At 58.9% G+C, this 54,778-nt stretch carries 58 protein-coding genes and 2 pseudogenes (2 of these 60 only partly in view); 24 read left to right on the top strand and 36 right to left on the bottom strand.

Annotated features, from left to right (window positions below; genetic code table 11):
* On the bottom strand, nt 1-934 hold the 5' portion of the coding sequence (glyQ, locus tag RGM3321_RS22045) for a glycine--tRNA ligase subunit alpha (protein WP_002551326.1). It extends 14 nt beyond the left edge of the window; the window shows 934 of its 948 coding nt (coding positions 1-934); it begins with the start codon at nt 932-934; its stop codon lies beyond the left edge, outside the window.
* Between the two features lie 80 nt (nt 935-1,014).
* On the opposite strand from glyQ, the gene RGM3321_RS22040 reads away from it, so the two are divergent.
* Both RGM3321_RS22040 and RGM3321_RS22035 read left to right on the top strand, forming a co-directional pair.
* Nucleotides 1,015-1,566 (top strand): DNA-3-methyladenine glycosylase I, encoded by a 552-nt coding sequence (locus RGM3321_RS22040; protein WP_244394827.1) that lies wholly within the window; start codon nt 1,015-1,017, stop codon nt 1,564-1,566.
* 38 nt (nt 1,567-1,604) lie between these two features.
* Complete coding sequence (locus RGM3321_RS22035; RefSeq protein WP_058402478.1) at nt 1,605-2,492, top strand: lysophospholipid acyltransferase; 888 nt, start codon at nt 1,605-1,607, stop codon at nt 2,490-2,492.
* Between the two features lie 66 nt (nt 2,493-2,558).
* Here the strand turns inward: RGM3321_RS22035 and RGM3321_RS22030 are convergent, their stop codons facing one another.
* The 5 genes from RGM3321_RS22030 to def all read right to left on the bottom strand — a co-directional run bounded on the left by RGM3321_RS22030 (nt 2,559) and on the right by def (nt 9,290).
* Nucleotides 2,559-4,913, bottom strand: a complete 2,355-nt coding sequence (locus tag RGM3321_RS22030; protein WP_244394826.1) for an FdhF/YdeP family oxidoreductase — start codon at nt 4,911-4,913, stop codon at nt 2,559-2,561.
* A gap of 152 nt (nt 4,914-5,065) precedes the next feature.
* Complete coding sequence (trkA, locus tag RGM3321_RS22025; protein WP_244394825.1) at nt 5,066-6,439, bottom strand: Trk system potassium transporter TrkA; 1,374 nt, start codon at nt 6,437-6,439, stop codon at nt 5,066-5,068.
* Nucleotides 6,436-7,782 carry a 16S rRNA (cytosine(967)-C(5))-methyltransferase RsmB gene (rsmB, locus tag RGM3321_RS22020; RefSeq protein WP_244394824.1) on the bottom strand — a complete coding sequence of 449 codons (1,347 nt, stop codon included), beginning with the start codon at nt 7,780-7,782 and terminating at the stop codon, nt 6,436-6,438. Before rsmB ends, trkA begins: the two co-directional genes overlap by 4 nt.
* Complete coding sequence (gene fmt, locus RGM3321_RS22015; protein ID WP_244394823.1) at nt 7,779-8,723, bottom strand: methionyl-tRNA formyltransferase; 945 nt, start codon at nt 8,721-8,723, stop codon at nt 7,779-7,781. The genes rsmB and fmt overlap by 4 nt, the downstream gene beginning before the upstream one ends.
* Nucleotides 8,724-8,783: 60 nt before the next feature.
* Nucleotides 8,784-9,290, bottom strand: coding sequence for a peptide deformylase (gene def, locus RGM3321_RS22010; protein ID WP_058402474.1), 507 nt, complete (start codon nt 9,288-9,290; stop codon nt 8,784-8,786).
* A gap of 125 nt (nt 9,291-9,415) precedes the next feature.
* On the opposite strand from def, the gene RGM3321_RS22005 reads away from it, so the two are divergent.
* The 3 genes from RGM3321_RS22005 (at nt 9,416) to RGM3321_RS21995 (ending at nt 12,279) form a co-directional block, all read left to right on the top strand.
* Nucleotides 9,416-10,441, top strand: a complete 1,026-nt coding sequence (locus RGM3321_RS22005) for a LysM peptidoglycan-binding domain-containing protein (protein WP_244394822.1) — start codon at nt 9,416-9,418, stop codon at nt 10,439-10,441.
* A 123-nt stretch (nt 10,442-10,564) separates the two neighbouring features.
* Entirely contained in the window at nt 10,565-11,683 is a 1,119-nt protein-coding gene (dprA, locus tag RGM3321_RS22000; RefSeq protein WP_244394821.1) for a DNA-processing protein DprA, read from the top strand.
* Nucleotides 11,684-11,721: 38 nt separating this feature from the next.
* Nucleotides 11,722-12,279, top strand: coding sequence for an L-threonylcarbamoyladenylate synthase (locus RGM3321_RS21995; protein WP_003379455.1), 558 nt, complete (start codon nt 11,722-11,724; stop codon nt 12,277-12,279).
* A 7-nt stretch (nt 12,280-12,286) separates the two neighbouring features.
* On the opposite strand, the gene RGM3321_RS21990 is transcribed toward RGM3321_RS21995, so the two are convergent.
* The 4 genes from RGM3321_RS21990 to RGM3321_RS21975 form a co-directional block, all read right to left on the bottom strand.
* Complete coding sequence (locus tag RGM3321_RS21990) at nt 12,287-13,264, bottom strand: quinone oxidoreductase (protein ID WP_244394820.1); 978 nt, start codon at nt 13,262-13,264, stop codon at nt 12,287-12,289.
* Between the two features lie 95 nt (nt 13,265-13,359).
* The gene (locus RGM3321_RS21985; protein WP_244394819.1) at nt 13,360-13,680 is read right to left on the bottom strand and encodes a DUF3630 family protein; all 321 of its coding nucleotides are present in this window, start codon (nt 13,678-13,680) and stop codon (nt 13,360-13,362) included.
* Nucleotides 13,680-13,907 (bottom strand): hypothetical protein, encoded by a 228-nt coding sequence (locus RGM3321_RS21980; protein WP_244394818.1) that lies wholly within the window; start codon nt 13,905-13,907, stop codon nt 13,680-13,682. The genes RGM3321_RS21985 and RGM3321_RS21980 overlap by 1 nt, the downstream gene beginning before the upstream one ends.
* 213 nt (nt 13,908-14,120) lie before the next feature.
* A complete protein-coding gene (locus RGM3321_RS21975) occupies nt 14,121-14,915 on the bottom strand; it encodes a DUF6861 domain-containing protein (protein ID WP_244394817.1) in 795 nt (264 codons plus the stop codon).
* A gap of 305 nt (nt 14,916-15,220) precedes the next feature.
* Here RGM3321_RS21975 and hemF point away from each other — a divergent pair, with 305 nt between their 5' ends.
* Both hemF and aroE read left to right on the top strand, forming a co-directional pair.
* Nucleotides 15,221-16,135, top strand: coding sequence for an oxygen-dependent coproporphyrinogen oxidase (gene hemF / locus RGM3321_RS21970; RefSeq protein WP_244394816.1), 915 nt, complete (start codon nt 15,221-15,223; stop codon nt 16,133-16,135).
* Nucleotides 16,135-16,959 carry a shikimate dehydrogenase gene (gene aroE, locus RGM3321_RS21965; RefSeq protein ID WP_244394815.1) on the top strand — a complete coding sequence of 275 codons (825 nt, stop codon included), beginning with the start codon at nt 16,135-16,137 and terminating at the stop codon, nt 16,957-16,959. Before hemF ends, aroE begins: the two co-directional genes overlap by 1 nt.
* Nucleotides 16,960-17,217: 258 nt before the next feature.
* Here aroE and RGM3321_RS21960 read toward each other — a convergent pair whose 3' ends face one another.
* The 3 genes from RGM3321_RS21960 to betC form a co-directional block, all read right to left on the bottom strand.
* Nucleotides 17,218-18,786: a SulP family inorganic anion transporter gene (locus RGM3321_RS21960; RefSeq protein ID WP_244394814.1), complete on the bottom strand. Its 1,569-nt coding sequence runs from the start codon at nt 18,784-18,786 to the stop codon at nt 17,218-17,220.
* A gap of 177 nt (nt 18,787-18,963) precedes the next feature.
* The gene (locus RGM3321_RS21955; protein WP_244394813.1) at nt 18,964-19,890 is read right to left on the bottom strand and encodes a choline ABC transporter substrate-binding protein; all 927 of its coding nucleotides are present in this window, start codon (nt 19,888-19,890) and stop codon (nt 18,964-18,966) included.
* Nucleotides 19,891-19,926: 36 nt separating this feature from the next.
* On the bottom strand, nt 19,927-21,432 hold the full coding sequence (gene betC / locus RGM3321_RS21950; RefSeq protein WP_244394812.1) for a choline-sulfatase: 1,506 nt from the start codon (nt 21,430-21,432) through the stop codon (nt 19,927-19,929).
* Between the two features lie 114 nt (nt 21,433-21,546).
* Here betC and RGM3321_RS21945 point away from each other — a divergent pair, with 114 nt between their 5' ends.
* The 6 genes and pseudogenes from RGM3321_RS21945 to RGM3321_RS21920 all read left to right on the top strand — a co-directional run bounded on the left by RGM3321_RS21945 (nt 21,547) and on the right by RGM3321_RS21920 (nt 25,460).
* Entirely contained in the window at nt 21,547-22,497 is a 951-nt protein-coding gene (locus tag RGM3321_RS21945; RefSeq protein ID WP_244394811.1) for a LysR family transcriptional regulator, read from the top strand.
* A gap of 297 nt (nt 22,498-22,794) precedes the next feature.
* Nucleotides 22,795-23,007: a hypothetical protein gene (locus RGM3321_RS21940; protein WP_244394810.1), complete on the top strand. Its 213-nt coding sequence runs from the start codon at nt 22,795-22,797 to the stop codon at nt 23,005-23,007.
* A gap of 46 nt (nt 23,008-23,053) precedes the next feature.
* Nucleotides 23,054-23,449 (top strand): annotated as a pseudogene (locus RGM3321_RS21935) (hypothetical protein); the annotation flags it as partial.
* An 82-nt stretch (nt 23,450-23,531) separates the two neighbouring features.
* Nucleotides 23,532-23,960: pseudogene (locus RGM3321_RS21930) on the top strand (hypothetical protein).
* A 129-nt stretch (nt 23,961-24,089) separates the two neighbouring features.
* Nucleotides 24,090-24,422, top strand: coding sequence for a DOPA 4,5-dioxygenase family protein (locus RGM3321_RS21925; RefSeq protein WP_244394809.1), 333 nt, complete (start codon nt 24,090-24,092; stop codon nt 24,420-24,422).
* A 213-nt stretch (nt 24,423-24,635) separates the two neighbouring features.
* Nucleotides 24,636-25,460 (top strand): alpha/beta fold hydrolase, encoded by an 825-nt coding sequence (locus RGM3321_RS21920; RefSeq protein WP_244394808.1) that lies wholly within the window; start codon nt 24,636-24,638, stop codon nt 25,458-25,460.
* Between the two features lie 337 nt (nt 25,461-25,797).
* Here RGM3321_RS21920 and RGM3321_RS21915 read toward each other — a convergent pair whose 3' ends face one another.
* The 3 genes from RGM3321_RS21915 to trpB form a co-directional block, all read right to left on the bottom strand.
* Nucleotides 25,798-26,316, bottom strand: coding sequence for an anti-virulence regulator CigR family protein (locus RGM3321_RS21915; protein ID WP_244394807.1), 519 nt, complete (start codon nt 26,314-26,316; stop codon nt 25,798-25,800).
* 125 nt (nt 26,317-26,441) lie between these two features.
* Entirely contained in the window at nt 26,442-27,254 is an 813-nt protein-coding gene (gene trpA / locus RGM3321_RS21910; protein ID WP_058402463.1) for a tryptophan synthase subunit alpha, read from the bottom strand.
* Nucleotides 27,251-28,480, bottom strand: coding sequence for a tryptophan synthase subunit beta (trpB, locus tag RGM3321_RS21905; RefSeq protein WP_002551347.1), 1,230 nt, complete (start codon nt 28,478-28,480; stop codon nt 27,251-27,253). Before trpB ends, trpA begins: the two co-directional genes overlap by 4 nt.
* A gap of 79 nt (nt 28,481-28,559) precedes the next feature.
* Between trpB and RGM3321_RS21900 the strand changes: the two genes are divergently transcribed.
* Nucleotides 28,560-29,516: a LysR family transcriptional regulator gene (locus tag RGM3321_RS21900; protein WP_279614094.1), complete on the top strand. Its 957-nt coding sequence runs from the start codon at nt 28,560-28,562 to the stop codon at nt 29,514-29,516.
* Here the strand turns inward: RGM3321_RS21900 and RGM3321_RS21895 are convergent, their stop codons facing one another.
* Nucleotides 29,517-29,843, bottom strand: a complete 327-nt coding sequence (locus RGM3321_RS21895; RefSeq protein WP_244394805.1) for a DUF883 family protein — start codon at nt 29,841-29,843, stop codon at nt 29,517-29,519. It lies immediately after the preceding gene.
* A gap of 166 nt (nt 29,844-30,009) precedes the next feature.
* Here RGM3321_RS21895 and RGM3321_RS21890 point away from each other — a divergent pair, with 166 nt between their 5' ends.
* The gene (locus RGM3321_RS21890; protein WP_244394804.1) at nt 30,010-30,225 is read left to right on the top strand and encodes a dodecin; all 216 of its coding nucleotides are present in this window, start codon (nt 30,010-30,012) and stop codon (nt 30,223-30,225) included.
* Between the two features lie 148 nt (nt 30,226-30,373).
* Complete coding sequence (locus tag RGM3321_RS21885) at nt 30,374-30,598, top strand: DUF1161 domain-containing protein (protein ID WP_244394803.1); 225 nt, start codon at nt 30,374-30,376, stop codon at nt 30,596-30,598.
* A 137-nt stretch (nt 30,599-30,735) separates the two neighbouring features.
* Here RGM3321_RS21885 and RGM3321_RS21880 read toward each other — a convergent pair whose 3' ends face one another.
* Complete coding sequence (locus tag RGM3321_RS21880; RefSeq protein ID WP_244394802.1) at nt 30,736-31,737, bottom strand: LLM class flavin-dependent oxidoreductase; 1,002 nt, start codon at nt 31,735-31,737, stop codon at nt 30,736-30,738.
* Nucleotides 31,738-31,949: 212 nt separating this feature from the next.
* Here RGM3321_RS21880 and RGM3321_RS21875 point away from each other — a divergent pair, with 212 nt between their 5' ends.
* Nucleotides 31,950-32,381: an OsmC family protein gene (locus RGM3321_RS21875; RefSeq protein WP_244394801.1), complete on the top strand. Its 432-nt coding sequence runs from the start codon at nt 31,950-31,952 to the stop codon at nt 32,379-32,381.
* Between the two features lie 117 nt (nt 32,382-32,498).
* On the top strand, nt 32,499-32,732 hold the full coding sequence (locus tag RGM3321_RS21870) for a DUF1161 domain-containing protein (protein ID WP_003379415.1): 234 nt from the start codon (nt 32,499-32,501) through the stop codon (nt 32,730-32,732).
* Here the strand turns inward: RGM3321_RS21870 and RGM3321_RS21865 are convergent, their stop codons facing one another.
* Complete coding sequence (locus RGM3321_RS21865) at nt 32,733-33,077, bottom strand: hypothetical protein (RefSeq protein WP_032633324.1); 345 nt, start codon at nt 33,075-33,077, stop codon at nt 32,733-32,735.
* Nucleotides 33,078-33,175: 98 nt separating this feature from the next.
* Nucleotides 33,176-33,844 (bottom strand): hypothetical protein, encoded by a 669-nt coding sequence (locus tag RGM3321_RS21860; RefSeq protein ID WP_244394800.1) that lies wholly within the window; start codon nt 33,842-33,844, stop codon nt 33,176-33,178.
* Nucleotides 33,845-34,130: 286 nt separating this feature from the next.
* Here RGM3321_RS21860 and RGM3321_RS21855 point away from each other — a divergent pair, with 286 nt between their 5' ends.
* A complete protein-coding gene (locus RGM3321_RS21855; RefSeq protein ID WP_244394799.1) occupies nt 34,131-35,186 on the top strand; it encodes an aminopeptidase in 1,056 nt (351 codons plus the stop codon).
* Between the two features lie 140 nt (nt 35,187-35,326).
* On the opposite strand, the gene RGM3321_RS21850 is transcribed toward RGM3321_RS21855, so the two are convergent.
* On the bottom strand, nt 35,327-35,872 hold the full coding sequence (locus RGM3321_RS21850; protein ID WP_244394798.1) for a gamma carbonic anhydrase family protein: 546 nt from the start codon (nt 35,870-35,872) through the stop codon (nt 35,327-35,329).
* 112 nt (nt 35,873-35,984) lie between these two features.
* Here RGM3321_RS21850 and prlC point away from each other — a divergent pair, with 112 nt between their 5' ends.
* Both prlC and RGM3321_RS21840 read left to right on the top strand, forming a co-directional pair.
* A complete protein-coding gene (prlC, locus tag RGM3321_RS21845; RefSeq protein WP_244394797.1) occupies nt 35,985-38,036 on the top strand; it encodes an oligopeptidase A in 2,052 nt (683 codons plus the stop codon).
* Nucleotides 38,033-38,314: a YheV family putative zinc ribbon protein gene (locus tag RGM3321_RS21840; protein ID WP_244394796.1), complete on the top strand. Its 282-nt coding sequence runs from the start codon at nt 38,033-38,035 to the stop codon at nt 38,312-38,314. Before prlC ends, RGM3321_RS21840 begins: the two co-directional genes overlap by 4 nt.
* Before the next feature lie 68 nt (nt 38,315-38,382).
* Here RGM3321_RS21840 and RGM3321_RS21835 read toward each other — a convergent pair whose 3' ends face one another.
* The 6 genes from RGM3321_RS21835 to abc-f form a co-directional block, all read right to left on the bottom strand.
* Nucleotides 38,383-38,667 (bottom strand): hypothetical protein, encoded by a 285-nt coding sequence (locus RGM3321_RS21835; RefSeq protein WP_244394795.1) that lies wholly within the window; start codon nt 38,665-38,667, stop codon nt 38,383-38,385.
* Nucleotides 38,668-38,760: 93 nt separating this feature from the next.
* Nucleotides 38,761-38,988 carry a hypothetical protein gene (locus RGM3321_RS21830; RefSeq protein WP_024658545.1) on the bottom strand — a complete coding sequence of 76 codons (228 nt, stop codon included), beginning with the start codon at nt 38,986-38,988 and terminating at the stop codon, nt 38,761-38,763.
* Nucleotides 38,989-39,197: 209 nt separating this feature from the next.
* The gene (locus RGM3321_RS21825; RefSeq protein ID WP_244394794.1) at nt 39,198-41,096 is read right to left on the bottom strand and encodes a cytochrome c/FTR1 family iron permease; all 1,899 of its coding nucleotides are present in this window, start codon (nt 41,094-41,096) and stop codon (nt 39,198-39,200) included.
* Nucleotides 41,097-41,257: 161 nt separating this feature from the next.
* Nucleotides 41,258-41,890, bottom strand: a complete 633-nt coding sequence (locus RGM3321_RS21820; RefSeq protein ID WP_058409844.1) for a LysE family transporter — start codon at nt 41,888-41,890, stop codon at nt 41,258-41,260.
* A gap of 67 nt (nt 41,891-41,957) precedes the next feature.
* Entirely contained in the window at nt 41,958-42,551 is a 594-nt protein-coding gene (locus tag RGM3321_RS21815; protein ID WP_058402450.1) for a mechanosensitive ion channel family protein, read from the bottom strand.
* A gap of 16 nt (nt 42,552-42,567) precedes the next feature.
* Entirely contained in the window at nt 42,568-44,478 is a 1,911-nt protein-coding gene (gene abc-f / locus RGM3321_RS21810; protein WP_244394793.1) for a ribosomal protection-like ABC-F family protein, read from the bottom strand.
* A gap of 46 nt (nt 44,479-44,524) precedes the next feature.
* Between abc-f and RGM3321_RS21805 the strand changes: the two genes are divergently transcribed.
* A complete protein-coding gene (locus tag RGM3321_RS21805; RefSeq protein ID WP_244394792.1) occupies nt 44,525-45,001 on the top strand; it encodes a TIGR02444 family protein in 477 nt (158 codons plus the stop codon).
* On the opposite strand, the gene RGM3321_RS21800 is transcribed toward RGM3321_RS21805, so the two are convergent.
* Nucleotides 44,998-46,032 (bottom strand): AlgP family protein, encoded by a 1,035-nt coding sequence (locus tag RGM3321_RS21800; RefSeq protein ID WP_244394791.1) that lies wholly within the window; start codon nt 46,030-46,032, stop codon nt 44,998-45,000. The two genes, RGM3321_RS21805 and RGM3321_RS21800, sit on opposite strands and share 4 nt — an antisense overlap.
* 216 nt (nt 46,033-46,248) lie before the next feature.
* On the opposite strand from RGM3321_RS21800, the gene RGM3321_RS21795 reads away from it, so the two are divergent.
* A complete protein-coding gene (locus tag RGM3321_RS21795; RefSeq protein WP_002551367.1) occupies nt 46,249-46,929 on the top strand; it encodes an FKBP-type peptidyl-prolyl cis-trans isomerase in 681 nt (226 codons plus the stop codon).
* 79 nt (nt 46,930-47,008) lie between these two features.
* Here RGM3321_RS21795 and RGM3321_RS21790 read toward each other — a convergent pair whose 3' ends face one another.
* The 8 genes from RGM3321_RS21790 to RGM3321_RS21755 form a co-directional block, all read right to left on the bottom strand.
* Nucleotides 47,009-47,482, bottom strand: a complete 474-nt coding sequence (locus tag RGM3321_RS21790; RefSeq protein WP_002551368.1) for an Rsd/AlgQ family anti-sigma factor — start codon at nt 47,480-47,482, stop codon at nt 47,009-47,011.
* Between the two features lie 174 nt (nt 47,483-47,656).
* Complete coding sequence (locus RGM3321_RS21785) at nt 47,657-48,184, bottom strand: disulfide bond formation protein B (RefSeq protein WP_244394790.1); 528 nt, start codon at nt 48,182-48,184, stop codon at nt 47,657-47,659.
* Nucleotides 48,185-48,400: 216 nt separating this feature from the next.
* Complete coding sequence (locus tag RGM3321_RS21780) at nt 48,401-49,645, bottom strand: heme biosynthesis protein HemY (protein ID WP_057403654.1); 1,245 nt, start codon at nt 49,643-49,645, stop codon at nt 48,401-48,403.
* Nucleotides 49,642-50,763 carry a uroporphyrinogen-III C-methyltransferase gene (locus tag RGM3321_RS21775; protein ID WP_244394789.1) on the bottom strand — a complete coding sequence of 374 codons (1,122 nt, stop codon included), beginning with the start codon at nt 50,761-50,763 and terminating at the stop codon, nt 49,642-49,644. The genes RGM3321_RS21780 and RGM3321_RS21775 overlap by 4 nt, the downstream gene beginning before the upstream one ends.
* A 53-nt stretch (nt 50,764-50,816) precedes the next feature.
* On the bottom strand, nt 50,817-51,590 hold the full coding sequence (locus RGM3321_RS21770; RefSeq protein ID WP_244394788.1) for a uroporphyrinogen-III synthase: 774 nt from the start codon (nt 51,588-51,590) through the stop codon (nt 50,817-50,819).
* Nucleotides 51,587-52,528: a hydroxymethylbilane synthase gene (gene hemC / locus RGM3321_RS21765; protein WP_244394787.1), complete on the bottom strand. Its 942-nt coding sequence runs from the start codon at nt 52,526-52,528 to the stop codon at nt 51,587-51,589. Before hemC ends, RGM3321_RS21770 begins: the two co-directional genes overlap by 4 nt.
* Nucleotides 52,529-52,754: 226 nt before the next feature.
* A complete protein-coding gene (locus RGM3321_RS21760; RefSeq protein WP_002551374.1) occupies nt 52,755-53,501 on the bottom strand; it encodes a LytTR family DNA-binding domain-containing protein in 747 nt (248 codons plus the stop codon).
* The gene (locus RGM3321_RS21755; RefSeq protein WP_244394786.1) at nt 53,498-54,580 is read right to left on the bottom strand and encodes a sensor histidine kinase; all 1,083 of its coding nucleotides are present in this window, start codon (nt 54,578-54,580) and stop codon (nt 53,498-53,500) included. The genes RGM3321_RS21760 and RGM3321_RS21755 overlap by 4 nt, the downstream gene beginning before the upstream one ends.
* Before the next feature lie 133 nt (nt 54,581-54,713).
* Here RGM3321_RS21755 and argH point away from each other — a divergent pair, with 133 nt between their 5' ends.
* A protein-coding gene (argH, locus tag RGM3321_RS21750; protein ID WP_024641407.1) for an argininosuccinate lyase crosses the window boundary here: on the top strand, nt 54,714-54,778 show its 5' portion. 1,330 nt of this gene lie beyond the right edge of the window; the window shows 65 of its 1,395 coding nt (coding positions 1-65); the start codon lies at nt 54,714-54,716; its stop codon lies off the right edge, out of view.

Below are 54,778 nucleotides of genomic sequence, written 5' to 3'. Positions count from 1 at the left end.
CCAGCTTGGCCAACACTTCATCGCGTAGATCGGGTGGCGCCATCGGGAAGCCGAGACGGGCCCGAGCCTGCAGGTAGGCCTGAGCCACCGAACGGGCCAGCGTGCGTACGCGCAGGATGTACTGCTGACGCGCTGTCACGGAAATCGCGCGACGGGCATCCAGCAGGTTGAAGGTGTGCGAGGCCTTGAGGACCATTTCGTAGCCGGGCAATGGCAGCTCCAGCTCGATCAGGCGTGCGGCTTCGCTTTCGTAGAAGTCGAACAGCTCGAACAGTTTGTCGACGTTGGCGTGTTCGAAGTTGTAGGTCGACTGCTCCACCTCGTTCTGGTGGAACACATCGCCGTAAGTCACTTTGCCGAACGGGCCGTCAGCCCAGACCAGATCGTAGACCGAGTCCACGCCCTGCTGGTACATCGCCAGACGCTCAAGACCGTAAGTGATTTCGCCGGTAACCGGGTAGCACTCCAGGCCGCCGACCTGCTGGAAGTAGGTGAACTGCGAGACTTCCATACCGTTGAGCCAGATCTCCCAGCCCAGGCCCCAGGCACCCAGCGTCGGCGATTCCCAGTTGTCTTCGACGAAACGCACGTCGTGCACCAGCGGATCGAGGCCGATGTGCTTGAGCGAGCCCAGGTACAGTTCCTGGAAGTTGTCCGGGTTGGGCTTGAGAATCACCTGAAACTGATAGTAATGCTGCAGGCGGTTCGGGTTTTCGCCGTAGCGGCCGTCAGTCGGGCGACGGCTTGGCTGTACGTAAGCGGCGTTCCAGGTTTCCGGGCCTACGGCGCGCAGAAACGTGGCAGTGTGGAACGTGCCGGCGCCTACTTCCATATCGTAGGGCTGAAGTACCACGCAACCTTGTTCTGCCCAGTATTGCTGGAGGGCGAGGATCAAGTCTTGGAAGGTACGCACGGCTGGCGTAGGCTGGCTCACAAATTTCACCTGTGCTGGGCTGCGATTCAAAGAGCGGGAGTATACCCGATTCGGCCGCACGTCCACTCCTTGGGAGCCCTATGACACGCTGCTTTTGGTGCAACGAAGACCCTCTGTACATCGCTTATCACGATCAGGAGTGGGGAGTGCCGCTGCGCGATGCGCAGAAGCTCTTCGAGTTGCTTTTGCTCGAAGGGTTCCAGGCCGGGCTGTCGTGGATCACGATTCTCAAGCGGCGGGCGCGTTATCGCGAAGTGCTGCACGGCTTTGACGTCGAGCGCCTGGCGCAACTGAGTGATGCCGAAATAGATGCGCTGATGCTTGATCCGAGCATCATCCGCAACCGCCTCAAGCTCAAGGCGGTGCGCACCAATGCGCGGGCCTGGCTGGCACTGGAAGACCCGGTCGCGCTGCTCTGGTCGTTTGTCGGCGGTACTCCGAAGATCAATCACTTCAAGGATCGCAGCGAAGTCCCGGCGATTACCGCCGAGGCCGAAGCGATGAGCAAGGCACTGAAAAAGGCCGGTTTCACCTTTGTCGGGCCGACCATCTGTTACGCCTACATGCAGGCCAGCGGCATGGTCATGGACCACACTGTCGATTGCGATCGGTATGCGATCCTGAGCCGCTGACGGTTACACTACCCGCCTCGAGAATCTGGGAGTCATCTGTGGATAAGTTCAAAGGCGCCGTAATGGTCGGGGCGTTGCGATTGTTTGCGCTGTTGCCGTGGCGCGCCGTGCAGTGGGCAGGCACCGCGATTGGCTGGCTGATGTGGAAGTTGCCCAACCGTTCGCGGGAAGTGGCACGGATCAACCTGTCCAAGTGCTTCCCAGAGTTGAGCGAGCCGGAGCTGGAAAAGCTGGTCGGCCGTAGCCTCATGGACATCGGCAAGACCTTGACCGAAAGCGCTTGTGCGTGGATCTGGCCTGCGCAGAAATCGATCAACCTGGTGCGTGAAGTCGAAGGGCTTGATGTGCTCAAGGACGCGCTGGCTTCCGGCAAGGGCGTGGTTGGCATCACCAGTCACCTCGGCAACTGGGAAGTGCTCAATCACTTCTACTGCAGCCAGTGCAAGCCGATCATTTTCTATCGTCCACCCAAGCTGAAAGCCGTGGATGACTTGTTGCGCAAGCAGCGTGTGCAGTTGGGCAACCGGGTGGCGGCGTCGACCAAGGAAGGCATTCTCAGCGTCATCAAAGAAGTGCGCAAAGGCGGTTCTGTGGGTATTCCGGCCGATCCGGAGCCGGCTGAATCTGCGGGTATCTTCGTTCCCTTCTGCGGCACCCAGGCGCTGACCAGCAAGTTTGTGCCGAACATGCTGGCGGGCGGCAAGGCAGTGGGTGTGTTCCTGCACGCCATGCGCCTGCCGGATGGTTCGGGCTACAAAGTAGTGCTGGAAGCCGCCCCCGAAGCCATGTACAGCACCGACACCGAAACCTCTGCAGCGGCGATGAGCAAAGTGGTCGAGAAATACGTGCGAGCCTACCCGAGCCAGTACATGTGGACCATGAAACGCTTCAAGAAACGCCCGCCAGGTGAGGCGCGCTGGTACTAGAAAAGACTGGACGCGGAGCGTCCGCAACGGCGTGCCCATGCGAGCATGGGCACGATAGTGTTTCCCTCAACTGGCCGCCGCAATCAACCCGCGCCGTTCCAGCGCCACTTGCGTCCCCTCTGGACTCATCCGCACCAGGTTCACCGGGATGGATTTGGCCGCAGGGGTGTTGCCGTGTTTATCCCGATTGGCCAGTGGCAGCAGGCCGTTGGTTTCCGGGTAGTACGCTGCGCAGCAACCCTGCGGCACGTCGTAGGGTATGACTTTGAAACCCGCTGCACGCCGCGCCGTGGTGGGGTCGAGCGCCGTCTGAAACTCGATGTAATCCCCGGCCTTGAGCCCCAGGCGTTCGATGTCCTGCGGGTTGAGCATCACTACCATGCGGTCGCCAAAGATGTCCCGATAACGGTCATCGTTGGAATAAACCGTGGTATTGAACTGGTCATGGCTGCGGATCGTCATCAACTGCAAATGCTCCGCTCCCGGTGGCGTATCGTCTTCGTCGTAGACGCCTTCGGGAAAGAGGAAGTTGGCCTTGCCCGACTCGGTGTCCCACTTGCGCTCACTGGCGGCATTGGGCAAACGGAAACCTCCGGGTTCAAGGATGCGCTGATTGAAATCGTAAAACTGCTCAGGCAGTACTTCTTCGATCTTGTCGCGAATCCTGGCGTAGTCGCCCACATAGCTGTCCCAGTCCACCTTGGGATTGGGCGCAAGCGTCGCTTTGGCGATACCGGCGATGATGGCGACTTCGGAAATCAGATGTTTTGACGCAGGCTCAAGCATACCGGTCGAGCCGTGCACCATCGACATAGAGTCCTCCACCGTAATGGTTTGCGCCACACCGTTCTGCAGGTCGCGTTCCGAACGCGCCACGCAAGGCAGCAGAAAGGCCTTCTGTCCATGTACCGTCGCACTGCGGTTGAGCTTGGTGTTGACCAGCACCGTCATTTTCAGGCGGCTGACGGTCGGGCAGATCACATCAGTGTCCGGAATGGCGCGGAAGAAATTGCCGCCCATGGAAATGAGTGCTTCCACCTCGCCACGCAACAGGGCTTCGCAGGTCTGTGCCACGGCATGGCCTTTTTTTCTGGACGCCTCGAAACCGAACACCTTGCTCATGCTGGCCAGAAACGGTTCGCCGGCCTTTTCATAGATGCCCATCGTCCTGTCGCCCTGCACGTTGGAGTGTCCACGTACCGGGCAAGCCCCCGCACCGAGCTTGCCGATGTTGCCGCGCAACAGCAGCAGGTTGATGATCTGCTGCATCGCATCACCGCCACGCTTGTGCTGAGTGACGCCCATCCCCCAGCAGCAGATGACCCCCTTCGAGCGCTTATAAACCGTAGCCACCTCTTCGATGGCCTGACGCGTCAGACCTGAATGGCGCTCGATGATTTCCCACGGCAACTGTCGGCAATAGTCAGCGTACTGCTCAAAGCCATGGGTGTGTTCTTCAATGAATGCCACATCAAGGACACGCGGCAGGTTTTCACGCTGCGCCACGTCATCGGCTTCGATCACGGCCTTGCAAACGCCTTGCAGGGCGATCATGTCGCCGCCGATCCTGACCTGATGGTACTGCGAGCTGATTTCCACCCCATGCAGACTGAGCATGTCGCGCGGGTCCTGCGGGGCCGCAAAGCGTACCAGCGCCCTTTCCCGCAGAGGGTTGAACGAGATGATGCTGGCACCCCGTTTTGCGGCCGCGTGCAGCTCGGACATCATGCGCGGGCTGTTGGTCCCGGGGTTCTGGCCGATGATGAAAATCGCGTCGGCGTTCTCGAAATCTTCCAGCGTCGTGGTGCCTTTGCCAACCCCGATCGACTCGGGCAGCGCCGCAGTGGTGGTTTCATGGCACATGTTCGAGCAGTCAGGGAAGTTGGCCATGCCGTACAGCCGACCGAACAGCTGATACAGAAAGGCGGCTTCGTTCGACGTGCGCCCGGAGGTGTACAGCTCCAGCTTCCACGGATCGCTCAGGCCGCGCAGCTCTTCGCCGATCTCGGCGAACGCTTCGTCCCAGGTGACGGGCAGGTATTTGTCAGTGGCGGCGTCGTAGCGCATCGGCTCGGTGATACGGCCTTCTGCTTCCAGCTCGTGATCGCTCCAGGTCGCCAGTTCGCTGACCGTATGCCGGGCGAAAAACTCAGGCGTCACGCGTTTTTTGGTCGATTCCCAGGCCAATGCCTTGGCACCGTTCTCGCAGTATTCAAATGTGTGCGGTTTCTTTGGGTCCGGCCAGGAGCAGCTGGGGCAATCGAAGCCGCCAGGCTTGTTCATGGACATCAGCGTGCGGTTGCCCTTGATCAGCACATGCTGGTGCAACAGGTGCTTGTTGACCGCACTGAGTGCCGGCCAGCCACCTGCTGGTGTGCCGTCGGTTTGTGAGCCCTGAAGGGGGACTTTGGATTCAGGCATTGCGTATGTTCTCTCTGGTAACGCCCGTCAAAGGCAAAGCGCGCGTATGTGTGATACGCGCGCTCAGAGAGAATTCGTCCGAGTCGACGAGCGTCGCCGACCAGACAGGTCGGCAAGAGGTTCAGTCAGGGGGCAGGCTGTTCAGGGCCTGTTCAGAAAAAGGTCAACCCCACCTGAAACAGCCGCTCAACTTCCCGGATGCACTTTTTATCCACAAGGAACATGATCACATGGTCACCGGATTCGATAACGGTGATGTCGTGAGCGATAAGCACCTGTTCGTCGCGGATGATCGCACCGATTGCCGTGCCGGTCGGCAGGTTGATGTCCTTGATGGCGCGACCGACCACTTTGCTGGATTTCGGGTCGCCGTGCGCGACGACCTCGATGGCTTCGGCTGCACCGCGCCGCAACGAGTGCACGCTGACGATATCGCCCCGTCGCACATGAGCCAGCAGCGTGCCGATGGTTGCCAGCTGCGGGCTGACCGCCACATCAATCTCACCGCCCTGGACCAGATCGACGTAGGCCGGGTTGTTGATCAGGGTCATCACCTTGCGTGCGCCCAGGCGTTTGGCCAGCAGCGACGACATGATGTTGGCTTCATCGTCGTTGGTCAGCGCCAGGAACAGGTCGGTATTGCTGATGTTTTCTTCCAGCAGCAAATCACGATCCGATGAACTGCCCTGTAGCACCACCGTACTGTCCAGGTGCTCCGATAGATAGCGGCAGCGCGCCGGGTTCACTTCGATAATCTTTACCTGATAGCGGCTTTCAATGGCTTCAGCCAGACGCTCGCCGATGTTGCCACCGCCTGCGATGACGATGCGCTTGTAGTTCTCGTCCAGACGCCTCAGCTCACCCATCACTGCACGAATATCCGCCTTGGCGGCAATGAAGAACACCTCGTCGTCGGCTTCGATGACCGTATCGCCGTGGGGCAGGATCGCCCGGTCGCGCCGATAGATCGCCGCGATACGGGTGTCGACATTGGGCATGTGTGCGCGCAACTGGCGCAGTTGCTGGCCTACCAATGCGCCGCCGTAATAGGCTTTGACCGCGACCAGTTGCGCCTTGCCTTCGGCGAAATCGATGACCTGTAGCGCGCCGGGATACTCGATCAGACGTTTGATGTAGTTGGTGACGACCTGCTCCGGACTGATCAACACGTCGACCGGGATCGCGTTTTTATCGAACAGGCCAGCGCGTGTCAGGTACGCCGCTTCACGGATGCGCGCGATCTTGGTCGGCGTGTGGAACAGCGTGTGGGCCACCTGGCAGGCGATCATGTTGGCTTCGTCGCTGCTGGTCACCGCAACCAGCATGTCGGCGTCGTCCGCACCCGCTTGGCGCAGCACTGCCGGATAGGAGCCCTTGCCCTGCACGGTACGGATGTCCAGGCGGTCGCCCAGATCGCGCAACCGGTCGCCATCGGTGTCGACCACGGTAATGTCGTTGGCTTCGCCCGCCAGATGCTCGGCCAGCGTACCGCCTACCTGACCAGCACCCAGAATGATGATTTTCACCTGCTTACTCCCGCGCCGCCTCGACCTTGATCCGCTATCTTGATCAGTTTGGCGTAGTAGAAACCATCGTGGCCGCCTTGCTGGGCCAGCAACTGGCGACCATGGGCTTGCTTGATACCTGCGGGTGGCTGTCCGGCCTGCCCGGCGATATCCAGTTCTCTGGCCCCGGAGGTGCGGGCCAGAAACGCCTCGATGACTTCGGTATTTTCGGTCGGTAGCGTCGAACAGGTTGCGTACACCAGCATGCCGCCTACTTGCAGCGTAGGCCACAACGCGTCAAGCAGTTCGCCCTGCAGGCTGGCAAGCGCGGCGATGTCATCCAGTTGGCGGGTCAGCTTGATGTCCGGGTGGCGACGGATTACACCCGTCGCCGAGCACGGGGCGTCGAGCAGGATGCGCTGGAACGGCTTGCCGTCCCACCACTGCGCCGTCTCGCGGGCGTCGGCAGCGATCAGCTCGGCGTCCAGCCCCAGACGATCAAGGTTTTCACGCACGCGCACCAGACGCTTGGCTTCCAGATCCACCGCCACCACGCCGTCCAGTTGCGGCTGTACTTCGAGCAAATGGCAGGTCTTGCCGCCCGGCGCGCAGCAGGCATCGAGTACCCGTTGCCCGGGGGCCAGTTCCAGCAGGTCGGCGGCCAGCTGCGCGGCTTCATCCTGCACGCTGATCCAGCCTTCGGCAAAACCGGGCAGCGAGCGCACATCGCACGGCTCGGCGAGGACGATGCCGTCCTGACTGAAGGTGCACGCGCTGGCTTGCAGGCCGGCAGTGTCGAGCAGTTCGAGGTATTGATCGCGACGGTTATGGCGTCGGTTGACGCGCAAAATCATCGGCGGGTGCGCATTGTTGGCAGCGCAGATGGCTTCCCACTGCTCCGGCCACGCTGCTTTCAGGGCTTTTTGCAGCCAGCGCGGGTGGGCGGTGCGCACCACCGGGTCGTGTTCCAGCTCGATCAACAGTGCCTCGCCATCACGTTGCGCATTGCGCAGCACGGCGTTGAGCAAGCCTTTGGCCCACGGCTTTTTCAATTTGTCGGCGCAGCCAACGGTTTCACCAATGGCCGCATGCGCAGGAATCCGGCTGTAAAACAGCTGGTAAAGACCCACCAGCAACAAGGCTTCAACGTCCGCATCAGCGGCCTTGAAGGGCTTTTGCAACAGTTTGGCTGCCAGTGCCGACAGGCGTGGCTGCCAGCGTGCGGTGCCGAACGCCAGATCCTGAGTCAGGCCTCGATCACGCAACTCGACTTTGTCCAGTTGAGCAGGCAACGAACTGTTCAGCGACGCTTTTCCGCTGAGCACGGCAGCCAATGCCTTGGCGGCGGCCAGACGCGGGTTCATTGGCCCAGCACCGTGCCGATGGCGAATTTCTCGCGACGGCTGTTGAACAGATCAGCAAAATTCAGCGGCTTGCCGCCCGGCAGTTGCAGACGTGTCAGGCGCAGGGCGTTCTTGCCGCAGGCGACGATCAGGCCGTCCTTGGTGGCGCTGAGGACAGTTCCTGGTACGCCCTGCCCTTCGGCCAGATCGGCTGTCAGCACTTTCAGGGTTTCTTCGTTCAGCGTGCTGTGGCAGATCGGCCACGGGTTGAAGGCGCGTATCAGGCGTTCCAGCTCATCGGCCGGACGTGTCCAGTCGAGACGCGCCTCATCCTTGTTCAATTTATGAGCGTAATTGGCCAGGCTGTCGTCCTGAACCTCGCCGACCAGCGAACCATCTGCCAGCCCCGCAATGGCCTGCAACACCGCTGGTGGGCCGAGTTCAGCCAGACGGTCATGCAGCGTGCCACCGGTGTCCTGTGCGGTGATCGGGGTGACGGCCTTGAGCAGCATCGGCCCGGTGTCCAGACCTGCTTCCATTTGCATCACGGTCACACCGCTTTCGGCATCGCCGGCCTGCACCGCGCGCTGAATCGGCGCCGCGCCGCGCCAGCGTGGCAGCAGCGACGCATGGCTGTTAATGCAGCCCAGACGCGGGATATCCAGCACCACCTGCGGCAGAATCAAGCCGTAGGCGACCACCACCATCAAATCAGGCTTGAGCGCAGCCAGTTCTGCCTGCGCGTCAGGGGCGCGCAGCGTGGGCGGCTGCATGACCGGGATATCATGCTGCAGTGCCAGTTGCTTGACCGGGCTGGGCATCAGCTTTTGTCCACGACCGGCCGGGCGATCAGGCTGGGTGTACACGGCGACGATCTGGTAAGGGCTGTCGAGCAGGGCCTTGAGGTGTTCGGCGGCAAATTCCGGGGTGCCGGCGAAGACGATGCGCAGTGGCTCAGTCATGGGCTTCTCGTTCTAAAAAAACAAAAAGGCCTTGTGCAGGCCTTTTGGAGGGACGAAGGATCAAGCGTTCAGCTTGTGCTGTTTCTCGAGTTTTTTCTTGATCCGGTCGCGCTTGAGGTTAGAGAGGTAATCAACGAACAGCTTGCCGTTCAGGTGATCGCACTCATGCTGGATACAGATGGCGAGCAGGCCTTCGGCAACCATTTCGTAAGGCTTGCCGTCACGGTCCAGCGCCTTGACGCGGACCTTTTGCGGGCGGTCGACGTTTTCGTAGAAACCGGGTACCGACAGGCAGCCTTCCTGGTACTGATCCATTTCATCGGTCAGTTTTTCGATTTCAGGATTGATGAAGACCATCGGTTCGCTGCGGTCTTCGCTCAGGTCCATGACAACCACACGCTTGTGGACATTGACCTGCGTGGCAGCCAACCCGATGCCGGGCGCTTCGTACATGGTTTCAAACATGTCGTCGACCAACTGGCGAATGCCTTCGTCTACCATCGCCACAGGTTTGGCGATGGTGCGCAGGCGCGAATCGGGAAATTCGAGGATGTTTAGAATGGCCATATACGTAAGAGCTGCACTGTTAAGGTAAAGTCAGTGTCGGGTGCCGGGCTCGGGAGTTCAAGGCTGGCAGCCCAGGACAGGACTCTAGGGTTCGCGTGAGGCAACATGATAAAGGGATTCACCGCATGAGGAAATCACTACTCGCCCTGCTGCTGTTGACCGCCAGCGGTCTTGCTCAGGCGCAAGTGCAACTCAGGGAAGGCTATCCGCAAAGCTACACCGTTGTCGCCGGGGACACACTCTGGGACATTTCCGGCAAGTTTTTGCGTGAACCGTGGAAATGGCGCGAGATATGGCGGGCCAATCCGCAAGTCCATGATCCCGACCTGATCTACCCCGGTGACACCCTCGCGCTGACCTGGGTCGATGGTCAGCCGCGCGTGACGCTCAACCGCGGCGAGTCGCGTGGCACCATTAAATTGTCACCGCGTGTGCGCAGTACGCCAATGGTCGAGGCCATTCCAAGCATTCCGCTGGGCGCAATCAACGCTTTCCTGATCAGCAATCGCATCGTCGACAATGCCGAGCAGTTCGAAAAGGCCCCCTACATCGTCGCGGGCAATGCCGAGCGCGTGCTCAGCGGCAGTGGTGACCGGGCCTATGCACGGGGCACGCTGGACCCGGCGCACACCGTCTACGGCATTTTCCGACAGGGCAAGACCTACACCGACCCACAGACCAAGGAAGTGCTGGGCATCAACGCGGATGACATCGGCAGCGCTGAGGTGGTTGCCACCGAGGGAGACGTCTCGACCCTGGTTTTGCAGCGCTCTACGCAGGAAGTGCGCCTGGGCGACCGTTTGTTCAGCAGCGAGGAGCGAGCGATCAACTCGACTTTCCTGCCCAGCGCCCCGCAAACGCCGATAGAAGGTTTGATTCTGGATGTCCCACGCGGCGTGACCCAGGTCAGCGTGCTGGATGTGGTCACCCTCAACAAAGGCAAACGTGACGGCCTGGCTGAGGGCAACGTGCTGGCGATCTACAAAACCAGCGAGACAGTGCGTGACCGAATCACCGGTGAACAGGTGAAAATCCCTGACGAACGGTCTGGCCTGCTCATGGTTTTCCGTACGTACGACAAGCTTAGTTACGCCTTGGTCCTGCAAGCCAACCGATCTTTGGCCATCATGGACAAGGTTCGAAATCCTTAAAGGTATGTTTCAGTTCTGCGACGGATTTGTGTGACGAGCCAGACACTTATCAAATTGTTGTCAACAGAGTTATCCACAGGTTTGTGCATCATCTGAGATGCACAATGGATCAGGGACGATCTCATGCCACTGTTCGAAAATGCCCTCTCTTCGCCAGCAGAGCTGGAAGCCCGTCTGCGCATGCATCGCTTGCCCGAGATAGGATCGAAACGCTTTTCCAGGCTGATCGAAGCCTTCGGTTGTGCGTCGTCTGCGCTAAGCGCACCGGCCAGTGCGTGGCGTGCACTGGGCATTCCAGGTGCCTGTGCCGAGGCGCGTCGAGCCCCTTCTGTCAGGGACGGTGCCAGTGCTGCATTGGCCTGGCTGGAGTGTCCGGCCCAGCATTTGCTTATGTGGGACGACCCTTGCTACCCCGCGCTGCTGGCCGAGATCGCCGACCCACCGCCGCTGATCTTCATTGCCGGCGACCCTTCTATCCTTGAGCGTCCGCAGCTCGGAATGGTCGGTAGTCGTCGCGCTTCCAGACCCGGGCTGGACACTGCCAGAGCTTTTGCGCGCAGCCTGGCGGGTGCCGGTTTTGTGATCACCAGCGGTCTGGCGCGCGGCATTGACGGGGCCGCGCATCAGGGCGCACTGGATGTCGGTGGGCATACAATTGGCGTACTGGGCACCGGGCTCGAAAAACTTTATCCACAGCAGCATCGTGCGCTCGCAGCGCAGATGGCGGCGCAAGGTGGCGCGGTGATTTCCGAGTTCCCGCTGGACGCTGAACCACAGCCCAGCAACTTCCCGCGGCGCAACCGAATCATCAGCGGCCTGTCGCTCGGCGTGCTGGTGGTCGAGGCCAGTGTTGCCAGCGGCTCGTTGATTACCGCGCGACTGGCCGCCGAGCATGGGCGAGAGGTGTATGCGATACCGGGTTCGATTCACCACCCGGGTGCCAAGGGCTGCCACCAGTTGATACGCGACGGCGCAACGCTGGTCGAGACCGTTGAGCACATTCTTGAAGGCTTGCAGCACTGGAAGAGCGTTGCGCCCGCTGCACCGCCCGAGACACCTGCCAAACCGGTGCCCTGCGACCATCCACTTCTGGCGCTGCTGCACGCCGCGCCGCATACCAGTGAGGGGTTATCGGTCTCCAGCGGCTGGCCATTGCCCAAGGTATTGGCGGGCCTGACCGAGCTGGAACTGGACGGCAGAATAAGCTGTGAAGCGGGGCGATGGTTCGCCAGAGCGCCCTGAGGTTAAACTGCCGTCAGGATTTAGCGGAGAGACAAACAATGGTCAGCAGTTGGCGTGTGCAACAAGCCGCTCAGAATATTCGAGCCGGTGCGGTGATTGCTTACCCGACCGAGGCAGTCTGGGGCCTGGGGTGTGATCCATGGGATGAAGAAGCGGTTTATCGTTTGCTGGCGATCAAGTCACGGCCAGTGGAAAAAGGCCTGATCCTGATCGCCGACAACATTCGCCAGTTCGACTTTCTGTTTGAAGACTTTCCCGAATTGTGGCTCGACCGCATGGCCAGCACCTGGCCGGGGCCCAATACCTGGCTGGTGCCGCATCAGAACCTGCTGCCCGAGTGGATCACCGGCATTCATGAAACCGTGGCGCTGCGCGTCACCGACCACCCTACGGTGCGCGAACTGTGCGCGTTGGTCGGCCCGTTGATTTCCACATCGGCCAACCCGGCAGGTCGTCCGGCTGCCCGTTCGCGGCTGCGCGTCGAACAGTACTTCCGGGGTCAGATCGACGGTGTGCTGGGCGGCAGCCTGGGCGGCCGCCGAAACCCCAGCGTGATCCGTGATATCGCGACCGGCCAGGTCATGCGCGCTGGCTGACGCTGGCTCAGGGAATCAAAATGGTCGAGCCAGTGGTGCGCCGAGCGGACAGCTCGGTTTGCGCCTTGGCGGCGTCCTTCAAGGCGTACTGCTGAATGTTGTCGACCTTGAGTTTGCCGCTGGCGAGCATGTCGAACAGCTCGTCAGCCATGGCCTGCAGGTTCTGCGCATTGTTCGCGTAGGTGCCCAGCGTCGGGCGGGTGACATACACCGAGCCTTTTTGCGCCAGAATCCCCAGATTCACGCCCGAGACCGGTCCGGACGCATTGCCGAAGCTCACCACCAGCCCGCGTGGTGCCACGCTGTCGAGCGAGGTCAGCCAGGTGTCCTGCCCTACGCCATCGTAGACCACCGGGCACTTCTTGCCGTCGGTGAGTTCCAGCACACGTTTGGCGACGTCTTCGTGGCTGTAGTCGATGGTTTCCCAGGCACCCAGCGCCTTGGCGTGAGCGGCCTTCTCTGGTGAACTGACCGTGCCGATCAGTTTCGCGCCCAATGCCTTGGCCCACTGACAGGCCAATGAGCCGACACCACCAGCCGCCGCATGAAACAGAATGATCTCGCCCGGCTTCACCAGATAGGTCTGGCGCAGCAGGTATTGCACGGTCAGGCCCTTGAGCATCAACGCAGCGGCCTGCTCGAAACTGACCGAGTCCGCCAGCTTCACCAGATTCGCCTCAGGCAGCACATGCAACTCGCTGTACGCGCCCAAAGGCCCGGTGCCGTAGGCAACACGATCACCGACCTTGAAGCGCGTCACCTCATCGCCCACCGCCTCGACCACACCCGCCCCTTCAGCACCGAGCCCTGAAGGCAACTCAGGCGCTGGATACAGCCCGCTACGGTAATAGGTATCAATGAAATTCAGGCCAATGGCCTTGTTGCGCACAACCACCGCCTGCGGCCCCGGAGCCTCCGGCTCGAAATCGACATATTCAAGAACCTCGGGTCCTCCGACAGTGCTGAACTGGATACGCTTTGCCATGTGCTCTCTCCGTGATGGTGACCCAATATCTTATGCGTCAGACAAACAAAAGTAGCACGCTGCGTGGCCGTTAAAACGAAAGCACTGCGTGGCTTTCAGCTTTGGGAGCTTCGAGAAAGGACAGACAGGAAGTCTTCGATCAGCGCATCACCCGTTGCGCTTTTTGATTCCAGGCTCACCATCGATGGAAAGTCCTCATAGGCTAGGAAAAAGGCTTCGCCTCTTATCTGCACGTCCCAGACGCGCACATCCACAGCGTCGGACTTCGAAGTAACGGTGCCTCCCAGCAGGCCGAGGATAATCTCGGCATATCGGGGAAACCCCTCCCAATCGACTTCCGCTGAAAGACTGAGGCACGAATGGCCAGAGTGCATTTTTTCGATAGCCATAGCGTTTAAAATATTTGAATTCGTCATTAGAAAATATCCTCCCCTCCTGCTCGCGTAGCACTGTCTATGATTTGCTCGAAAGTCTTTCCTTTGTTAATCAAGTCGTCAAACGTAGGTCCTATTGGATTTCCGTATTTATTCATGTTCCGAGCATTAATGGTTTCCAGCAGCTCCGGAGGAGTAAATTTACGGTACTCAATTTTAAGGTTCGTTCTCGCTTCATAAGCGTGTTTTGCTATCTCTTCAAGATCCATGCCACTCGCTCTCATGCGATTAATGGTCTTTTTTAGCTCATAAACCGCTCTTACATAGTTTTGCCGAAGTGGTGGCAAATAGCCGAAGTCACCATCTGCTCTAGAATTAACAGTGTCCCACTCAGTTGATTCATTTTTAAAATCATTCTTGCTGTATTGGGTTTTAGGCTGGAAGTCTGGGTGTTTTAATAATTTCTCTATATTTTTTGCTAACTAGTCAGCCAGTTGCTTGTTTGATATCTCTGCCTGAAGTTGAGCGCTACGAGCCATAATGTCATCGGCAGAGCTCTGTAAGCTATTTTTTATTTTCCCTCGCATTACATAAGTCACGATAGCGGTTAGGAGAAGAGTGATAAGCTGCTCTTGCCCGTTGGCTAGTAGTCTAGAGGCCTCGTCAATCCTAGAGTCTCTGCGAGCGGCAGAGCCGCCAGTTGGATCTAAACCGACAGGCGTGCCATACTCTGCGTTCCATGCTAGTGCTAGACCGTCATGCAGCGTTGCCAAGCAGGCGGGCAGCCCCTCATAAAAGTAATCAGCAATTGCGGAGAGTCCCAAGGCCATGAGAATAACGTTGCCAAGCTGAAAGCCAATACCTCCGCCTATAACAACTCCTGCACCTATTCCCGTTCCATACGCTAAAGCACCGATGGAGCCACCTATAATACTGCCAGCCAGTACGCTGCCACCTACGATCATCGTTACTTCTTTCGCAACTTGAAGTAAAACGTTAATTATTTGGTCGATCTCTATTGATGCCCACCGCCGGCTCAAACTTGTTAATATAATGGGGTAAGATAGGCGCAGAGCTTCTTTAACTGCATCGATTCTGTCTGGACCCATATCGCCAAAAACAGACGTAACGCGAAGACTTACTCTCCTAGTGAAGCCGTGCCATTCATCTTGAGTAGAAGTCCATCCACGATCAAAACTTTGGTTGACGGTATCGAAAGTATCTTTTAGTGTTCGCTCTACGTCATCCCAGTCGAGAGTGTCTGCGAATATTCTCATAGATATATTATGTCCCTATTTGTGTAAAATATTTTCGCATCCTTGCCAGATTATGCTCTACATAAATAATTTATGGTGTGGCTGATTTAAAAAGCATATCGGCCTGCAGAATAATTACTTATCCTTCGCAAAACAAGTCCGCAGTGTGCTTGACATCTCAAATTGATGCGAGCCCCCATCGAACGCTTTCGCCCGACCTTCGTCAACTGCCAGTGCGCTCTGCCGATGGTATGCTACGCGCCAGTTTGCCAGCGCCTCTTGTGCTTAGGGGCTCAGCCGTTTGACGTCAACCGTAAGGGATCTTCATGAGTACCCGTACCGAGGCCGTAAAAGCCTACCTGCTCGACCTGCAAGACCGGATCTGCACCGCGCTCGAGCAGGAAGATGGCAACGCACACTTTGTGGAAGATGCCTGGACGCGTCCGGCGGGCGGCGGTGGTCGCACGCGGGTGATCGAGAATGGCGCGGTCATAGAGAAAGGTGGTGTCAATTTTTCCCACGTGTTCGGCAGCAACCTGCCTCCGTCGGCCAGCGCCCATCGGCCTGAGCTAGCCGGGCGTGGTTTCGAGGCGCTGGGCGTGTCGCTGGTTATCCATCCGCACAGCCCGCATGTGCCGACGTCTCACGCCAACGTGCGGTTTTTCATCGCTGAAAAAGAAGGCGAAGAGCCGGTGTGGTGGTTCGGCGGTGGTTTCGACCTGACGCCTTACTATGGCGTTGAAGAAGACTGCGTGCATTGGCACCGGGTCGCAGAACGGGCCTGCGCGCCCTTCGGCGATGATGTTTACCTGCGTTACAAGGCGTGGTGCGACAGCTACTTCCACCTCAAGCACCGCGACGAGCCGCGCGGCATCGGCGGTCTGTTTTTCGATGACGTGAACCAGTGGGATTTCGACACCAGCTTCGCGTTCATCCGCGCCATCGGCGATGCATTCATCAATGCCTATCTGCCGATCGTGCGGCGTCGCAAGGCTGCGGCTTATACCGTGCAGCAGCGCGAATTTCAGGAATTCCGTCGGGGGCGCTACGTCGAGTTCAACCTGGTGTACGACCGCGGCACGCTGTTCGGTCTGCAATCGGGTGGCCGTACCGAATCGATCCTCATGTCGCTGCCGCCGCAAGTACGCTGGGGCTACGACTGGAAAGCCGCGCCGGGCAGCGAAGAAGCGCGCCTGACTGATTACTTCCTGACTGATCGCGACTGGCTGGCGGACAACTGATGGACCGGTACGTCGTCTTTGGTAACCCTATCGGTCACAGCAAGTCGCCGCTGATTCATCGCCTGTTCGCCGAGCAAACCGGGCAGGCGCTGGATTACCAGACTTCGCTGGCACCGCTGGATAATTTCACCGCGTTTGCCCAGGCGTTTTTCCAGACTGGACGTGGTGCCAACGTGACTGTGCCGTTCAAGGAGGAAGCCTATCGCTTGGCCGACAGCCTGACCGAGCGCGGGCAGCGCGCGGGAGCGGTGAACACCTTGAGCAAGCTCGATGACGGTACGCTGCTGGGTGACAACACCGACGGTGCCGGGCTGGTGCGTGACTTGACGGTCAATTGCGGGCGCAGCCTGCGTGGTCAGCGGGTTCTGTTGCTGGGCGCGGGTGGCGCGGTTCGTGGCGCGCTTGAACCCTTGCTGGCGGAGCAACCCGCAGTGCTGGTGATTGCCAATCGCACCGTTGAAAAAGCCGAACGACTGGCTCAGGAATTTGCGGATATTGGCCCTGTGTTTGCCAGCAGCTTCGACTGGCTTGAAGAACCGGTGGATGTGATCATCAATGCCACCTCTGCCAGTCTGGCCGGAGAGCTGCCACCGATTTCCCCGACCCTTGTCCAGCCTGGTGCGACCTTCTGCTACGACATGATGTACAGCAAAGAGCCCACCGCCTTCTGCCGCTGGGCCACTGAACAGGGTGCGGCGCAGTCGGTTGATGGCTTGGGGATGCTGGTTGAGCAGGCGGCAGAAGCTTTCCTGTTGTGGCGCGGTGTACGGCCGGATTCAGCGCCGGTGCTGGCTGAGTTACGCAGGTTGCTGGCGGCGGGTTGAATCACTGGCACGCTAACTGAACGACTATTTTTCCAACGCTCTGCGTTATCCACAAGGTCTTGCTAAGCCCGCAGATTTGGCTTCTGCCCGGAGGGCGTGGGAGCGAACTTGTTCGCGAAGACGGTGTTTCATACGATGAATTTCGGCGATCATACCGGCCCTTTCGCGAACAAGTTCGCTCCCACGGCCTTCGGCCAGAATCCAAAGCTGGCTTGCGTATAACGCTGAACGCAGAGCGTCAGTACGATGAGTTATGGCTCAATCCTCAAACAGAATCGGGCAGTTATCCTGCCCTTCCAGCTTGTGCAATTCCTCGATCACTTGCGGTCTGGCATTGCGCAGGATCAGTAATCGTCCCTGACGGCCCAGACGTCTGGCTTCCTGATGAAGCATTTCCACGCCTGAGTAATCGATGAAGTTAATCTGCTGCGCGTCGATCACCACACGCAGCCCTTCAGTGCGTTGCAGGCGGGTTTGCAGGTAGTGGCTGGCACCGAAAAAGATCGAGCCGCCGACCCGCAGCACGTCCTCGTCGCCTTCGCGCCATTGCTGCACGCGCGGTTGTGAGGTGCGTTTGAGGTAGAAGAACAGCGAAGCCAGCACGCCCGCATAGATCGCGGTTTGCAGCTCCAGCAACAGCGTGGCCAGGCAGGTCAGCGCCATCACGAAAAACTCGGCGCGGCTGACGCGGAACAGTGCGCGAATGCCACGACGGTCCACCAGCCCCCAGCAGATCAGAAGGATCGAGGCCGCCATGGCCGGGATCGGAATGTGCGAAATCAACGAAGCGCCGGCGACCGCGAACAGCGCCACCCACAGCGCCGAAAACACCCCGGCCAACGGCGAACGAGCGCCCGCCTCATAACTCAGCGCTGCACGGGTGAACGAGCCCGCTGACAGATAGCCGGAAAACAGCGAGCCGACCATGTTCGACAGCCCTTGCGCACGGACTTCCTGATTGGCGTTGAGCATCTGCTGCGAACGTGCCGACAGCGAGCGGGCAATCGACAGGCTGTTGACCAGCCCGAGCATGCCCACCGCCACTGCCGTCGGCAGCAGCTTGAGGATCAGCTCAAGGTCCAGCGGCAGCGGGCTGAAAGGCGGCAAATGCCCGACGAAGGCGCTGACCACTCGCACATGCCCGAACATCGCTGGCCAGAGCCAGACCAGCAGGCTGCTCGATACCAGCGCGATCAGCAGCGTCGGCCAGCGCGGCACCCATGATTTGAGGCCGATGCCCAGCGCGAGGGTCAACAGGCCAAGCATCAACGAAGGTTTGTCGAGTTCGCCGCGATGTTCAAGCACGGCGCTCAGGCTTTTGAGTGCGGTGGTCTGGCTTGGAAGATCGATCCCCAGCAAATTGGGCATCTGCCCGAGCGCAATCACGACGGCAGCGCCCAGTGTGAAACCGAGCACCACCGAGTGCGAAACGAAATTCACCAGCGCGCCGAAGCGCATCATCCCCAGTAACAACTGAAAGACACCGGCGATGAACGTCAGCAGCAGGATCAACATGATGTAATCCTGACTGGCCGGAACGGCGAGCGGGCTGACACTGGCATACAGCACGATGGAAATAGCCGCAGTCGGCCCACAGATGAGGTGCCAGGACGAGCCCCACATGCAGGCGATCAGAACAGGAACAATGGCGGCGTACAGACCGTACTCTGGAGGCAGCCCGGCGATCAGTGCGTAAGCGATGGATTGCGGCAGCGCCAGAATCGCACCGCTCAAACCCACCAGCGCATCCCGGCCCACACTGGCGCGGCTCTGCTGTGGCAGCCAAGCCAGAAACGGCAGGAATTTATGGCGATTGAGCCAGCGCATTGGTCCCTCGGGTGAATTGAACGTAAAGGACGCAGAGCGTCCAGAACTGCATGCCCACGCGGAGCATGGGCACGATAGTCGGACACACCTATCGTTCCTCACGCTCCAGCGTGGGAATGCCTTGGGTGACGCTCCGCGTCACAAATCTGCGCCACGCTGCGCACTTAAGTCCTATGCCTACAACGTGGTCTTCACCGCCGCCAGCCCATCCTTGCCATCAAACGTCTTCACGCCCTCCAGCCAATTGTCCAGTACCGCAGGGTTGGCCTTGATCCAGGCTTTGGCGGCTGCGCTATTGCTGACCTTCTTGTTGGTCACCTCGGCCATGATGCTGTTTTCCATGTCCAGGGTGAAGCTCAGATTGGTCAGCAGCTTGCCTACGTTCGGACAGGCTTGCGCATAACCCTTGCGGGTCAGGGTGAAGACCGAGCCGGTGTCACCAAAGTATTTCTCGCCGCCCTTGAGGTAATGCATGCCTTTGATCTGCACGTTCATCGGATGCGGGGTCCAGCCGAGGAAGACTACAAACGCCTTGCGCTTCACGTTGCGATTGACCTCGGCGAGCATCGCCGTCTCGCTCGACTCGACCAGCTTCCATTTGCCCAGATCGAATTCGTTCTTCTTGATTATCTCCTGCAGCGAGAGATTGGCAGGTGCGCCAGAGCCAATGCCGTAGATCTTCTGGTCGAACTTGTCAGCGAATTTATTCAGGTCGGCAAAATCATGCACGCCGGCGTCCCACACATAGTCCGGCACGGCCAACGTGAACTCGGTGCCTTCAAGATTCCTGGCCAGTTGCGTCACATCACCGGTCGCCACGAACTTGTCGTAAAAGCCCTGCTGCGCCGGCATCCAGTTACCCAGAAAAACATCCAGCTTGCCGTCCTTCAAACCGCCGTAGGCAATCGGCACGGCCAGGGTGTCAACCTTGGCCTTGTAGCCCAGCCCTTCAAGCACCACGCTGGCGATAGCATTGGTGGCCCCGATGTCACTCCAGCCCGGATCGGCCATCTTCACGGTGCTGCAACTGGCGTCCTCTGCCTGCGCCGCAAGGCTGCCAAACGTCACGACCGCGACCGCAACGGTTGTGGATAACTTTTTCATCGATGTACCCCTTTTGATTTTTTGGTGTGGGCAGGGTCAAGGTTGCGGATAACGTGCCTTGCGCTCCAGATCGTCAAGATCAATGTGGTTGCGCATGTACTGCTGACTGGCGTCGACCAGTGGCTGGTGATCCCAACTCTTCAGCTTGCCGGTTGCCAGCGATTTGGCGACAAAGCGCCTTCTGCGCTGGCTGGCGAGCACCTGTTGGTGTATCGCCGGGATGTCCCACTTGGCCCGAGCTTCGGCCAGGAAGTCATTGAACAGCTTTTCATGGGCTGGCGACTGGCTCAGGTCTTTAAGCTCTTTCGGGTCTTTCTTCACATCGAACAACAGGCACGGATCCTGTTCCGAATAGATGAACTTGTACACGCCGCGACGGATCATCATCAGCGGGCTGGTCGTGCCTTCGGCCATGTATTCGCCGAACACCTCATCGTGCCCGCCCTTGCGTTTCAGGTGCGGCATCAGCGAGCGTCCGTCCAGTGGCAACCCGGCGTCCAGCTTGCCGTTGGCCATTTCGACAAAGGTCGGCAGCAAGTCGGCAGTCGACACCGACGCACTGACCCGGCCCGGCTTGAACTGGCCCGGCGAGTACACCACCAACGGCACCCGGGCGGCCATTTCGAACCAGTGCATTTTGTACCAGAGCCCCTTCTCGCCCAGCATGTCACCGTGATCGCCAGAGAACACCACGATGGTGTCTTCCGCCAGTCCGACTTCATCCAGCGTCTGCATCAGCTTACCGACGTTCAGATCGATATAGCTGCACGCGCCGAAGTAGGCGCGGCGCGCATCACGAATCTTGTTTGTCGGCATCGGCTTGTCCCACAGGTCATACACCTTGAGCAGCCGTTGTGAGTGCGGGTCCAGCGCGGCCTGATTGGCGTGCGGCGTCGGCATCGGGATTTCGTCGTCGCTGTACAGGTCCCAGAACGGACGCGGGATGGTGTACGGGTCGTGAGGGTGAGTCATGGAAACGGTCAGGCAGAACGGCGCATCACCGTCCTGACGCACATGGTCATAAAGATACTGCTGAGCCTTGAACAGCACCTCTTCATCGAAATCCAGCTGATTGGTGCGCACGCACGGGCCGGCCTGCAACACCGATGACATGTTGTGATACCAGCTCGGGCGTACGTCCGGCTCGTCCCAATTGACCGACCAACCGTAATCGGCCGGGTAGATGTCACTGGTCAGGCGCTCTTCGTAACCGTGCAACTGATCCGGCCCGCAGAAATGCATCTTGCCCGACAGCGCGGTCTTGTAGCCCAGCGCACGCAGGTAGTGGGCGTAGGTCGGAACGTCTGCCGGGAAATCAGCCGCGTTGTCGTACGCGCCGATCCTGCTCGGCAGTTGACCGCTCACCAGAGTAAAGCGCGAGGGCGCACACAGCGGGCTGTTGCAATACGCCGAGTCAAACACCACGCCGTCGGCAGCAAGGCGGCTCAGGTTGGGCATCAGGATGGGAGACGGGGCGTAGAACGGCAACATTGGCGCGGCCATTTGATCGGCCATGATGAACAGAATATTTTTGCGCTTCATGTAATCGCTGCATCCCATTGTGAAAAGTTATGCGAAAGTGCCGGGTATGAGGATGGAGTCCATACGTTTCGGGGTAAAGCCCATACACAGCAATGCCTAGGATAAGCCCAGCTAATGTTTGAATCTTTCGGCGATGTGTCACTCGACCTGTTGCGTGCCTTTGAGGTCGCGGCGCGCTTGCGCAGCTTCACCGCAGCAGCCCTCGAACTGGGCACGACACAGCCCGCTGTCAGCCAGCAGATCAAGCGCCTCGAAGAGCAACTCGCTACCCGATTATTCGACCGCATCTACCGTGGCATCGAATTGACCGACGCTGGTGAAGTGTTGTTCAGCCATGTGCAGGCCGGGCTGCAATCGATCGACAGCGGAGTGATAGCCATCACCGAACACCACCAGCACGAAGTGCTTCAAGTGGCGACCGACTTCGCCTTCGCCGCCTACTGGCTGATGCCGCGTTTGCACCGCTTCCACAAGGTCAACCCGGACGTGGATGTCAGCCTGGTCACCAGCGAGCGTACCCACAGCATGTTACGCGCCGATATCGACGTTGCCGTGCTGTTCGGTGACGGGCGCTTCAAACAGGGAGAAAGCCACTGGCTGTTCAGCGAAGAAGTCTTCCCGGTGTGCAGTCCGCAATTGCTCGCCGGGCGCCAGACGCCGCTGCCCAATGATGCACTGCGCGACTTTCCACTCCTGCACCTGCGTGGCGAGAGCATCAACAACTGGTTCGACTGGGCAGGCGTATTCCGCGCCCTCGACATCCCCCAGGCCCCCGCGCCCGGTCAGCTGCGCTTCGACAACTACACCCTGCTCATCCAGGCCGCCATCGGCGGACAAGGCATCGCCATCGGCTGGAAACACCTGGTCGACGATCTGCTCGATCAAGGCCTGCTCTGCCGCCCCATCGCCGGAGCCGCCATTTCCGGCCAAGGCTATTACGTGGTTTTGCCCCAGCGCAAACGGCGAGTGCAAATCGTTCAGCAGTTCGTGGACTGGCTGGCGAGCGAGCAGGCGTTGAGCGGGGTTTCGCTGGCGGGCAGGCCGTTGCCTTCTATTGCGGTTTGAAGGGGGGGTGTTTGGTGTTCAGGGCTGAGTTGCATATAGCGTCAGAGGCCGTTATCGGCTGAGACGGAAACTTCCTACGAAGTTTACGGAAGTAGGCGTATGTGCTTTTTACTCGCATCGGCATACAACTATTGAGTATGAGCCAAGTTTGCAAAGCCTGTGCTGGGCATGCCTCACTTAAATCGGTATTGGAGTATCACAGGGATGAACGTTCTTGACTGTCTTATTGGAAGTCGTGTCACAGATGCGTGTGTCGTGCATGACTATCTGCAAATTTAATTTGTAGGTGGTTCTATTTTGACTATCAATAACTCATGCGAAATTAATGGCTCGATGATAACATCGCTCAAAGGTGAAAAGCTTATAAGTTTTCTTGAAGGAGAGCAAAAGATCGAGTTAGTGTTTTTAAGTATGAAAAAAATTAAAATCGGTATGAGCCCGGATGTGTTTCATGGACCGGAAGCGATGGTGCTTTCAATGCCCGGCTGTCCTCTGGTTATCTGGAATTAGTTAAGGTTTTTGTAGCGGAAAATCAATAGATATACAGCCAACTCATTGCCAGGAGTTCGTATTTTTGAAAAGGCCTCCTTGTTATTTTGTTCGCGAAATCGCGACCGCTCTAGAAAGGCGTGCCGAGCAGTACGCACTATGCGCAAAACTCGGCGTCGAGTGTTCCGTCCCGCTTCACGATCAACTGATGGTCATTTCTGATGGTGTGTTCGAGGGCGACGCCGTTGAGGGCGTTCGCTATCCGTCGCCCGAGCATATGTCTGGCTGGTGGATAACCACAGACCGGTATAACGGCGATACACAAACGCTCAAGACGGTTCACGCACACCATGTGGCAGAGCATCGTCCTGACCTTGTGAAGTTTTTAGCGTTGCCGTTTGGTTACCGGTTCCATGAGGCAAGCGGCGATGTATGCAAAGAAAAAAATCAGACGGGTATATAGCTACTTCGATAATTTTTCAATATGAGCAAAGGGCGGGGAGGCAATTTCTTGACAATCCCCGCTCTGGGCGAAAGGAGATGTTATGAGTCTATGGGATGTTTTGGTAGAAGCGACGATTGATTCGATTCATGTATTTTCAATTGAAAAAGAAATTCGTCTAAAAGTGACAAGTCCGTGGGGAAGGCAAAAAGCGTTATCAAATAATTGCTAAGGGCGTCGATGATTTTAGCCTGAATGGTATGAGGGTTTTGAATATTGTTGACCGCGCCATTTTTTTGATGCCAGTAACGATCAGAAAGTAGAAACTGCACATTGTTTGTTTTTCCTGATGAGAGGGCGCCATCCTCAGCCAGACGACTTAAAAGACACTAACTTTTTGCAGAAGCTGAACCTCGTTCGCACCGGTAAACTTGTATTGTTTGAGCTTGAGGCTGTTTACGGTGCAGCGTGTATTTTATTGGCAGAGAGCGTCGTTTTGGAACCGCTCGATGCTGCGAGACTTCACACGTGAGACGGTCATGAGGCTTTCTCAACCCTCATGCAGGACCTACTATCGGTCTACACACGAGAAAAAATGATCAAGGCTGGCCACACACCTGCATCAGCCAGGCCTTCAGCCGAGAAAGGAGCCTCTACCTCAATGCAAGACATCCACGGCTACCACGCCCACATCTATTTCAACGCCCAAACCCTGGACCAGGCCCGAGCCCTGTGCGAAGCCGCGACCGAGAAATTTGCTGTGCAGATGGGGCGCGTCCATCAGAAGCTGGTCGGGCCGCATCCGGACTGGAGTTGCCAGTTGGCGTTCGGGCATGAGCAGTTGGCTGACGTCACTTTATGGCTCGCGTTGAATCGCAATGGGCTGGTGGTGTTTCTGCATCCGTTGACGGGCGATGAGCTGCGGGACCATACCGACCATGCCATCTGGATGGGCGCGGTTCGGCCTTTGAATCTGGGTGCTCTAAGTGGCTGATAGCCAGCTTCTAGGCCGTTTTCCTTCTGCAACTACAAGCGCATTCCTCGTCGAAAAGATCGGTGTAAGATAGCTCCGCTGAAAAATGACCAATCGGTCCGTTGCAGCGCAAATTTCAACAAAATGGTCATGCATACGCGTCAACATCGATAAGCTGCCTTTCACGGGCTGCCTGAAATGAATGCTGAAAGACCAGACAGAGGATTATCAGAAATGCCGGATCTACTCATCCACGGTAAGACCCTTCACTACGCTGACCAAGGCACCGGGCCGGTTGTCTTACTCGGTCATAGTTACCTTTGGGACAAGACGATGTGGAGTGCGCAGATCGACACGCTGGCCAGCCGGTATCGAGTGATTGTGCCGGACCTCTGGGGGCATGGGGATTCCAGCGGTTTCCCGGAGGGCACCCGCAACCTCGATGATCTGGCGCGGCATGCGCTGGCGCTGCTGGATCATTTGAATATCGAGCGTTGCAGCATCGTAGGGTTGTCGGTCGGCGGCATGTGGGGCGCAATTGCTGCGCTGCTCGCGCCAGAGCGCATCACCGGGCTGGTGCTGATGGACACCTACCTGGGCAAGGAGACCGAGGCCAAGAAAGCCTACTATTTCTCGTTGCTCGACAAGCTGGAAGAGGCCGGTGCCTTTCCTGAGCCGCTGCTGGACATCGTCGTACCGATCTTCTTCCGGCCAGGCATTGACCCGCAATCGCCGGTGTATCAGGCGTTCCGCTCGGCGTTGGCGGGTATGAATGCCGAGCAGTTGCGCCAGTCCGTCGTGCCATTGGGGAGAATGATCTTTGGTCGTGATGACCGGCTTGGGTTGATCGAGCAACTGAATGCCGACGCCACGCTGGTGATGTGTGGCGATGCGGACATCCCGCGCCCGCCTGAGGAGGCTCGTGAGATGGCCGGCCTGATTGGCTGCCCTTATGTGCTGGTGCCCGAGGCGGGTCATATTGCCAATCTGGAAAACCCTGATTTTGTGTCCGGGGCGCTGATGACGTTCCTTGCGCGGGTTAACCAGAAGCAGGGTTGAGCTGGGCCGCGCCTTCAGGAACGTATGCAGACCCTCCGGAGCGGCGCTACCACGCTGTAGTGCTGCTTTTATACACAGAACCGGGAATGCAGCGCTTTCAGGCTTCTGCCCGAAGGGCGTGGGAGCGAACTTGTTCGCGAAGACGGTACTTCAGACGATGCATTTTCGGCGATTATACTGGTCCTTTCGCGAACAAGCGAAGCGTCGCCCGGTTCGCTTCCACGGCCTTCGGCCAGAATCAAAAGCGGACTTGTGTATAACGATGAGGAGTGCCTTGCGTGACGCTCCGTGTCACACGTTTGCGCGTAGCCGCGCATTCAAGGGCGGCAGCAGACCATCAATTCAACACACCATCCAGAATCGCATAAACGATCCCCGAACCCACGGCGATCAATACGACATCGGTGCCCAGGCGGCGCCATTCGTAGCCGTCGTAACGTGGCAGGTATTGCAGTGAACGGCTGTCCAGACGTTTGCCGTAACCGCGCGGCAGTGGCTGGCCCTTGGCGATGTGTACACCTGGTGGCAATGGCTGGCCGCGGCCGATGACGTCACGGTGCTGCTGGAAGGTCTGGCGTACGTCGCCGAAGTCCTGCGGTGGACGGTTGCCGCCGCGGTTGTCCTGATGCGCCTGTTTGCCCGGCCCGTTGTCGAGGCCTCTGCGGTTATCGTTGCCCGGCCCACGGTCACTGCCAGGCTCATTGTGGCCACCGTTGTTTTGCGGCCCCTGTTGCTGGCCACCCCGATTGCCTTCCGGGCCATCGCCGCGCTGGTCGGGCGGAGCAGCTTGCAGTAGCGGGCTGGCGCTGATCATCAAGATACCCAGCCCGGTGATAAAACGGTTTGGCAGTTTCATGGTGCTTCCTCGGCTTCACTCAATGCAGCAAAAAGGGGTTCATGACATTGGTCATGAACCCCTTGTGTCGTGCTACATAGAACCGCTGATAGCGCTTTGATTCCTCTGTATCAGAAACTTTACCCTCAGCCGCTGCGTGCGTTACGTACGCCTTCGGCCAATGCGGCGCACAGGGTCAACACGCCATCGATTGCCTTTTCAGGCGACTCGGCAGTGGCGATCTTGTCGACAAACGCCGAGCCCACTACAACGCCGTCTGCCAGACGAGCAATGGCTGCGGCCTGCTCGGGTGTGCGGATACCGAAACCGACGCTGATCGGCAAGCTGGTGTGGCGACGCAAGCGTGCGATGGCTTCAGTGACATGCTCGGTGGTTGCCGAGCCAGCACCGGTCACACCGGCAACCGACACGTAGTAGACAAAGCCGGAGCTGCGCTCCAGCACACGCGGCAAGCGCGCATCGTCGGTGGTCGGCGTGGTCAGGCGGATGAAGTCGATACCGGATGCCTGTGCAGGCGTTGCCAGTTCGGCGTCGTGCTCAGGAGGCAGGTCAACGATGATCAGACCGTCGACGCCCGCTTCTTTTGCCTGCGCCACGAAGGCTTCGACGCCAAAGCGGTGGATCGGGTTGTAGTAACCCATCAGCACAATCGGCGTGGTCTGATCGTCGACACGGAATTCGCTGACCATCTGCAGAGTTTTCTGCAAGGTCTGGCCCGCGTCCAGAGCGCGTAGCGTAGCGAGCTGAATCGCCACACCGTCTGCCATCGGATCAGTGAATGGCATGCCCAACTCGATCACGTCAGCACCCGCAGCAGGCAGGCCCTTCAGGACTTTCAGCGAGGTGTCGTAGCCTGGGTCGCCGGCTGTAATGAAGGTGACCAGCGCCGCACGACCTTCGGTTTTCAGCTGGGCGAAACGTTGTTCGAGACGGCTCATACCAGCTTCTCCTGAGTTTTTTCGGCGGCTGCCATATGGTTCATGACGGTTTGCATGTCTTTGTCACCGCGCCCGGACAGGCAAACGACCATCAGGTGGTCGTCGCGCAGATTGGTTGCCCGCTTCATGGCTTCGGCCAGTGCGTGAGCGGTTTCCAGTGCCGGGATGATGCCTTCGAGCAGGCAGCATTGATGGAAGGCATCCAGCGCTTCGTCATCAGTGATGCTGACGTACTCGACGCGTTTCACTTCGTGCAGGAAGGCGTGCTCAGGGCCGATACCCGGATAGTCCAGGCCAGCAGAGATCGAGTGCGCGTCGGTGATCTGCCCGTCGCCATCCTGTAGCAGATAGGTACGGTTGCCGTGCAGCACGCCCGGTACGCCGCCATTGAGGCTGGCCGCGTGCTTGTCGGTATCCACGCCGTGACCGCCCGCTTCAACGCCGATGATTTCTACGCTGGCGTCATCAAGGAACGGATGGAACAGGCCCATGGCGTTGGAGCCCCCGCCCACGCAGGCGATCAGGCTGTCCGGCAGACGGCCTTCCTTCTCTTGCATCTGCTCTTTGGTCTCCTTGCCGATGATGGCCTGGAAATCACGCACCATCGCGGGATACGGGTGCGGGCCTGCCACAGTGCCAATCAGGTAGAAGGTGTCGTCGACGTTGGTCACCCAGTCACGCAGGGCTTCGTTCATCGCATCTTTCAGGGTGCCAGTGCCGGAAGTGACCGGCACGATTTCAGCGCCCAGCAGCTTCATGCGGAATACGTTGGCCTGTTGACGCTCGATGTCGGTTGCGCCCATGTAGATCACACAAGGCAAGCCAAAACGCGCCGCGACGGTAGCGGTAGCAACACCGTGCATGCCCGCGCCGGTTTCCGCGATCAGGCGTTTTTTGCCCATGCGCTTAGCCAGCAATACCTGGCCGATGCAGTTGTTGATCTTGTGCGCGCCGGTGTGGTTCAGCTCTTCGCGCTTGAAGTAGATCTTCGCGCCGCCACAGAATTCGGTCAGGCGCTCGGCGAAGTACAGCGGGTTCGGGCGACCGACATAATCGCGCTGGAAGTAGGCCATTTCCTTGGCGAACTCCGGGTCGGCCTTGGCGGCTTCGTACTCGCGGTTGAGGTCTAGCACCAGCGGCATCAGGGTTTCAGCCACGTAGCGGCCGCCGAATGAGCCGAACAGGCCGTTGGCGTCGGGGCCGCTGCGGAAGTTGGTCTGGGTCATGAAGTGCTCCAGTTGCAGTATTGGGCGAATGGATTGAGCCGGGTCGGCAATGGGTCCACTTTAACCAGCGCACGGCTGGATGAAAACCGATAAGATCGCTGCAACCTGTCAGGAAAACTCACAGATCATGAGCCGCGACCTTCCTCCTCTCAACGCCCTGCGTGCCTTCGAAAGTACCGCCCGACTTGGCAGCGTCAGTCAGGCCGCTGAACAGCTGAACGTTACACACGGTGCTGTCAGTCGCCAATTGAAAGTGCTTGAAGAACACTTGGGTACAAGCCTGTTCAGCAAGGACGGACGAGGCTTGAAACTCACAGATGCAGGCATTCGGTTACGTGATGTGAGTGGCGAGGCATTCGACCGGCTGCGCGGCGTATGTGCCGAACTGAGTAAGGGCAGCGCAGACGCGCCATTCGTGTTGGGGTGCTCCGGTAGCCTGCTGGCGCGCTGGTTCATACCGCGTTTGAGCCGCCTTAATGCCGAGTTGCCGGACCTGCGTCTGCACTTGTCGGCGGGCGAAGGTGATCTTGACCCGCGTCGACCAGGTCTTGATGCCCTGCTGATATTCGCCGAGCCGCCATGGCCGGCAGACATGCAGGTCTTCGAACTGGCGAGCGAACGAATCGGACCGGTTTTGAGCCCACGCTTCGCGCGATTCGAAAGTCTGTGCGATGCACCTGCCGCAGCACTGCTCAAGGAATCGCTGCTGCAAACCACCTCACGCCCGCAAGCCTGGCCAAGTTGGGCGCAGCACAACGGCATCGATCCGCGATCATTACGTTATGGGCAGGGTTTCGAGCATTTGTATTATTTGCTGGAGGCGGCCGTGGCGGGCCTGGGCATTGCGATTGCGCCGGAACCTTTGGTCATCGATGACCTTAAAGCCGGTCGCCTGGCTGCGCCATGGGGTTTCAGCGAAACCCCGGCGCAGCTGGCGCTTTGGGTACCCAGACGTGCGGCCGATGGACGGGCGCGACAGCTTGCTCAGTGGTTAAAAAATGAGCTGAAGCGGTCTGAGGACCCGATCAGAATCTGATCAGTTACCGCGCTTGAACAGCATGTAGGCAGTGATCAGGCCAATCGCACCTACCGCAACACCAGCGGTGGTCCAAGGGTGCTCCTGAGCGTAATCACGGGTTGCCAATGCGTTTTCGCGGGTTTTCTCTTTAACGTCTTCGTAGACATCGCTGAGCAGGCTGCGCGAATGGCGCAGTGCACTTTCAGCGTTGGCTTTCAGATTTTTCAGTGTCTTGCGCGACTCGTCGGTAGCGTCGGCTTTCAGGCCCTCAAGGGACTTCAGGAGGCTCTCGATCTCAGCTTCCATACTCTGCAACGAGGCTTTGCGAAGTGACGTAGTAGCCATGGTGTTTCTCCTGCAATGATGAGTGGGCGTGTTGTTTCCGACTCCGGGCTTTTTGGAAAGTGCGATGGGATTTTTGCAAAGCGCTGAACTTTTGCGCGCGTTCCCCTGACAGAAGCAGGGAGCGCGGTCTATATCGCGTCTTTTCCAGACCTTCAGGAGAACTGCCATGACCGATCATCACACGTACAAAAAAGTTGAAATCGTAGGCTCTTCCACCACCACTATCGAAGACGCCATCAACAACGCCCTGGCCGAGGCCAGCAAAAGCCTCAGCCATCTGGAATGGTTTGAAGTGACCGAAACCCGCGGCCATATCGAAAACGGCAAAGTCGCGCATTTCCAGGTCACCTTGAAAGTCGGCTTCCGCATTACCAATAGCTGATGCCCTTCTGAACCTTTCGGCTGGCCGATTGCCATAACCTGCGCTACACACTCAGATATGGCCACACGGTTGATGTGTGGGCGTGGGGGTTTTCAATGGGCGCCTGTTCCGATGGCGTCTTCATTTGGCCGGACGAGAGGGATTACCCATGAAGAAGTTTTTGTTGGCTGTAGGCTTGCTGAGCATTGCAGGCACTGCCCTCGCGGCAGGCAAGCCATGTGAAGAGTTGAAAAGTGAAATCGACGCCAGACTCCAGGCGAAGGGCGTAACGTCCTACACACTGGAAGTGGTCGAGAAAGGCAGCGCGGCCGACAAGCAAGTCGTCGGCACCTGCGAAGGCGGCACCAAGGAAATCGTTTACCAGCGCGGTTGATTGCCAGCCGGGCCTGACTTCGGTCGGTTCGCCCGGTTAATCCCGTTTGCAGGTTTCACGAACAGCATCGCCCCGGACTGTCATCCAGTTCGGGGCGATTCTGTTTGTGGCTGGTTTTTTCCGATTCGGAAAATCGCTTAGCCGTGTGCGACCTGCGCCAGGATCTCGTAGGAGCGCAGCCTGTCCTCGTGCTCATACATGTCGCAGGTGAAGATCAGTTCATCGGCATCGGTCTGTTCAAGCAGCACATCCAGCTTGGCGCGAATCTTGTCCGGGCCGCCAACCATCGCCAGCCCCAGGAAGCTTGCCACCGCTTCACGCTCGTGCGGCAGCCACAGGCCGTCCATGGACTCGACCGGCGGGCGCTGCATGAGACTGTGCCCGCGCATCAGCGCCAGGATGCGCTGGTAAACAGATGTCGCGAGGTATTCAGCCTGTTCGTCGGTATCAGCTGCCGATAGCGGAACACCGAGCATCACGTAGGGTTTGTCGAGCACGGCCGATGGCTGAAAGTGATTGCGATATACACGAATCGCCTCATGCATGTAACGCGGCGCAAAATGCGACGCGAAGGCATACGGTAAGCCGCGCATGCCCGCCAGTTGGGCACTGAACAGGCTCGAGCCCAGCAGCCAGATCGGCACATTGGTGTCTGAGCCCGGAACAGCGATCACTTTTTGATCAGGTGTGCGCGGCCCCAGGTATTCCATCAGCTCGGTGACGTCATCCGGAAAGTCTTCGGCGCTGCCGGAGCGTTCGCGGCGCAGGGCGCGGGCGGTCATCTGATCGGAACCTGGTGCGCGACCCAGGCCCAGATCGATTCGACCGGGATACAGGCTGGCCAGCGTACCGAACTGCTCGGCAACCACCAGTGGTGCATGGTTGGGCAGCATGATCCCGCCCGCACCGATACGAATGGTCGACGTGCCGCCTGCCAGGTAGGCCAGCAACACCGACGTCGCTGAACTGGCGATGCCGTCCATGTTGTGGTGCTCGGCCACCCAAAAGCGGTTGTAGCCCAGTTTTTCGACGTGCTGGGCGAGTTTCAGTGAGTTACGCAGGGATTCGGCGGGCCCTTTGTCGTGGCGCACCGGCACCAGATCAAGGGTGGAAATTTTTACATCTGCCAGACGTTTCATAGGCCGGGGTAGCTCCTCGAATTGTGATGGGCCGGCTGCTGGAGCTGCCCACGATGAAACAGCAGTGCGGGCGCAAGTCCGGCTTTTCAATGGGGCAGTGTAGAAAAACCTACTGAAACGGTAGGTCTTTCCGACGGTTGAACTTTCCAGAGCCGTCTATCCTCAGAATGCTGTAACAGCAACGATCCAAATTCATTCCAAAAGGAGCCACCATGAGCATCGTCAAGAAAGCATCCGCCCACTGGGAAGGTGATCTGAAAAGCGGTATCGGCAGCATCTCCACGGAAACCGGCGTGTTGCGCGAAGCGCCTTACGGCTTCAAGGCCCGTTTTGAAGGCGGTAAAGGCACCAACCCCGAAGAACTGATTGGTGCGGCCCACGCGGGCTGTTTCTCGATGGCACTGTCCATGATTCTGGGCGACGCAGACCTGAAGGCTGACAGCATTGACACCAGCGCCGAGGTTTCGCTGGATCAGGTTGAAGGCGGTTTCGCTATCAGCGCCGTACACCTTGTCCTCAAGGCCAAAGTGCCAGGTGCAACACAGAAACAGTTCGACGAACTGACCGAGAAAGCCAAAGAAGGCTGCCCGGTGTCGAAAGTGTTGAACGCCAAGATCACGCTGGACGCCACCTTGTTGAGCTGATCCTCGGTAAACCTGGCGGGGGCGCCTTGTGCGCTCCCGTATCTGCTGTATAAAGCTGGCTGCTTCACCTGTCATGCGTTGATTGGCGCATGGTTTGATTTTGATCAGGAGTCGAGCATGAAACGTTTTATTCTGGCAGCAACCTGCACTTTGCTGGCAACCAGCGCCCTGGCGGCCCCGAAATCCTGTGATGAACTCAAGGATGAAATCGAAGCCAAGATCCAGGCCAACAATGTCACGTCCTACACGCTGGAAATCGTCAGCAACGAAGAAGCCACCGACCCGAACATGGTCGTCGGCAGTTGCGAAAACGGCAGCAAGAAAATCATCTACCAGCGTAACGATCGCTGATCAGATGCAGTGCACACCGCCCTCTTCTTCCTCTTCGGCCACTACGTTGCGTTTCTCATCGTAAAGCCAGGCGTCGACACTGTTCGCCAGTGAACGCACCTCCAGCATGTAACGCTGCCCTGCAGCGAAGTGCTCGTAACGAACACTGACGTAACAGGTGATCTCGGTGTACTCATCACCGATCATCCCCATCCCGCCTGAGCGGTATTCGTAGTCATAACGCACCTGCAACTCGTGGCTTCCCGGCTTCACCTGAAAGTAGCGCCCGTCGTAGGTGTTCTTGCCATCCAGTTTGTCGGCCATGATCAACTGGCCGGTGAGGGTGCGCATGTCGATCCACGCCATGCCCGGATCAACCGCAGGCAGGGGGCCGGCGCATCCGGCGAGGGTGAGTGCGGTTATCAGTATCAGAAGACGGAATGGCACCGAAGTTGTACCTCTGCTTAAAAAGGTTTAGTGGCGACCGTTGACATGACTTGCTGTTGGCCATTCATCCAGTCTGCAGAGACCGCGCAGCGTGTTTCAGTCAAACGTTGGATAACGACAAAATCGCTTTTCAGGTTTCGTGAAAATATCGGCTCATGGTGAGCAATTCGATTTCGAAGCAATCGAATTTGTTCGAGATCAGCCGCGATCTTTGCTCGGTGGGCAGATACAGTGAAACACTTTTCGAGGTTTGGAAAAAAGCGATATAGATAGGTGGCCCAGATACGGCCTTCAAACCGTTTTGTGAACATTTTTTCCCAAAAGACGAATTTCAACTCTGCGATAACGGCGCCGGTTGTGCCACATTTCTGTCTGGCTCTTGCAAGCTCTTGTTTTGGCTTGAAGACCGGACCTGTAACATTCGGCAAGCTCTGCTCGAAGCCGGCACTCCAAGGCCACCGGGGGCCGTAAACCGAAGCGATTGCGTCTGCAACACCGTTACGGACAATCACCTCGCACAGGTGTAGAGGCGTAAGGAACGCTCCAGAGACGAGGGCGTTCCAGGCATATAAAGTTATGGCCTCATCAAGACCTCGGCCCACAGCGAGCGCTGCGTTTTCATACGTCGAAATCCGGGCAGATGAAATGGATAATCTGATTGCTTTTGCGACCTCTAAAGCTGACATTGACGACAACTGCAAATCTCCCTATAGTCCGTCCACTAGCCGAGGGCCTAGCTGGCTTATGCCTCCCCCCACGGACAGATGATATAGCAATACCCAAAGCCCACCTGCACGTCGGGTTTTCTGTTTGTGTCTAATGAAAATGGCGTTCTGCACGGGCGCGCAGCTGTACGTTCGAGTTCGTCCATGGATTGAGGCTCTATACCTTGCAATCCTTATAAGAGTTGCACATCCCCACTCCCCTCCGGCATAACATCACCGCACCCAAGCCACCAAAGCCCTTCCCTTCATGGCCACATTCTGCCTGCCACGCCTTCGCCCCCTGCTAGCGCTGACGGCCGTCACGCTGCTGACCGGCTGCTCCAGCGTTTCCTATTACGGCCAGTTGGCTCAAGGGCAGTGGCAATTGCTGCAGGCCCGTGAGCCGGTGGAGAAGATCATTGCTGACCCGACTCGGGATGCAGGTTTGCGCAGGCATCTGGCCCAGTCACAGTTGGCGCGGGCGTTTGCCACTGAGCATTTGCATCTGCCGGATAACCAGAGCTATCGCCTGTATGCGGATCTGGGTCGTCCTTATGTGGTGTGGAATGTGTTCGCCACCGACGAGTTTTCGCTGGAGCCTGTCACGCATTGTTTTCCGATCGCCGGGTGTGTCGCGTATCGCGGTTATTACAGCCCTGGCGGGGCGCGTGGTGAGGCGGCGTTGCAGCGTCAGGCGGGCAAGGATGTGTATTTGAGCGGTGTGGAAGCCTATTCGACACTGGGCTGGTTCACTGACCCGATTCTCAGTTCGATGATGGGCTGGGGTGATGAGCGCTTGGCCACGCTGATTTTTCATGAACTGGCGCATCAGCGGTTTTATGTGAAAGACGACACCGAGTTCAACGAGTCCTATGCCAGCTTCGTCGAACAGGAAGGTACGCGGCAGTGGCGTGCGGCGCGGGGTTTGCCGCCGGAGAGTGTTTCGCAGTCCGCACGGCGTGATCAGTTTACCCGGCTGGTGCTCGACACTCGGGAGCGGCTCAAGGCGTTGTATCGCCAGCCGCTGTCGGCTGAAGTGATGCGCGCGCGCAAGGCTGAAGAGTTTGCGCGGTTGCGCAGTGACTACCGCAAGTTGCGTGATGAGCAATGGGCGGGCGACAAGCGTTTTGATGCCTGGATCAACAGCCCGATGAACAACGCCAAGCTGCTGCCGTTTGGCCTTTACGATCAGTGGGTGCCAGCGTTTGCGGCGTTGTTCAGGCAGGTGAATGGCGATTGGGTGGCGTTTTTCAATGCTGTGGAGAAGTTGGGAGGGATGCCGGTTGAGACGCGCAAGGCGGCGTTGCAGCGGTTGATGCCCTGAGTGCGATTATCGTTACTACGCTCCGCGTGGTAATGCCTTTCTGGACGCTCTGCGTCCGATCTTGAGTGAGCGGCGCTGTGCAGATTTGTGACGCAGAGCGTCACCGGATGCATTCCTACGCTGGAGCATAAGAACGATAGTCAGGCCTGATCAAACCCTTCCGCCAGATGCTGATCCTTGAGCTTCACGTAATTAGTGGCGCTGTACGGGAAAAAGGCGATTTCCTTGTCGGTTAATGCACGCACCTGTTTGACCGGACGGCCGACGTACAGAAACCCGCTTTCCAGCACTTTGCCCGGTGGCACCAGGCTGCCTGCGCCGATAATGACTTCGTCTTCGACAACCGCGCCGTCCATGATGGTGGTACCCATGCCGACCAGGATGCGGTTGCCGATTGTGCAGCCATGCAGCATGGCCTTGTGACCGATGGTCACTTCGTCGCCGATCAGCAGTGGGAAACCGTCCGGGTTGAAGGGGCCTGCGTGGGTGATGTGCAGCACGCTGCCATCCTGCACGCTGGTGCGGGCACCAATGCGAATGCGGTGCATGTCGCCGCGTACCACCGTCAGCGGCCAGACGGAGCTGTCGGTGCCGATTTCAACATCGCCGATAACCACTGCTGAATGGTCGACAAAGGCCCGTTCGCCGAGGGCTGGGGTGTGGTCCTGAAACTTGCGAATGGCCACGATAGGCTCCTTCTTTGGCAGTGATAGACGTCTGGAACAGGTTTGGGTGCTGCGCACGGCATCGATTGTAATTAAGATGGCTGAGTGTTTCTTCCAGGCAAGGTGCAAAACCGTGAGCGCGAACAACCCTCTTCTGCAATCGTACGACCTGCCACCCTTTTCGGCGATTCGTGCCGAACATGTCAAACCTGCTATTGAAAAAATCCTGGCGGACAACCGTGCCGCGATTGCCGACATCCTCGCCAAACAGGGGTCGACACCGACCTGGGCCGGGTTGGTGCTGACGATGGACGAATTGAATGACCGCCTGGGCGCGGCATGGAGCCCGGTCAGTCACCTGAACGCCGTGTGCAACAGCGCCGAGCTGCGTGAGGCGTATGAGTCGTGCCTGCCGGCGTTGAGCGCCTACTCCACCGAGATGGGCCAGAATCGCGCGCTGTTTCAGGCCTATGAGGCGCTGGCCAACGGCCCTGAAGCCGCCACCTTCGACGTCGGTCAGAAGACCATTCTGGAGCAATCGCTGCGCGACTTCCGCCTGTCCGGCATCGATCTGCCGCCTGAACAGCAGAAGCGTTACGCCGAAGTGCAGAGCAAACTGTCGGAGCTGGGCAGCCAGTTTTCCAACCAGTTGCTCGATGCCACTCAGGCCTGGACCAAGCTGGTCGCCGATGAGTCCGCCCTCGCTGGTCTGACCGATTCTGCCAAACAGCAGATGGCTGCCGCCGCCAAGGCCAAGGATCTGGAAGGCTACCTGATCACGCTGGAATTCCCGAGCTACTACGCGGTGATGACCTACGCCGAAGACCGCGCACTGCGTGAAGAAGTCTATGCGGCATACTGCACTCGCGCGTCGGATCAAGGCCCGAATGCGGGCAAGAACGACAATACCCCTGTCATGGCGCAGATCCTCGACCTGCGTCAGGAACTGGCGCAACTGCTTGGCTACGCGAACTTCGCCGAGCTGAGCCTGGCAACCAAGATGGCCGAGTCCAGCGATCAGGTGCTGAGTTTCCTGCGTGACCTGGCCAAACGCAGCAAGCCGTTCGCTGCCCAGGACCTGGAGCAGCTCAAGGCCTACGCCGCCGAACAGGGCTGCCCGGATCTGCAAAGCTGGGACAGCGGTTTCTATGGCGAGAAGCTGCGCGAACAGCGCTACAGCGTTTCCCAGGAAATTCTGCGCGCCTACTTCCCTATCGATAAAGTGCTTGGCGGCCTGTTCGCCATTGTCCAGCGTCTGTACGGCATCGAGATTGCCGAGCAGAAAGGCTTCGACACCTGGCACCCGGATGTTCGTCTGTTCGAGATCAAGGAAAACGGCCAGCACGTCGGGCGTTTCTTCTTCGATCTGTATGCGCGCGCCAACAAGCGTGGCGGTGCCTGGATGGACGGCGCTCGTGATCGCCGTCGCACAGCTGAAGGCACGCTGCAAAGCCCGGTGGCCAATCTGGTGTGCAACTTCACGCCTGCTGTCGCGGGCAAGCCTGCGCTGCTGACCCACGATGAAGTCACCACGCTGTTCCACGAATTCGGTCATGGCCTGCATCATCTGCTGACCCGCATCGATCATGCCGGCGTATCCGGTATCAACGGCGTGGCCTGGGACGCAGTCGAGTTGCCGAGCCAGTTCATGGAAAACTGGTGCTGGGAGCCCGAAGGCCTGGCGCTGATCTCCGGTCATTACGAAACCGGCGAGCCATTGCCGCAGGACCTGCTGGAGAAAATGCTCGCTGCCAAGAACTTCCAGTCCGGCCTGATGATGGTGCGTCAGCTGGAGTTCTCGCTGTTCGACTTCGAACTGCATGCCACGCATGGCGACGGCCGCAGCGTGCTGGAGGTGCTGGAAGGTATTCGCGACGAAGTCTCGGTGATGCGTCCGCCTGCCTATAACCGTTTCCCGAACAGCTTCGCGCACATCTTCGCAGGTGGTTACGCAGCCGGTTATTACAGCTACAAGTGGGCTGAAGTGCTGTCCGCCGATGCGTTCTCGAAATTCGAGGAAGATGGCGTGCTCAACGCTGAAACCGGACGCGCCTTCCGCGAAGCCATTCTGGCGCGTGGTGGTTCGCAGGCACCGATGGTGCTGTTCGTCGACTTCCGCGGACGTGAGCCGTCGATTGACGCATTGTTGCGTCACAGCGGCTTGAGTGAGGATGCGGCAGCATGACCGAGGCAGTCATTACCAAGAAACGCTTCATCGCCGGGGCTGTATGCCCGGCGTGCAGCGAGCCTGACAAACTGATGATGTGGAGCGAAAACGACGTGCCGCACCGCGAGTGCGTCGGCTGCGGTTACAGCGATACGCTCAACGAACAAGGTATTTCGATACCGAAAGAGCTGGGCACGCGGGTTAACAAGGCGGTAATCAAACCGGCTGATCCGAAAGTGCAGGGTGTGCAGTTCTTCCCGAATCCGAAATTGAAGAAGCCGGTTGATTTGGAATGATTGATTTCTGAATACATATGTCGAGGGGCACCTAATGTGCCCCTCATGCCTGCCGATCTTGCGGTCGTTTACTTAATGAAGAGATTCATTTTCACAAATGCCTTGGCTAGATCGATCAAGATGGCGTCGTCCTTGTCGTCGATTCCTTCTACACCGTCAACGTCTGCTTTACTCTTGACGGTATCGTAACCGTCGCCGTTACCGGACGCCGTTACAAACGCCGTAAATGCGTAATCTCCCTTGCGGCCTGTTCTTTCATTTACAAGGTTAGCGTCCCAGAACTCCACGAGTACTTCAGGCGTCGCATCACCTTCAAATTCGGCAGTCGAGAGTCTTACTTCATAATTAGCCATGTTCTCAATCCTATTTTATTGATTGAGATGCCAGTACTGCCAGCCTCTCCGGCACCTGTGTGAGTCAGTTTTTGTTACAGGCGTAACCAGGCTTTACCAATCCACCAACTCAGCTACCTTCTTCCTGAAGGCCAATGCCAGGTCGGTCAGAACTTCCTCGTCCCTTCCCAGTTCGCCGCGAATCTTGTGCTTGCCATGAGGGTGTAGCCTGACCCAGGCATGCTCTTGCAAATCATCGTCTTCATAAAACTCAATGGCTATCTCAGGATGGTCATGTTCCTCAATATCTTCAGCCCACAACCGAATCTCATACTTAGCCATCACCCACCTCGTTCTCAGGTAAATGCGCCAGTACCCGATAGCCGAGTTGGCGTTTCGCTACACTAGGCCTGAATAAAAATGGCGTCTACTGGCAGAAGTAACAGGTGGTTTTTTGTACAGGGCGGTAAAGTAAGACGGCGAGTCGCAACAATGCTTCGGCGGAAGCAGGGACAAGTAGTGAGCACCACTTGTCCCTGGCAGGCAAAACGTCAGTCTGCCGTCTGCAGCCTGCGCTTCTCGGCCAGACGACTTCTGCCGTACAGCGCTGCAATGGCGATCAAGGCGATGGCCTGTGCGCTGAGCGAGTACAGGTCGGCGTGAATGCCCAGCCAGTCGAACTCGAAGAACGGCACCGGCCTTGTGCCGAATATCCCCGCCTCCTGCAGCGCCTTGACGCCGTGACCGGCAAACACTACTGACAGTGCGCAGAGCAGCGCAGCGTTGATACCGAAGAACAGCGACAGCGGCAGCTTCGCCGAGCCGCGCAGGATGACCCACGCCAGGCCCACGAGCAGCACCAGCGCCGTGGCACCACCCGCCAGCACGGCATCGTGCCCTGCGGGTCCTGCCTGCAACCACAGGGTTTCGTAGAACAGGATGACTTCGAACAGCTCGCGATACACCGAGAAGAACGCCAGCACCGCGAAGCCGAAACGACCACCGCCGCCGACCAGGCTGCTTTTGACATAGTCCTGCCAGGCTGCTGCATGGCGACGGTCGTGCATCCACACGCCTAGCCAGAGCACCATCACGCTGGCAAACAACGCGGTGGCACCTTCCAGCAATTCACGCTGTGCGCCGCTGACGTCGATGACGTAGGCCGCCAGCGCCCAGGTACCCAGCCCTGCCAGCAGCGCCAGACCCCAGCCGATGTTGACGCTGCGCACCGCAGACTGCTGGCCGGTGTTGCGCAGAAACGCCAGAATCGCCGCCAGCACCAGAATCGCTTCCAGCCCTTCACGCAGCAGAATCAACAGGCCCGAAACGTAGCTCAGCGACAGGCTCAGACCATCGCTGCCTAACAGCCCCGCCGATTCCTTGAGCTTGCCTTTCGCCGCTTCCAGCTTTTGTGCAACCTGCGCCAGTGGCAGGCTGTCCTGCAAGGACTGTCGGTAAGCCATCAGGCTTTTTTCAGTATCCTTGCGCACATTGGCGTCTACGTTATCCAGTGAGCTTTCGACCAGTTCGAAACCTTCCAGATACGCTGCCACCGACAAGTCATAGGCCTGCTCTCGATCACCGCTCTTGTAGGCAGCCAGGCTTTTGTCCAGCGTTTCACTGGTGTAATTCAGCAGTTGCGTCGGGCCGCGCTGCACCTGTGGCGGCTGCGCGCGCTGGACACGGAAGGTTGCGCTGGCATCCGCACCCTCGGCCGCTTGAACTTCGGCAGGTGTCTGGCGAGCCAGGTCGGCGATGTTGAAGGTCTTGGCCGGGTTGGCAACCGGTTGCGCACTGAAACCGGCGATATAGGTCGCGATGTCCCAGCGTTGGCGGTCGTCCAGTTGGTCGGCAAATGCGGGCATATCGGTACCGGCGATGCCCAGCCCGGTCGCGTTGTAGAGATCATAAAGACTCAGGCGATCCAGCCGTGCTGTGTCACGCAGGTTCGAGGGAGGCGGTTCCAGACCGATGCCTGCCGGGCCGTCACCTGCGCCGCTATCGCCATGACAGACCGAGCAATGCTGAGCGTACAGGGGCGCGCCACGGGCCGGGTCCGGAGTAATGGCCGGGGCCTGGCTGACTTCGTAGGCAAGTGCGAGCTTCGCACTCAACTGCCGCGCCTGACGAGCGACCTGCGCACCGTCCTGTCGACCCGCCACGGCGTTTTTCAGCTGCGTCACGGCCTGCTCCAGATCAGCGCGCTCTGCGCGTTGCGGCAGGGCCACGACGAGGCTTTGTAGCGCTGCCAGGTTGTCGACCTGCTGCTGATACTCGGCGGTATTCACGACCTTGCCATCCGCCACGGTGGCCGGGTAGTCGGCACTCAGATAATCCAGCAGATGCAACGCCTGGGCTGCGCCCTCGACAGGATCAGCCAGCGTGACGCCGCTGCACAGCACAAGTAGCGGCATCAGCAGCCAGGCAAGGAAACGAGAACGGAGGAGCATTGCAGAATCTCGACAGGAATGCGATGCGGTGCATTGTTAACGCCGCAAGAGCACTACTCAAGAGTCGAGGTCTGTTTTTGTTACAGAATCTTACGTTCGGCCTTCATATAGCCTTTGAACAGGACGTTTGTCCGTTCAAAGGCTTGAAGAGGTTGGCAGGTTTACGCTGTACCGCGATGCAGTGTGGCCAGAAACCCCGCCGCCCCTACGAACAGGCTGGCAAACGTACGGTTCAAGCGGCGCTGCTGTCGAGGCGTCTTGAGCATGCGCAGTACCTTCGACGCCAGCCCGGTGTAGCCCGCCATCACGATCAGATCGACCACAACCATGGTCGCCGCGATGATGACGTACTGGATGAGCAGCGGAGCAGCCGGTTCGATGAATTGCGGCAAAATCGCCAGCATGAAGATCAGGGCTTTGGGGTTGCTGATATTGACCAGAAAACCGCGGATCACCAGTGTCATCGGTTTGCCGACAGGGCGCACGGCAGACTCGTCGCCAAGGTCGGTAGGCAATGCACGCCATTGCTTGATGCCCAGATAGACCAAGTATGCCACGCCGAACCACTTGATCAACGTGAAGGCCATCTCGGAAGCTGCCAATACCGCGCCAAGCCCGGCAGCGACAATCGCGATTTGCGCCACCAGGGCAATTTGCAGCCCCAGGGCATTCCAGTAGCCGCGCAGAAAACCGTATTGCAGGCCGCAGGACATCGAGGCGATAGCGCCTGCGCCGGGGGAAAGGCTGATAATCCAGCAGGCCGCAAAGAAGCCCAGCCACGTTTCAAGCGCCATCACACACCTCAAGCAAAGTCGAATGCCCGATAAATTAGTGGTTAACGCTTTGCAAGGCTAACTATTTTTAATCCTGCTCGTCAGGCTGCTTCGCAACCACCATCTGTGGAAACAGATCACTGCCGCGCCAGCGCCGGACCGACTTCTGAAAGAATTGGCTGTTGGGCACCTGAACCAGCGCGCCACCGGCTTCCGGGGTCTCGATCAGGGTGGTGAACATCAGATTGATGGCGACCACGCGACCCTTTACGCCGGGCTTGTCCAGCGTATCAACCAGCTCGACCATGTCACCGATGCGGAACGGGCCGATGGTGAAGATCAAAATGGCGCAGAGCAGGTTCGACAGCACGCTCCACATCGCGAAGAATGCCACCGCCGCGACGGCGACAAAGCCGGACAGGGCCGTCCACAGCACCGTAGCCGATACCCCGAGCCGGCCGAGGACGAAGACGAAAGCGCTGCCCATGATCAACCAGCGCAAGCCGCCACGTACCGGCACCAGCAGCTCTGGCGGCAATGGGTAGCGCTCGCCCAGACCGGTCAGAAAACCGCCCACGATGCGCTGCAATACATAACCGGCCAACAGGATCAGCAGAATCTGCACACCGATCAGCAACGGTTCAAGCCAGTACGCGGATACCGGCAAGCCCAACATGTCCATCACTTCCCCGCCCCACTCACGACAATGCTTCCAGTTCGGCCTGCATGGATTCCAGCAGTTCCAGTGCCTGCATCCAGGCGTCTTCCAGCTCGGACTCACGTACCTTCAACTTTGCCTGCTCGGCCAGCAGGTCGCGCAGTTTGTCCTTGTTGGCCGCCTCGTAGTTGGTGCTGTCCGCCAGCGCTTCTTCGACCTTGGCGAGTTTTTCATTCACCAGCCCAAGGTCACGCTCCAGCTTGTCGGCTTCACGCTTGTGCGGTGCCAGTTGCTGACGCAAGGCCGCTGCCTGTTGACGCTGGGCTTTCTTGTCAGTCTTGTCGGCGTTGACTGGCGTGGTGCTGACCGGTGCGTTGCGCAGGCGGTAATCGGCCAGCCAGCGCGTGTAGTCATCCAGGTCGCCGTCGAACTCCTGTACGCGGCCGTCAGCCACCAGCAGGAAGTCATCGGTGGTGCTCTTGAGCAAGTGCCGATCGTGAGACACCACCAGTACCGCGCCACCGAACTCCTGCAAGGCCATGGTCAGCGCCAGGCGCATCTCCAGGTCCAGGTGGTTGGTCGGTTCATCGAGCAGCAACAGGTTGGGCTTTTCCCAGGCAATCAGCGCCAGCGCCAGACGCGCTTTCTCGCCACCGGAGAAATTCAGCACCGGCTCTTCCAGACGCGCGCCACGGAAATCGAAGCCACCGAGGAAGTCGCGCAGTGTCTGTTCACGTTCAGTCGGTGCCAGACGCTGCAAGTGCAGCAATGGCGTGGCCTTGGCATCCAGTGAGTCAAGCTGATGCTGGGCGAAGTAGCCGACGGTGAGGTTTTCACCTCGAACCAGTCGACCGCTCTGCGGCTCAAGCTCGCCAGCCAGATTTTTGATCAGCGTCGACTTGCCCGCTCCGTTGGGGCCCAGCAGGCCGATGCGCGCGCCCGGCGTGAGTTGCAGCTTGACCTTCTCCAGGATGGTCTTGTCGCCGTAACCCAGGCGCGCGTCTGACAGATCCAGCAACGGGCTGGAGATCTTGTCGGACTCACGGAAAACGAAGTTGAACGGCGAATCGACGTGCGCGGCGGACAGCTCTTCCATGCGCTCCAGTGCCTTGATCCGGCTCTGGGCCTGACGGGCCTTGGTGGCTTGAGCCTTGAAGCGCGCGATGTATTTTTCCATGTGCGCGCGTTGTACCTGCTGCTTCTCGTAGGCCTGTTGCTGCTGGGCCAGACGTTCGGCACGAGCGCGCTCGAAAGCGCTGTAGCCGCCACGATAAAGCGTGATCTTGCGTTGCTCGACATGGGCGATGTGATCGACCACAGCGTCCAGAAAATCCCGGTCGTGGGAAATCAGCAGCAAGGTGCCGGGGTAGCTCTTGAGCCAGTCTTCAAGCCAAAGAATGGCGTCGAGGTCCAAGTGGTTGGTCGGTTCGTCGAGCAGCAACAGGTCGGACGGGCACATCAGCGCCTGCGCGAGGTTCAGGCGCATACGCCAGCCGCCGGAGAAACTGCCGACCTGACGTTCCATCTGTTCGTTGGTGAAACCCAGCCCGGCCAGCAGCTTGCGCGCCCGCGCGTCTGCGGTGTAACCGTCGGCGCTGTCGAGCTCCGAATGCAGACGCGCCTGAGCCGCGCCGTCCTGCGCGGCTTCCGCTTCGGCCAGCAGACGCTGAACCTCGCGCAGGCGCTCGTCGCCGTCGAGCACGTAGTCCACGCCCAGGCGCTCAAGGGTGTCGACCTCCTGACGCATATGCGCGATACGCCAGTCGGCGGGCAGCAGGCAGTCACCGGCGTCGGGCGTCAGCTCGCCGCGCAGCAAGGCGAACAGGCTGGATTTACCGGCGCCATTGGCACCGATCAGGCCGGCTTTATGGCCGGCGTGCAGGGTCAGCTCGGCGTCTTCTAGCAGACGTTGCGGACCACGCTGTAAGGTAAGGCTTTGAAGTCGAATCATAATGGCGGCGGAGTCTACCAGCTTCGTCCTGAACAGGTGGATCACTATGCCTTCAGCGCTCTGGAGTTTCACCCTCGATTTCTATGCCCGTCCGGGCGTAGAGCAGGCTTGTCTGATGCTGCAAGCCAACGGGGCCAACGTGTGCATGGTGCTTTGCGGGGTCTGGCTTGGCACGCGCGACGTGGCGTGCAATGCGCAGCGATTAGCGCAAATAAGGCAATTGGCGACACCCTGGCACGATGAAGTGGTGCGTCCGCTGCGGGATTTGCGCAACCAATGGCGCAATGCAGCACTTGAGGACGCGGTGCTGATGACGTTGCGAATGAAGGTCAAGGCGCTGGAGCTGGAGGCTGAACAGAGTCTAATGCTGAGGCTTGAGGCACTGACTGGAGACTGGCCAGCGGGTGAGGCGAGAAATGCAGAGGAATGGCTGATCGAGCTCGCTGACGGAGAGGCAGAAAAAAACCGCGATGCGCTGCAGGTGCTGCGCATCGCGGTTGATCTTGCCGTCGACCAGACTTAGGAAGCGCTGGTTGGCGTTGCGCCATTCGCAGGTGTTGCCGGTGTTGCCGGTGTTGCAGCTGGCGCGGCAGGTGCAGGCGTCGTCGGCTTGGCAGCGGCAGCAGGTGCTGGCGTAGCCGGTTTGGCGGCGGCCGGCTTCGCTGCTGGCTTGGCCGCAGGTTTGGCGACAGGCTTGGCTGCTGCTTTCACAGGTGCCTTGACTGGTGCTTTGGTGGGAGCCTTCGCGGGCGCTTTCACCGGGGCTTTCGCCGCTGGTTTGGCTACCGGTGTTTTTGCTGCTGCTGGTTTGGCAGTGCTGCTTGCAGTCGTTTTGGCCACAGGTGCCTTGGCCGCAGCCGCTTTGGCGGCCGGCCTGGTGGCGGCAGGTTTAGCCGTGACCGGCTTGGCGGCGGCTGTTTTTGCCGCGGCAGGCTTGGCTGTTGCCGCTGCCCGGGTGGCAGGTTTGGCGGCAGCTTTGACCGGGGCCTTGGTTGCCGCAGGTTTGGCTGCAGGCTTGGCGACCGTCGAAGGCTTGGCAGCCGTTTTGGCGGCTGGTTTGGCAGCGGCCGCTTTCACTGCGGTTTTTGCAGGTGCTTTTGCTGTAGCGGCAGTCGCTGCTTTGGCGGCGGCTTTAGGGGCTGCAGGCTTGGCATTGCGAGTGGTCAGGATCTTGCCGACAGCCTCTTTCACGCGACCGATACCCTGGGCCAGCTTCAGGCTCTCCTGGGCATCGCGCTTGAGGTGCAGAATGTAGGTGCGGGTTTCGGTCTGGCGATCCTTGAGGGCATCGAGCAACTCTTCCAGCTCGGAAACGGCGTCTTTGGCCTTGGCCTGTGCCTTGGATTTTCCGGCGGTGGCAGCGTCCTGCAGTTTGATGCGGGAGTTGTGCAGTTTTTCCTGCGCCTTGCCGCGTTGTTTCTCAAGCTTGGCGAGCAGTTTCTCGGCATCAGCCAAGGCTTGGGAACAGGCGTCTTCCAGATGTTCAAGCAAGCTGCCCGATAATTGTTGGAGCAAATGCAACGGAGTATTTACTGGCTTCTTTTTGGCCGACATGACTTACCTCCTGGGTGACGAAATTGCGGCTCATACTAGGCTTCTGCGCGCATCGCCGCTAGCGCATCTTGACAGCATCCAGGGGGCGCTGTTGCATACTGCAAAAAATGATTGCCCGACACGATGCACAGGCATTGTGAAATTCACTTCGCAAGACTCGTCACTACACGCGCTGGCGCTGGCATAATCGCTGCCTTCCCAGGCCGGAGAGCATTAATGTCGCGCTACCTGTTAACGTCGTTGTTTCTCTTGCTACCCTTGGCTCAAGCTGCCGAAGCACCACCTGCGGCGGCCGATGATGGTCACGATCTCGCATACAGCCTGGGTGCAAGCCTTGGTGAACGCTTGCATCAGGAAGTCCCTGACCTTGACCTCAAGGCACTTGTCGACGGTCTGAAACAGGCTTATCAGGGCAAGCCGCTGGCACTCAAGCAGGAACGTATCGACCAGGTCCTGCGTGAGCATGACGCCGCAATCGCGCAGGCCGAGACCGCAGGCACAGACGCGCCTACCGAGGCAGCCCTGAAGGCCGAGCGCACGTTCATGGACAGCGAGAAGGCCAAGCCGGGTGTGAAGGTATTGGCTGACGGGATTCTCATGACCGAGCTGACACCCGGCACGGGCCCCAAACCTGATGCCAATGGCAGGGTTGAAGTACGCTATGTGGGGCGCTTGCCGGACGGCACGATCTTCGATCAGAGCACACAGCCGCAATGGTTCCGGCTAGACAGCGTGATCAGCGGCTGGACCAGCGCATTGCAGACGATGCCGACCGGTGCGAAGTGGCGACTGGTGATTCCTTCGGATCAAGCCTACGGCGCCGAGGGCGCTGGCGACCTTATCGATCCGTTCACTCCGCTGGTATTTGAAATCGAGCTGATTGCCGTTTCACAGTAAGCGGATGTAAATCAGGAATTCAGAAATGCGAAAGGGTGCAAAAGCACCCTTGGCGTTTGTAGCCTCTGCACGCGAGCGGTTACACCTGCGCGGCGATCTCTTCCTTGTGGGAGTTATGCAGCACTTCAATCAGGCAGTCTTCCAGCTCGAAACGCTCGTGCAGCAGTTGCCCAAGCTGGTTGAATTCCTTGGCCACCACCGTAGCGTCGGAGCAGTCGCCCTTGTCGCAACGATCATTGAACGTCAACGCAAACTTGGTAATGACGTCCAGACGCGGGTAGATCGTGTCAGCCAGCTCAAGCCCACGCTCGTCGTTGAACGCGCGGGCTTCATCACCCAGCTGTTCATAAACCTCAAAGTGGCCGGCCGAGACGTAATCGACAAGAACTCCACAGAAGTTCTGCAGGCCTTCACGGTCGGCTGCCAAGGCTTGGGGCGTGTCACCCAGCGCATCGTAGGCTTCGACCAGTTCGAGACGGCTTTGAAGCCAGCGATCAATCAGCTTATTGACTCCGCCCCAGCGTTCCTGAGCATTCTGACAACTTTCCAGCATGGTCTTCTCTCTTCCCTTCAGGGGCATGCAGTCCTGGGCCGGTCCTGGCTGTTAGCCTGGACCTGGCCTGATAGATGCGTCAGGACAGCATATTTCCAGTGACGCGTGCGGGCCAGATTATGCCCGCTCGACAAGGCCTTCAAGGTACGCAGGAGATAAAGTTCATACAAGTGTTTAATACTCGCCCCGATCTCTGGTCGCCAGCCAGTGGCTGAACTCGCTGAAAAGAGGATACAGCGGTAACAGCGCAAGGCCGGTAAATGCCAGCAGACTCCACTCCGGCAGGCTTATACCGAACAGGGTCCAGGTGATTTCCGCGCAAAACATTGCATCGCTTCGCAGCCGGTCAATGCACATGTCCAGTGAGAGCAGGCTTAACACATGCTCCAGTCTGGTAATGAAAGGTATCAATTGATCTGCCGAGGCGGTTTGCAGCCATACCTGAGCACCTGCCGTCACAAACCCTGTCAGGGCGATCATTAGAAAGCCCAGGCTGTAGCGCCGCATGCCTGCCGGGCCGGGAGCGTGGCAGGCCGTGCACAATGCCAGCACACCGCAGATGATGATTACAACGCGTTGTACCAGGCAGAGGACGCAAGGGTCGAGGCCGAAGGTTTGCTGCAGATAAAAGGCGGCGCCAATGATTGATGCACAGGCCAGCGATGCCAGGAAAAACAGGAAGCGTGTGCGAGCCAGATACATGGCAAATCCGTAACAAAGGACGAGGCGATTACGGTAGAGGAAAGGGTGCGGCGCATTCAAGGTGGCGGCGTGCGGATACGTCGCTGTTTACCTAGGACAACAAACACACTGCCGCGTGGTTCTTTTACATATCGGCGTAGGAAGATTCTCACGCACTGATTTCTGCAGGTCGTCGAGATAGCATGGAGAGCCCTCGCACGGGGCTCTCCGGCAGCTTTATGCCTTGGTCAGCGTAGGCACAGGGCGCGACAGAAAGCGCTCGTCGAGCAGGCCGAGGCCTTCCTGAAAAAGCGTATTGCTGCGATCTGTCTCACCCAGCTGGGCCAGCAGACGAGCCAGCTCTGCGCAGGTCTCGGGATTGCGTTCCAGACGCAGGCTGCTCTCCAGATAATCCCGCGCCTTGCCCCACAACCGGCCTTGCAGGCAGATACGCCCCAGGCTCAGCAACAGGCTTGGATCGGCAGGATGATGCTTGAGCCAGCCTTCTGCCGTTTGCAGTTGCTTCAGCGGATCGCTACCGCGCACCAGGCCATACAGACGCGCCAGATGGCTGTTGTATTCGCGCTTGAGGGCGCTACGCAGCACTTCTTCAGCCTGAGCTTCGGCACCAAGACGACGCAGTTGATCGGCATACGCCAGCACCAGTTGCGGCTCCTGACGTTGTGCGGAGCCGAGTCCTTGCCAGGCACTTTCCAGCGAAGGCAGCCCGGTGGGTGAGCCTTCAATGCCATCGCGGTAGGCCGCCAGGGTCAGGTTCTCGCCCCAGGCGCGGCGCTCTAGCTCGGCAAGCTCCTTGGCTGGCAGGACCTTGTCTTTGCGCAGTTCCGGCATCAGGCGGACAACATCGGACCAGTCGCCACGTTGTTGATACAGACGCTGCAACTGGCGAAGCACCTGAGGGTTATGTGGATGACGCTCTTTCATTGCCAGCAGCGTGGTGAGCGCACCTTCGGTGTCGCCACGATCCTGTTGCAGTTGAGCGTGATTCAGGGCAATTGCCAGCTCGGCTTGCGGTTGACGCTCCAGCGCACGCTCCAGCAAGGCATCGCAGTCTTCGTAACGGCCCTGCTCATTGGCCGCGCGGGCGGCGCCAATGTAGTAAAGCAATGGATGGGCATCGGCTTCGGCCGCCCGTTGCAGATGACGTTGTGCGCTGGCCCAGCGTCCCTCGGCAAGGTCCATCTGGCCATGCTCGATAGCCAGTTGCACACGGCGACGGCGGTTACGACGCGACCATGGGTTGACCACGCGGCCTGACGTCGTCAGCAGCGTGATGACCAGCCTCAGAAGGGCGATTACCAGCAGAACTGCGACGAGCAGCGCCAGCGTCGCCCACAGGCTCGATTCATAGCGGAAGTTCTGATAGGCGATCAGCACGTAGCCGGAATGCTCGGCGATGGCGACACCAATCAGCGCCGCAGCGGCAATAGCGATGAATAACAGCACATAAAAGCGCTTCATCGGCTGGTCCCCTGTTGCGCCTCGGCTGGCTGGCCCGCGGCATGACGGCGTTCAAGGTAGGCCTGCACCGAGCTAAGGCTCTGCGCCAGATCAGGGGTCTTGACCGATACGGGCTGTATGGCCAGAGTCTCAAGCCCTTGGCCGAGCACTTTGCTCTGTGGGTCGTCCTGATCGAAGTTGGCCTTCAGAACGCTCTGCGCTTCGGTAATGGCCTTGGTGTAGACCTGCGGCTCGCCGTTGAGCGCCGCCCACTGCGCCTGCTCCAGCGCCAGGCTCAGGGCCAGACGCACTTGGGAAAGACTTTGGCCCGCCAATACCGGGCGGATATCCTTGTCGGCGTTGAAATCGATACGGAAGTAATGGGAAATTTCGTCCCACCATTGCGTCCACCGGCTTTGTTCAGTCTTGTCGGCGGTCAGTCCCAGAAGAGACTCGCCCTTGTCTTCGTATTCAGGTGCCAGCTTGTTCAACTGCACAGCCTGCTCACGCAGGGCGGCCAGTTGCAGGAACAGTCCGGTGCGGTCTGGCTGTTCGACGCTGCGCAAGGCGGCAAGGCTCTTGGCCAGTTGCTCGCGGGCCGCAAAGGAGCCGGGATCGTCCTGCTCACGCAGAATTTCGTCGGCCCCCTGAACCAGCGCCTGAGCACTGTTTATGTCCTGCAGCGCTGAAAGACGCAGGCTGGCCAGACGCAGCAAATGCTCTGCCTCGGCCAGGCGCCAGTCCTTGCGGCTCGCACCCAGCACGGTTTCGAGTCGCTGGCTGAGGCGCTGCTGATCGCCCTGCAATTGCGCGACCAGACGTCTGCTGTCTGCCAACTGATCGGCAGGCGGGAATTGCGCGAGGCGTGCGCTTAGTTGCTGATCATTCTGAGCCAGTACCAGCGTCTGCTCGGCGATATCTTCAACCTGGCCGCGCTGCTGCTGGTGGCCGGCTTGCAGCATGCGCAGTTGCCAGACCCCCCAGCCTGCGACCGCGACACCAGCGATACCGAGCAGCAAGGCCAGGAATACCAGGCCACTGCTGCGGCTGCCGGTGCGCTCGGCACGTACTGAGTCAGGCTTGGGTGCAGGCGTTTTCAACACCGATTCTTCGTCTTTAGGCAAGGCTGTTTCGCTCACGTATCCCATCCTTTGCATTTTGGCGTAATAGCGTAAACGACAAGTGTCGATCATTACGCCTTGACGGCAGGCTGAGGTTGATCCCGCAACGCTGCCAGCAATGCCGTGGCGCTGGCGCCACGACAATCAATAACGGTCCGGGCTCCAGCTGCCTGCGCAATGCTGGCAACCCGGGGGCTTGGTACGAACAGTGGCAAATCGGCCAGGTCCGGCCATGAATCACCCGCCAGCTGAAGCAAATGTTCAAAACCCTGCCCACTGCTGACCACCAGCCCGTTCAAGCGTTCCACCGCAACACGTTGCGGCACGGCGTCGGGGGCATGCTGCGGCAGGTAGCGACGATACAACGGCAGGTAATCAACTCCCACCCCCAACTCGCGCAATTGCTCGGCCAACAGTTCGCGTCCTTCGTCACCGCGCATGATCAGCACACGGCTTCCCGGTACGGCAATCGCCTGTTTCAGGCGCGGCAGCGCAAGCAAGGCTTCGCTGTCATCGCCCTGCTCCGGCCAGCTCGCATCGAGCCCGTAGTCGATCAGTATCTGCCCGGTTGCTGAACCCACACTGAACCAGGGTTGCATGGGTGGCTGCGGCCATATTTCGTCGATCAGCTCGATGGCCAGCCGCGCCGCAGGTTTGCTGACCACGATCACTGCACAATAATTGAGCAGCTCGAAAATGATCGAACGCTGTGCAGGCGTCAAGGGCAATGGCTCTGTCTCGAGCAAAGGCAGGCTGCTGCTGAAGATACCGGCCTCGGCCAGAACCCTGGCCAGCGCTGCCGACTCTTCGGCCGGGCGGGTCAGCAGCAGGCGCCAGCCATTCATTCGTTATTGGCCTCGCCATACACCGCTTTCAGAATCTCGGCGGCGCCCTGCTCCAGCAGCGCTTCGGCCACCTGCACACCCAGTGCCTGGGCGGATGTCTGGGGCGCCCGGGCATCTGCATGCAGCAACACGCTGCCGGACGGATCACCCACCAGGCCGCGCAACCAGACGTCATCGCCTTCCAGCACGGCGTAACAGGCGATAGGCACCTGGCAGCCGCCGTTGAGGTGCTTGTTCAGCGAGCGTTCGGCAATCACGCGCACGGCGGTATCTTCGTGGTGCAGCGGAGCGAGCAAGGCATGAATTTCGGCATCAACGCTGCGGCATTCGATACCCACCGCGCCCTGGCCACCCGCTGGCAGGCTGTCGTCAACGCTGATTGCCGAGGTGATACGATTTTCAAAGCCCAGGCGGATCAGGCCCGCAGCGGCAAGAATGATGGCGTCGTACTCACCGGCATCGAGCTTGGCCAGGCGCGTATTGACGTTGCCACGCAGGAAGCGGATCTGCAGATCGGGACGACGCGCCAGTAATTGCGCCTGACGGCGCAGGCTGGAGGTGCCAACGATGCTGCCGGCTGGCAGTTCGTCCAGGCTGGCAAAGGTGTTGGACACGAACGCATCGCGCGGGTCTTCGCGCTCGCAGATGCAGAACAGGCCCAGGCCTTGTGGAAAATCCATCGGCACGTCTTTCATCGAATGCACGGCGATGTCGGCGTTGTTTTCCAGGAGCGCGGTTTCCAGCTCCTTGACGAACAGCCCTTTGCCACCGATTTTCGACAGCGGGGAGTCGAGCAGTTTGTCGCCACGGCTGACCATGGGCACCAGTGTCACGAGCAGGCCGGGATGAGCCTGTTCAAGACGGGCCTTTACGTATTCTGCCTGCCAGAGTGCCAGCGCACTTTTGCGCGTGGCGATGCGGATTTCGCGAGAGGACATTGAACAATCCGTACTGAATGAATGCGACGGATAATAACAGCTCAGTCAGGGCGGCTTCAGCGCAGACTGAAAACTTGCATCAGCCCACTGACTTCGATCACCGAACCGGCCAGTGGCTGAGGGGTGCAGAAAGGTGGCCCGCAGACAAACCGGAGAACACACAGATCTGAAAACCCGACCAGTTCCGTGACTCGGTTTTGATGCCCAGGCTCCAGAGCGGGGAGCTCTAGAGCTGCTGCATCATCTTGCGTACACCGGCTACATGGCGGCGACTGACGATCAACGCATCGCCATTAAGCCCTCTGAGAAACAGCTGGAAATGCCCCAGCGGCGTGCGCTGCAACCGTTCTATGCGCTCGCGGGCCACCAGCGCATTGCGGTGAATGCGCACGAAACGATCACCGAACTCGTCTTCCAGTGCTTTCAGCGGTTCGTCCAGCAGCACTTCGCCGCCCTCGTGACGCAAGGTCACGTATTTGTGATCGGCGATAAAGTAGATCACCTGATCCAGGGGAATCAGCTCGATGCCTTTGCGGGTACGCGCGCTGATGTGGCTGCGTGGCCCCGATCCGCTTTCGGCTGCCGGACGGGTCAGCGCCGCCAGTTGCACGCGGTTTGGCCGCTCGGCTTTCCTCAATGCTTCGACGAGGTGCTCGGAACGCACAGGCTTGACCAGATAGCCGACTGCACTGACCTGAAAAGCTTCCAGGGCGAATTCATCGTGGGCAGTGCAAAACACCACTGCAGGTGGCGCTTCCCGCTCGCACAGGCGCGCTGCAACCTGCAGGCCATCGAGACCCGGCATGCGGATATCGAGCAGCACTACGTCCGGTTTGTGGGTTTCGATCAGCGCCAAGGCTTCTTCGCCATTGGACGCGCTGGGTTCCAGTACTCGATAACCCTCGATTTCATTGACCATGCGGCTCAATCGCTCGCGGGCCAGGGGTTCGTCATCAACGATCAGGACATTCATATAGCTCTGGCTTCCTGCGTGAGTCTCGCACAAGGATAGCGTAGACAGGTGTAGTGACGACCGTCACGGCGCTCCACGCTCAGACTGGCATGCGGGCCAAAAAGTGCCGCAATTCGTGCGCCTATATTCGTCAGAGCCTGCTGAGTACCGTTGGAAGTCTGCCGATTGGCAACTTCTTCATAGGGATTGCTGACGCTCAATATGAACTCTCCCCCTTCATAGTTCGCTTCGACCGTTACAACGCCCCCTTCGACCCGCGGAGCAATGCCATAAATCAAAGCGTTTTCAAGTAATGGCTGCAAGGTTAGCTGGGGGATTGGCAAGTCATCGGGAATTGCACTCACCCTCCAGTCCAACTGTAGACGCTCGCCAAGACGATATTGCTCAATCGATAAATATCGTTTTGCCAATGCCAGCTCCTCACCCCATGTCACGAGGCTGCCCGGCTTGGCCAGACTGGCACGAAAAAGGTCCGAAAGATCGAGCACCGCCTGCTCGGCCTTGACTGGGTTGCTGGCCACCAGACTGGCGATACTGTTGAGTGTATTGAAGAGGAAGTGCGGGCGGATGCGCGCCTGCAGCGATTCGATCCTGGCGCGCAGCTCGCCCTGTTGCTGCTTGCGCCACTGACTCTGCAGATAGAAGTAACGCAGCATCAGGGCGGACATGATCAGGGCAATCGTCGAGTAGCGTAGATAACGCTCGACCATGCCGCTGACCGAAATTCGCCCGGTAAGCTGACAGACGTCGGTGACGGCTGTGCACAGCAGCGTCAGGCCGACCACCAGCAGGCAACTGAGCATGCCCGCCAGCCCCGGCGTCAATCGCGCCAGCCAGGGGCGCAACCCGCACAGGAGCGCTGCCGACAGCAGCACGATCCATTGCACGAACAGCGACATCAGCGCCAGACGTACCCAGTCGAAGCCGTTACGCATCGGTTCAACCAGCACCAAAACCAGCACCAGCAGCTCCGCCAGAACGACAAGCACCAGCAATGCCTGCGGCAGGCACAGTTCAGGGAGGAAAAAGTCTTTGCCGGGCGCAGGCCGGGCATCGTGTTTCACAGGTTCGATTCGCATGCCTCCAGTCTCTGCCCTGGCCTCGTCAGCGGCAAGCTGCCCGGGGATAAAAATGCATCAACCCTGTTATCATCGCAATCGCCCTTGTGCCAGGTAACGGGCACGCCACTTTCTGTTAGCAACGAGCGAATCCATGAGCACCGACAAGACCAATCAGTCCTGGGGCGGCCGCTTCAGTGAACCCGTCGACGCGTTTGT

This window comes from Pseudomonas sp. RGM 3321 (genome assembly GCF_022836805.1).
In the GTDB taxonomy this organism is placed as follows: Bacteria; Pseudomonadota; Gammaproteobacteria; order Pseudomonadales; family Pseudomonadaceae; genus Aquipseudomonas.
Note: the sequence above shows the minus strand (reverse complement) of the source record. Positions and strands in the feature narration are given on the sequence as shown.

Bases quoted from the DNA above. Each gene is read 5' to 3' on its own strand.
- RGM3321_RS21825 (WP_244394794.1), bottom strand. From the start codon at position 41,096: ATGCTCCTCCGTTCTCGTTTCCTTGCCTGGCTGCTGATGCCGCTACTT.
- RGM3321_RS21960 (WP_244394814.1), bottom strand. From the start codon at position 18,786: ATGCGCTGGCTCAATCGCCATAAATTCCTGCCGTTTCTGGCTTGGCTG.
- RGM3321_RS21795 (WP_002551367.1), top strand. From the start codon at position 46,249: ATGTCGCGCTACCTGTTAACGTCGTTGTTTCTCTTGCTACCCTTGGCT.
- RGM3321_RS21830 (WP_024658545.1), bottom strand. From the start codon at position 38,988: ATGGCTAAGTATGAGATTCGGTTGTGGGCTGAAGATATTGAGGAACAT.
- RGM3321_RS21945 (WP_244394811.1), top strand. From the start codon at position 21,547: ATGTTTGAATCTTTCGGCGATGTGTCACTCGACCTGTTGCGTGCCTTT.
- aroE (WP_244394815.1), top strand. From the start codon at position 16,135: ATGGACCGGTACGTCGTCTTTGGTAACCCTATCGGTCACAGCAAGTCG.
- dprA (WP_244394821.1), top strand. From the start codon at position 10,565: ATGCCACTGTTCGAAAATGCCCTCTCTTCGCCAGCAGAGCTGGAAGCC.
- RGM3321_RS21990 (WP_244394820.1), bottom strand. From the start codon at position 13,264: ATGGCAAAGCGTATCCAGTTCAGCACTGTCGGAGGACCCGAGGTTCTT.
- RGM3321_RS21770 (WP_244394788.1), bottom strand. From the start codon at position 51,590: ATGAATGGCTGGCGCCTGCTGCTGACCCGCCCGGCCGAAGAGTCGGCA.
- RGM3321_RS21895 (WP_244394805.1), bottom strand. From the start codon at position 29,843: ATGGCTACTACGTCACTTCGCAAAGCCTCGTTGCAGAGTATGGAAGCT.
- RGM3321_RS21870 (WP_003379415.1), top strand. From the start codon at position 32,499: ATGAAACGTTTTATTCTGGCAGCAACCTGCACTTTGCTGGCAACCAGC.
- RGM3321_RS22030 (WP_244394826.1), bottom strand. From the start codon at position 4,913: ATGCCTGAATCCAAAGTCCCCCTTCAGGGCTCACAAACCGACGGCACA.
- RGM3321_RS21890 (WP_244394804.1), top strand. From the start codon at position 30,010: ATGACCGATCATCACACGTACAAAAAAGTTGAAATCGTAGGCTCTTCC.
- RGM3321_RS22005 (WP_244394822.1), top strand. From the start codon at position 9,416: ATGAGGAAATCACTACTCGCCCTGCTGCTGTTGACCGCCAGCGGTCTT.
- trpB (WP_002551347.1), bottom strand. From the start codon at position 28,480: ATGACCCAGACCAACTTCCGCAGCGGCCCCGACGCCAACGGCCTGTTC.
- RGM3321_RS21815 (WP_058402450.1), bottom strand. From the start codon at position 42,551: ATGGACATGTTGGGCTTGCCGGTATCCGCGTACTGGCTTGAACCGTTG.
- RGM3321_RS21980 (WP_244394818.1), bottom strand. From the start codon at position 13,907: ATGGATCTTGAAGAGATAGCAAAACACGCTTATGAAGCGAGAACGAAC.
- RGM3321_RS21955 (WP_244394813.1), bottom strand. From the start codon at position 19,890: ATGAAAAAGTTATCCACAACCGTTGCGGTCGCGGTCGTGACGTTTGGC.
- RGM3321_RS21800 (WP_244394791.1), bottom strand. From the start codon at position 46,032: ATGTCGGCCAAAAAGAAGCCAGTAAATACTCCGTTGCATTTGCTCCAA.
- fmt (WP_244394823.1), bottom strand. From the start codon at position 8,723: ATGACTGAGCCACTGCGCATCGTCTTCGCCGGCACCCCGGAATTTGCC.
- RGM3321_RS21920 (WP_244394808.1), top strand. From the start codon at position 24,636: ATGCCGGATCTACTCATCCACGGTAAGACCCTTCACTACGCTGACCAA.
- RGM3321_RS21780 (WP_057403654.1), bottom strand. From the start codon at position 49,645: ATGAAGCGCTTTTATGTGCTGTTATTCATCGCTATTGCCGCTGCGGCG.
- RGM3321_RS21805 (WP_244394792.1), top strand. From the start codon at position 44,525: ATGCCTTCAGCGCTCTGGAGTTTCACCCTCGATTTCTATGCCCGTCCG.
- RGM3321_RS21875 (WP_244394801.1), top strand. From the start codon at position 31,950: ATGAGCATCGTCAAGAAAGCATCCGCCCACTGGGAAGGTGATCTGAAA.
- betC (WP_244394812.1), bottom strand. From the start codon at position 21,432: ATGAAGCGCAAAAATATTCTGTTCATCATGGCCGATCAAATGGCCGCG.
- RGM3321_RS21760 (WP_002551374.1), bottom strand. From the start codon at position 53,501: ATGAATGTCCTGATCGTTGATGACGAACCCCTGGCCCGCGAGCGATTG.
- RGM3321_RS21840 (WP_244394796.1), top strand. From the start codon at position 38,033: ATGACCGAGGCAGTCATTACCAAGAAACGCTTCATCGCCGGGGCTGTA.
- RGM3321_RS21835 (WP_244394795.1), bottom strand. From the start codon at position 38,667: ATGGCTAATTATGAAGTAAGACTCTCGACTGCCGAATTTGAAGGTGAT.
- RGM3321_RS22040 (WP_244394827.1), top strand. From the start codon at position 1,015: ATGACACGCTGCTTTTGGTGCAACGAAGACCCTCTGTACATCGCTTAT.
- RGM3321_RS21985 (WP_244394819.1), bottom strand. From the start codon at position 13,680: ATGACGAATTCAAATATTTTAAACGCTATGGCTATCGAAAAAATGCAC.
- RGM3321_RS21995 (WP_003379455.1), top strand. From the start codon at position 11,722: ATGGTCAGCAGTTGGCGTGTGCAACAAGCCGCTCAGAATATTCGAGCC.
- RGM3321_RS21975 (WP_244394817.1), bottom strand. From the start codon at position 14,915: ATGAGAATATTCGCAGACACTCTCGACTGGGATGACGTAGAGCGAACA.
- RGM3321_RS21915 (WP_244394807.1), bottom strand. From the start codon at position 26,316: ATGAAACTGCCAAACCGTTTTATCACCGGGCTGGGTATCTTGATGATC.
- RGM3321_RS21865 (WP_032633324.1), bottom strand. From the start codon at position 33,077: ATGGCGTGGATCGACATGCGCACCCTCACCGGCCAGTTGATCATGGCC.
- abc-f (WP_244394793.1), bottom strand. From the start codon at position 44,478: ATGATTCGACTTCAAAGCCTTACCTTACAGCGTGGTCCGCAACGTCTG.
- RGM3321_RS21785 (WP_244394790.1), bottom strand. From the start codon at position 48,184: ATGTATCTGGCTCGCACACGCTTCCTGTTTTTCCTGGCATCGCTGGCC.
- RGM3321_RS21860 (WP_244394800.1), bottom strand. From the start codon at position 33,844: ATGTCAGCTTTAGAGGTCGCAAAAGCAATCAGATTATCCATTTCATCT.
- RGM3321_RS21880 (WP_244394802.1), bottom strand. From the start codon at position 31,737: ATGAAACGTCTGGCAGATGTAAAAATTTCCACCCTTGATCTGGTGCCG.
- RGM3321_RS21900 (WP_279614094.1), top strand. From the start codon at position 28,560: ATGAAAACCGATAAGATCGCTGCAACCTGTCAGGAAAACTCACAGATC.
- hemC (WP_244394787.1), bottom strand. From the start codon at position 52,528: ATGTCCTCTCGCGAAATCCGCATCGCCACGCGCAAAAGTGCGCTGGCA.
- RGM3321_RS21755 (WP_244394786.1), bottom strand. From the start codon at position 54,580: ATGCGAATCGAACCTGTGAAACACGATGCCCGGCCTGCGCCCGGCAAA.
- RGM3321_RS21790 (WP_002551368.1), bottom strand. From the start codon at position 47,482: ATGCTGGAAAGTTGTCAGAATGCTCAGGAACGCTGGGGCGGAGTCAAT.
- RGM3321_RS21925 (WP_244394809.1), top strand. From the start codon at position 24,090: ATGCAAGACATCCACGGCTACCACGCCCACATCTATTTCAACGCCCAA.
- trpA (WP_058402463.1), bottom strand. From the start codon at position 27,254: ATGAGCCGTCTCGAACAACGTTTCGCCCAGCTGAAAACCGAAGGTCGT.
- RGM3321_RS21855 (WP_244394799.1), top strand. From the start codon at position 34,131: ATGGCCACATTCTGCCTGCCACGCCTTCGCCCCCTGCTAGCGCTGACG.
- rsmB (WP_244394824.1), bottom strand. From the start codon at position 7,782: ATGAACCCGCGTCTGGCCGCCGCCAAGGCATTGGCTGCCGTGCTCAGC.
- RGM3321_RS21885 (WP_244394803.1), top strand. From the start codon at position 30,374: ATGAAGAAGTTTTTGTTGGCTGTAGGCTTGCTGAGCATTGCAGGCACT.
- hemF (WP_244394816.1), top strand. From the start codon at position 15,221: ATGAGTACCCGTACCGAGGCCGTAAAAGCCTACCTGCTCGACCTGCAA.
- def (WP_058402474.1), bottom strand. From the start codon at position 9,290: ATGGCCATTCTAAACATCCTCGAATTTCCCGATTCGCGCCTGCGCACC.
- RGM3321_RS21820 (WP_058409844.1), bottom strand. From the start codon at position 41,890: ATGGCGCTTGAAACGTGGCTGGGCTTCTTTGCGGCCTGCTGGATTATC.